Annotated in this window: 54 protein-coding genes and 1 pseudogene (1 of these 55 running past the window's edge); 32 read left to right on the top strand and 23 right to left on the bottom strand. The window is 37.3% G+C overall.

Translation table 11 applies throughout. The features are described 5' to 3' along the window. The 5 genes from F928_RS13665 to F928_RS13645 form a co-directional block, all read left to right on the top strand. On the top strand, positions 1-1,868 hold the 3' portion of the coding sequence (locus tag F928_RS13665; protein WP_005076247.1) for a M3 family metallopeptidase. 145 nt of this gene lie to the left of the window's left edge; only the last 1,868 of its 2,013 coding nucleotides appear in the window; its start codon lies off the left edge, out of view; its stop codon occupies positions 1,866-1,868. 12 nt (positions 1,869-1,880) lie between these two features. Then, positions 1,881-2,819 carry an ABC transporter permease gene (gene gsiC / locus F928_RS13660; protein ID WP_000881922.1) on the top strand — a complete coding sequence of 313 codons (939 nt, stop codon included), beginning with the start codon at positions 1,881-1,883 and terminating at the stop codon, positions 2,817-2,819. 7 nt (positions 2,820-2,826) lie between these two features. After that, entirely contained in the window at positions 2,827-3,969 is a 1,143-nt protein-coding gene (gene appC / locus F928_RS13655) for an ABC transporter permease (RefSeq protein ID WP_005076244.1), read from the top strand. Positions 3,970-3,981: 12 nt separating this feature from the next. Then, positions 3,982-5,715, top strand: coding sequence for an ABC transporter ATP-binding protein (gene gsiA / locus F928_RS13650; protein WP_005076240.1), 1,734 nt, complete (start codon positions 3,982-3,984; stop codon positions 5,713-5,715). A 107-nt stretch (positions 5,716-5,822) separates the two neighbouring features. Then, positions 5,823-6,482 carry an SOS response-associated peptidase family protein gene (locus F928_RS13645; protein ID WP_031945788.1) on the top strand — a complete coding sequence of 220 codons (660 nt, stop codon included), beginning with the start codon at positions 5,823-5,825 and terminating at the stop codon, positions 6,480-6,482. A gap of 59 nt (positions 6,483-6,541) precedes the next feature. Here F928_RS13645 and F928_RS13640 read toward each other — a convergent pair whose 3' ends face one another. After that, positions 6,542-6,910 (bottom strand): hypothetical protein, encoded by a 369-nt coding sequence (locus F928_RS13640; protein WP_002117993.1) that lies wholly within the window; start codon positions 6,908-6,910, stop codon positions 6,542-6,544. A 295-nt stretch (positions 6,911-7,205) separates the two neighbouring features. Here F928_RS13640 and cysQ point away from each other — a divergent pair, with 295 nt between their 5' ends. Both cysQ and F928_RS13630 read left to right on the top strand, forming a co-directional pair. Continuing rightward, positions 7,206-8,063: a 3'(2'),5'-bisphosphate nucleotidase CysQ family protein gene (cysQ, locus tag F928_RS13635; protein ID WP_005076233.1), complete on the top strand. Its 858-nt coding sequence runs from the start codon at positions 7,206-7,208 to the stop codon at positions 8,061-8,063. 57 nt (positions 8,064-8,120) lie between these two features. Beyond that, entirely contained in the window at positions 8,121-8,855 is a 735-nt protein-coding gene (locus F928_RS13630) for a histidine phosphatase family protein (RefSeq protein ID WP_002117975.1), read from the top strand. A gap of 57 nt (positions 8,856-8,912) precedes the next feature. On the opposite strand, the gene rpsT is transcribed toward F928_RS13630, so the two are convergent. Beyond that, the gene (gene rpsT / locus F928_RS13625) at positions 8,913-9,179 is read right to left on the bottom strand and encodes a 30S ribosomal protein S20 (protein WP_002117906.1); all 267 of its coding nucleotides are present in this window, start codon (positions 9,177-9,179) and stop codon (positions 8,913-8,915) included. Positions 9,180-9,391: 212 nt separating this feature from the next. Here rpsT and yraR point away from each other — a divergent pair, with 212 nt between their 5' ends. The 8 genes from yraR (at position 9,392) to cyaA (ending at position 18,649) form a co-directional block, all read left to right on the top strand. Continuing rightward, positions 9,392-10,057, top strand: coding sequence for an NAD(P)H-binding protein (gene yraR / locus F928_RS13620; protein WP_005076228.1), 666 nt, complete (start codon positions 9,392-9,394; stop codon positions 10,055-10,057). A 12-nt stretch (positions 10,058-10,069) separates the two neighbouring features. Further along, entirely contained in the window at positions 10,070-10,576 is a 507-nt protein-coding gene (rraA, locus tag F928_RS13615; protein ID WP_005076226.1) for a ribonuclease E activity regulator RraA, read from the top strand. Between the two features lie 21 nt (positions 10,577-10,597). Continuing rightward, the gene (locus F928_RS13610; protein WP_080631103.1) at positions 10,598-11,380 is read left to right on the top strand and encodes a glutathione S-transferase N-terminal domain-containing protein; all 783 of its coding nucleotides are present in this window, start codon (positions 10,598-10,600) and stop codon (positions 11,378-11,380) included. A gap of 143 nt (positions 11,381-11,523) precedes the next feature. Beyond that, positions 11,524-12,456 (top strand): Dyp-type peroxidase, encoded by a 933-nt coding sequence (locus tag F928_RS13605; RefSeq protein ID WP_025466564.1) that lies wholly within the window; start codon positions 11,524-11,526, stop codon positions 12,454-12,456. 81 nt (positions 12,457-12,537) lie between these two features. Then, on the top strand, positions 12,538-12,894 hold the full coding sequence (locus F928_RS13600; RefSeq protein ID WP_005076223.1) for a hypothetical protein: 357 nt from the start codon (positions 12,538-12,540) through the stop codon (positions 12,892-12,894). Between the two features lie 134 nt (positions 12,895-13,028). Continuing rightward, a complete protein-coding gene (gene mfd, locus F928_RS13595; RefSeq protein WP_005076221.1) occupies positions 13,029-16,490 on the top strand; it encodes a transcription-repair coupling factor in 3,462 nt (1,153 codons plus the stop codon). Between the two features lie 201 nt (positions 16,491-16,691). Further along, positions 16,692-17,126, top strand: coding sequence for an HIT domain-containing protein (locus F928_RS13590; RefSeq protein WP_002117900.1), 435 nt, complete (start codon positions 16,692-16,694; stop codon positions 17,124-17,126). Between the two features lie 56 nt (positions 17,127-17,182). Beyond that, the gene (gene cyaA / locus F928_RS13585; RefSeq protein ID WP_005076219.1) at positions 17,183-18,649 is read left to right on the top strand and encodes an adenylate/guanylate cyclase domain-containing protein; all 1,467 of its coding nucleotides are present in this window, start codon (positions 17,183-17,185) and stop codon (positions 18,647-18,649) included. Positions 18,650-18,703: 54 nt separating this feature from the next. On the opposite strand, the gene fdx is transcribed toward cyaA, so the two are convergent. The 8 genes from fdx to F928_RS13545 form a co-directional block, all read right to left on the bottom strand. After that, a complete protein-coding gene (fdx, locus tag F928_RS13580; RefSeq protein WP_002117947.1) occupies positions 18,704-19,042 on the bottom strand; it encodes an ISC system 2Fe-2S type ferredoxin in 339 nt (112 codons plus the stop codon). Between the two features lie 17 nt (positions 19,043-19,059). After that, positions 19,060-20,919 (bottom strand): Fe-S protein assembly chaperone HscA, encoded by a 1,860-nt coding sequence (gene hscA, locus F928_RS13575; protein WP_005076216.1) that lies wholly within the window; start codon positions 20,917-20,919, stop codon positions 19,060-19,062. A gap of 37 nt (positions 20,920-20,956) precedes the next feature. After that, positions 20,957-21,475, bottom strand: a complete 519-nt coding sequence (hscB, locus tag F928_RS13570) for a Fe-S protein assembly co-chaperone HscB (RefSeq protein ID WP_005076214.1) — start codon at positions 21,473-21,475, stop codon at positions 20,957-20,959. 89 nt (positions 21,476-21,564) lie between these two features. Continuing rightward, entirely contained in the window at positions 21,565-21,885 is a 321-nt protein-coding gene (iscA, locus tag F928_RS13565; protein WP_002117986.1) for an iron-sulfur cluster assembly protein IscA, read from the bottom strand. 30 nt (positions 21,886-21,915) lie between these two features. Next, complete coding sequence (iscU, locus tag F928_RS13560) at positions 21,916-22,302, bottom strand: Fe-S cluster assembly scaffold IscU (protein ID WP_002117907.1); 387 nt, start codon at positions 22,300-22,302, stop codon at positions 21,916-21,918. Positions 22,303-22,368: 66 nt separating this feature from the next. Next, complete coding sequence (gene iscS, locus F928_RS13555) at positions 22,369-23,586, bottom strand: IscS subfamily cysteine desulfurase (RefSeq protein ID WP_002117998.1); 1,218 nt, start codon at positions 23,584-23,586, stop codon at positions 22,369-22,371. Position 23,587: 1 nt separating this feature from the next. Beyond that, positions 23,588-24,061, bottom strand: coding sequence for an Rrf2 family transcriptional regulator (locus F928_RS13550; RefSeq protein WP_002117915.1), 474 nt, complete (start codon positions 24,059-24,061; stop codon positions 23,588-23,590). A 109-nt stretch (positions 24,062-24,170) separates the two neighbouring features. Next, the gene (locus F928_RS13545; RefSeq protein ID WP_005076210.1) at positions 24,171-24,818 is read right to left on the bottom strand and encodes a hypothetical protein; all 648 of its coding nucleotides are present in this window, start codon (positions 24,816-24,818) and stop codon (positions 24,171-24,173) included. A 208-nt stretch (positions 24,819-25,026) separates the two neighbouring features. Between F928_RS13545 and F928_RS13540 the strand changes: the two genes are divergently transcribed. The 3 genes from F928_RS13540 to ppiD all read left to right on the top strand — a co-directional run bounded on the left by F928_RS13540 (position 25,027) and on the right by ppiD (position 27,921). Continuing rightward, positions 25,027-25,482: a phasin family protein gene (locus F928_RS13540; RefSeq protein ID WP_002117904.1), complete on the top strand. Its 456-nt coding sequence runs from the start codon at positions 25,027-25,029 to the stop codon at positions 25,480-25,482. Positions 25,483-25,651: 169 nt separating this feature from the next. Continuing rightward, entirely contained in the window at positions 25,652-25,924 is a 273-nt protein-coding gene (hup, locus tag F928_RS13535; RefSeq protein ID WP_001043034.1) for an HU family DNA-binding protein, read from the top strand. 131 nt (positions 25,925-26,055) lie between these two features. Then, on the top strand, positions 26,056-27,921 hold the full coding sequence (gene ppiD / locus F928_RS13530) for a SurA N-terminal domain-containing protein (RefSeq protein WP_005076208.1): 1,866 nt from the start codon (positions 26,056-26,058) through the stop codon (positions 27,919-27,921). A 48-nt stretch (positions 27,922-27,969) separates the two neighbouring features. Here ppiD and araC read toward each other — a convergent pair whose 3' ends face one another. Beyond that, positions 27,970-28,914, bottom strand: a complete 945-nt coding sequence (gene araC / locus F928_RS13525; RefSeq protein ID WP_025469672.1) for an AraC family transcriptional regulator — start codon at positions 28,912-28,914, stop codon at positions 27,970-27,972. A gap of 189 nt (positions 28,915-29,103) precedes the next feature. On the opposite strand from araC, the gene alkM reads away from it, so the two are divergent. After that, on the top strand, positions 29,104-30,315 hold the full coding sequence (alkM, locus tag F928_RS13520; protein ID WP_005076204.1) for an alkane 1-monooxygenase: 1,212 nt from the start codon (positions 29,104-29,106) through the stop codon (positions 30,313-30,315). Positions 30,316-30,437: 122 nt separating this feature from the next. Here alkM and acadM read toward each other — a convergent pair whose 3' ends face one another. The 4 genes from acadM to F928_RS13500 all read right to left on the bottom strand — a co-directional run bounded on the left by acadM (position 30,438) and on the right by F928_RS13500 (position 35,088). After that, positions 30,438-31,643, bottom strand: coding sequence for an acyl-CoA dehydrogenase family protein (gene acadM, locus F928_RS13515; RefSeq protein WP_005076200.1), 1,206 nt, complete (start codon positions 31,641-31,643; stop codon positions 30,438-30,440). 23 nt (positions 31,644-31,666) lie between these two features. Next, the gene (locus F928_RS13510; RefSeq protein ID WP_154650065.1) at positions 31,667-32,950 is read right to left on the bottom strand and encodes an acyl-CoA dehydrogenase family protein; all 1,284 of its coding nucleotides are present in this window, start codon (positions 32,948-32,950) and stop codon (positions 31,667-31,669) included. 228 nt (positions 32,951-33,178) lie between these two features. Continuing rightward, positions 33,179-34,552, bottom strand: coding sequence for an ABC1 kinase family protein (locus tag F928_RS13505; RefSeq protein ID WP_005076196.1), 1,374 nt, complete (start codon positions 34,550-34,552; stop codon positions 33,179-33,181). 233 nt (positions 34,553-34,785) lie between these two features. After that, the gene (locus tag F928_RS13500) at positions 34,786-35,088 is read right to left on the bottom strand and encodes a hypothetical protein (RefSeq protein WP_005076193.1); all 303 of its coding nucleotides are present in this window, start codon (positions 35,086-35,088) and stop codon (positions 34,786-34,788) included. A gap of 189 nt (positions 35,089-35,277) precedes the next feature. Here F928_RS13500 and ybaK point away from each other — a divergent pair, with 189 nt between their 5' ends. The 9 genes and pseudogenes from ybaK (at position 35,278) to cobS (ending at position 46,269) form a co-directional block, all read left to right on the top strand. Beyond that, complete coding sequence (gene ybaK, locus F928_RS13495) at positions 35,278-35,745, top strand: Cys-tRNA(Pro) deacylase (RefSeq protein WP_002117920.1); 468 nt, start codon at positions 35,278-35,280, stop codon at positions 35,743-35,745. 158 nt (positions 35,746-35,903) lie between these two features. Continuing rightward, positions 35,904-38,135, top strand: a complete 2,232-nt coding sequence (locus tag F928_RS13490; RefSeq protein WP_002122230.1) for a TonB-dependent receptor — start codon at positions 35,904-35,906, stop codon at positions 38,133-38,135. Between the two features lie 563 nt (positions 38,136-38,698). Beyond that, positions 38,699-40,845, top strand: a pseudogene (gene mtlD, locus F928_RS0103855) (bifunctional mannitol-1-phosphate dehydrogenase/phosphatase). Positions 40,846-40,945: 100 nt separating this feature from the next. Further along, positions 40,946-41,572 carry a 2'-5' RNA ligase family protein gene (locus F928_RS13485; RefSeq protein WP_002122173.1) on the top strand — a complete coding sequence of 209 codons (627 nt, stop codon included), beginning with the start codon at positions 40,946-40,948 and terminating at the stop codon, positions 41,570-41,572. Then, positions 41,560-42,078, top strand: coding sequence for a bifunctional adenosylcobinamide kinase/adenosylcobinamide-phosphate guanylyltransferase (gene cobU, locus F928_RS13480; protein ID WP_002122244.1), 519 nt, complete (start codon positions 41,560-41,562; stop codon positions 42,076-42,078). The genes F928_RS13485 and cobU overlap by 13 nt, the downstream gene beginning before the upstream one ends. Before the next feature lies 1 nt (position 42,079). Then, positions 42,080-43,135: a nicotinate-nucleotide--dimethylbenzimidazole phosphoribosyltransferase gene (gene cobT / locus F928_RS13475; protein WP_002122261.1), complete on the top strand. Its 1,056-nt coding sequence runs from the start codon at positions 42,080-42,082 to the stop codon at positions 43,133-43,135. Continuing rightward, entirely contained in the window at positions 43,128-43,727 is a 600-nt protein-coding gene (cobC, locus tag F928_RS13470) for a histidine phosphatase family protein (protein ID WP_002122157.1), read from the top strand. The genes cobT and cobC overlap by 8 nt, the downstream gene beginning before the upstream one ends. Positions 43,728-43,850: 123 nt before the next feature. Next, on the top strand, positions 43,851-45,419 hold the full coding sequence (locus F928_RS13465) for a histidine-type phosphatase (protein WP_002122128.1): 1,569 nt from the start codon (positions 43,851-43,853) through the stop codon (positions 45,417-45,419). A 106-nt stretch (positions 45,420-45,525) separates the two neighbouring features. Then, positions 45,526-46,269, top strand: coding sequence for an adenosylcobinamide-GDP ribazoletransferase (gene cobS, locus F928_RS13460; RefSeq protein WP_002122174.1), 744 nt, complete (start codon positions 45,526-45,528; stop codon positions 46,267-46,269). Positions 46,270-46,339: 70 nt separating this feature from the next. On the opposite strand, the gene F928_RS13455 is transcribed toward cobS, so the two are convergent. Both F928_RS13455 and F928_RS13450 read right to left on the bottom strand, forming a co-directional pair. Then, on the bottom strand, positions 46,340-47,449 hold the full coding sequence (locus F928_RS13455) for a 3-deoxy-7-phosphoheptulonate synthase (RefSeq protein WP_002122179.1): 1,110 nt from the start codon (positions 47,447-47,449) through the stop codon (positions 46,340-46,342). A gap of 96 nt (positions 47,450-47,545) precedes the next feature. Next, the gene (locus F928_RS13450; RefSeq protein WP_002122277.1) at positions 47,546-48,433 is read right to left on the bottom strand and encodes a sulfite exporter TauE/SafE family protein; all 888 of its coding nucleotides are present in this window, start codon (positions 48,431-48,433) and stop codon (positions 47,546-47,548) included. A gap of 61 nt (positions 48,434-48,494) precedes the next feature. Between F928_RS13450 and F928_RS22050 the strand changes: the two genes are divergently transcribed. Further along, the gene (locus tag F928_RS22050) at positions 48,495-48,611 is read left to right on the top strand and encodes a hypothetical protein (protein ID WP_002122212.1); all 117 of its coding nucleotides are present in this window, start codon (positions 48,495-48,497) and stop codon (positions 48,609-48,611) included. Here F928_RS22050 and F928_RS13445 read toward each other — a convergent pair. From F928_RS13445 to F928_RS13435, 4 genes are all read right to left on the bottom strand, one after another. Continuing rightward, entirely contained in the window at positions 48,586-48,867 is a 282-nt protein-coding gene (locus tag F928_RS13445; protein WP_005076181.1) for a hypothetical protein, read from the bottom strand. The two genes, F928_RS22050 and F928_RS13445, sit on opposite strands and share 26 nt — an antisense overlap. Then, positions 48,864-50,420 (bottom strand): PepSY-associated TM helix domain-containing protein, encoded by a 1,557-nt coding sequence (locus F928_RS13440; protein ID WP_005076179.1) that lies wholly within the window; start codon positions 50,418-50,420, stop codon positions 48,864-48,866. The genes F928_RS13445 and F928_RS13440 overlap by 4 nt, the downstream gene beginning before the upstream one ends. Then, entirely contained in the window at positions 50,413-50,712 is a 300-nt protein-coding gene (locus F928_RS0103850) for a hypothetical protein (RefSeq protein WP_025465536.1), read from the bottom strand. The genes F928_RS13440 and F928_RS0103850 overlap by 8 nt, the downstream gene beginning before the upstream one ends. A gap of 66 nt (positions 50,713-50,778) precedes the next feature. Further along, a complete protein-coding gene (locus F928_RS13435) occupies positions 50,779-52,878 on the bottom strand; it encodes a TonB-dependent siderophore receptor (RefSeq protein WP_005076177.1) in 2,100 nt (699 codons plus the stop codon). 220 nt (positions 52,879-53,098) lie between these two features. On the opposite strand from F928_RS13435, the gene lpxB reads away from it, so the two are divergent. After that, entirely contained in the window at positions 53,099-54,274 is a 1,176-nt protein-coding gene (gene lpxB, locus F928_RS13430) for a lipid-A-disaccharide synthase (protein ID WP_002122187.1), read from the top strand. Positions 54,275-54,310: 36 nt separating this feature from the next. Here lpxB and F928_RS13425 read toward each other — a convergent pair whose 3' ends face one another. Next, positions 54,311-55,180, bottom strand: a complete 870-nt coding sequence (locus tag F928_RS13425; RefSeq protein ID WP_005076175.1) for a DUF2797 domain-containing protein — start codon at positions 55,178-55,180, stop codon at positions 54,311-54,313. Between the two features lie 39 nt (positions 55,181-55,219). Between F928_RS13425 and F928_RS13420 the strand changes: the two genes are divergently transcribed. Further along, positions 55,220-55,681 carry a DUF6231 family protein gene (locus F928_RS13420; RefSeq protein ID WP_002122130.1) on the top strand — a complete coding sequence of 154 codons (462 nt, stop codon included), beginning with the start codon at positions 55,220-55,222 and terminating at the stop codon, positions 55,679-55,681. Between the two features lie 99 nt (positions 55,682-55,780). After that, positions 55,781-56,371: a YidB family protein gene (locus tag F928_RS13415; protein ID WP_005076171.1), complete on the top strand. Its 591-nt coding sequence runs from the start codon at positions 55,781-55,783 to the stop codon at positions 56,369-56,371. Positions 56,372-56,480: 109 nt separating this feature from the next. Here the strand turns inward: F928_RS13415 and porB are convergent, their stop codons facing one another. Then, positions 56,481-57,599, bottom strand: coding sequence for a porin (porB, locus tag F928_RS13410; protein ID WP_002122289.1), 1,119 nt, complete (start codon positions 57,597-57,599; stop codon positions 56,481-56,483). Positions 57,600-57,671 lie beyond the last annotated feature (72 nt).

Below are 57,671 nucleotides of genomic sequence, written 5' to 3'. Positions count from 1 at the left end.
AGATTCAGAAAGAGATTTCAAATTTTGAAAAAACGCCTATTAAAGATAATGTAGCAGCGGCACCTATATTGGCAAAATGGGATAAAATTTTTGCGCATTTTGAAGATTTCTCAGGTCCGATAAGTCTATATAGTAACGTAGACCCAGATGCAAAATTACGTAAGGCAGCTGAAGACTGTGAAATCAAAATTAATCAGTTTCACACTGATATATTTCAGAACCCGAAGCTATATAACTTAATTAAAAATACACAAGCAACAGACCCAATTGACCAAAAATACCGCCAAGATATTCTAGATCAGTTTGAAGACACAGGTGTTCAACTTGAACCAGTAAAGCGCGCACGAATGAAGACCATTCTGGATGAGTTGACCAAACTCGAACAAGAATATGCGCGTAATGTCCGCGATAATCCGGAGAAACTTGAGTTTACTCCTGAAGAGATGAAAGGCTTACCTCAAAGTTATATTTCAGCATTAAAGAAAAATGCTAAAGGCAACTATTTATTAGGTTTTGAATATCCGGAATATCGTCCTTTTATGGAGTTGGCAGATAATGATGATGCTCGAAAAAGATATCAAATTGCCTTTACTCGACGGGGTACTGAGCAAAATTTAAAACTACTCAAACAGGCAATTGATTTGCGTTATGAGCTTGCGCAGTTATTTGGAAAAGCAAGTTATGCAGATTGGGTTTTAAAAGACCGTATGGCTAAAACGCCTGAGGCTGTAAATCAATTTTTAGCAGAAGTCCAAAAAACAGTAGCACCACTTGAACGTAAAGAAGTAGAAGAACTCCGTGCATTTAAAGCACAAACTTTAAAAACGCCATTAGAAAAAACCGAGATTACACGTTGGAGTGAAGCTTACTGGAGTGAAAAACTTCGTAAGAGCAAATATCAGATTGATCAGGAAAAACTTCGTGATTATTTCCCAACTTTAGCTGCTCAAAAATGGTTGTTTGCTATTTCATCTGACCTTTATGGTATTGATTTTAAACCTGTCAAAGTTAAAGCATGGCAGGACGAAGTTGAATATTACGATGTAGTTGATAAGAAGACAGGAAAACTCCTTGGTGGCTTATATATGGATAAATTCCCTCGTGAAGGGAAGTATGGCCATGCCGCCGTTTGGGGAGTATATGGTGGTAGTACATTAACAAACCGCTTACCAGTTTCAGCCCTAGTCACGAACTTTAATCGTAAAGGGCTAAATAGCGATGAGCTTGAAACTTTTGTCCATGAGTTTGGCCACGCTTTACACGGCATTTTATCAAATACACGTTATGCCAGTCAGTCAGGAACATCCGTAGAACGTGATTTTGTAGAAGCGCCATCTCAAATGTATGAAGAGTGGGCACGCCGTAAAGAAACTTTATCTAAAGTGGCCGATTATTGCGATCCAGCCTGCCCACGTGTTGACGATGAGTTAATTGCCCGATTAAAAGCAGTACATAACTATGGTCGTGGCTTGCGTTATGCCCGTCAGACCCTTTATGCACAGTACGATATGTCATTGCATACTGCTGATGCTTTAAAAGTAAAACCTTTAGAAAATTGGCAAAAAATGGAAGCTGCTACAGCTTTGGGTTATGTACCAACAACCGAGTTTCCTGGGCAGTTTGGGCATTTGATGGGCGGTTATCAAGCTGGTTATTACGGCTATATGTGGTCTGAGGTTTTAGCTTTAGACATGCTTTCTGCTTATGGGGACAACCTTAATAACCCGCAAGTAGGGCAACGTTACCGTCAAACGATCTTATCGCAAGGTAGCCAAAAACCAGCAGCTGAATTAGTTAAAGATTTCCTCGGTCGTGATCCTGACAATAAAGCATTCTTTAACGAAATTACCGGACAACGGGTTAAATAAGGAATTATCACTATGCTGGCATATGTTATTCGGCGGTTATGGCAGATGATTCCAACTATGTTGGGGGTAGTCTTACTTATTTTTATTCTTTTTAACTGGGTAGGTGGCGATCCTGCTTATATTTTAGCGGGCAAGATGTCTAATCCTGAGCAGATAGAAAACATTCGTAAGCAGCTAGGTGTCGATCAACCTTATTACGTTCAGCTCTGGATTTTCATTAAACAAATACTGACTTTTGACTACGGTGCAAGTTGGAGTACTGGCGAACCCGTTTCTCAAATTATTTTAACCCGATTAGGACCCTCGCTTACGCTTTTAATCCCACTGACTATTTTACAGACGGTTATTTCAATTATTTTGGCATTAGCTGTTGCTGCGGTACGAGGCTCTCTAACCGATCGTATGGTGATGATGCTATGTACTATCGGCATGTCAATCAGTATCTTAGTTTACATTATTGTTTTTCAATATGTTTTAGCTTATCAACTAAGTTGGTTTCCTGTGCAAGGCTGGAGCGACACCTTTACTGATAATTTATTTAAGTTTGCCTTACTACCAATTCTAATCATGTTGGTGGTGAGTATTGCCCCGACTTTACGGTTATATCGTAGTTTCGTGCTTGATGAAATTAATCAGGACTATGTTCGAACAGCACGTGCTAAAGGTGTAGGTGAAAGCCGAATTTTAGGTGTACATGTACTGCGGAACGCTTCAATTCCTATTATTACCGATGTGATGTCAACTTTACCCGCATTGCTTATAGGCGCATTTTTAATTGAACGTTTTTTTGGTATTCCCGGGATTGGTCGAGAGGTGATTATTGCAGTTGAGCGGAGTGACTTTCCTGTTATTAAGGCAATTACAGTTTACATCGCCGCTGCAACCATGATTTTTAACCTGATTGCCGATTTGGTCTACAAAGTGGTTGATCCACGTGTACAGTTGAAGTAGGTGGGCTATGCTGAGCGTTTTATCAAAAAGAAAACAACAAACAAAAGCCGAAGCTCATTCATCTGGCCTATGGAAACTTGCCATGCGTCGTCTTCGGGCCGACAAGATAGCAATGTCATCGCTAGTGATTGTATTGCTTTATTTTATTATCTTGGTTCTATCAATGACGGGCGTGATTGCATCTGACTGGAATAAAGAGGTAGCCGTAAGTTATGCACCGCCTACATTTATAGGGGCAGATAAGACAACAGAAGCTGGGCAAAAGGCGGCAGCGATTGAGGAAGAATTACCAGAAAATCCAGTTGATCCTTTAAAAGATGTAATTAACAAGCTTAACGCTGAAATTAAACAAGAAAAGAGCTCTGGAAGTGCAATTGATTATTATGGTGTAGTTGACCCATTAGCCGATGATATGAAAGCGATCGATCAGCAACTTGGAGGACATTTACTTGATCAGCAAGCAGAACTGAAAAGTACCCTTGTGTTTGGAGCTGATAAATGGGGACAGGACGTTTTGAAGAAAACTATTAAAGGTGCTGAAACTTCAATTATTGTTGGGGTGATATCGGCTTTACTCGCAGTAGGAATTGGTACACTTTTAGGCGCAATTTCTGGATATTTCGGTGGCTGGGTGGATGATATTCTCAACTGGTTTTATAACATTTTTACCTCAATTCCATATTTATTATTAGTTCTCGCTATTGCTGCCGTACTTCAACAAAAAGGCATATTGTCCATTGTTCTGATTTTAGGTTTAACGGGCTGGACCGGTGTTTATCGTTTAATTCGTGCCGAATATATGAAACATACTGCACGTGAGTACGTTCTTGCTGCCAAAGCAATTGGTGTTGGTCACTTCCGCCGTATGTTCATTCATATTTTTCCGAATGTAAGCCATATCGCTTTGGTCCAAATGTCAATTTTGGTGGTTTCTTTTATTAAATCTGAAGTTATTTTGAGTTTCTTGGGCTTCGGTGTGCCTGTAGGCGTAGTGTCTTGGGGAAGCATGTTAAATGAAGCACAAAGTGAACTTCTTTTAGGTAAGTGGTGGCAGCTTGTCGCAGCCTCTGTCGCAATGGCTGCTTTGGTTACGGCATTTTCAATGTTTACTGACGCACTTCGTGATGCGTTAGATCCAAAGCTAAAATAAGAGGAAGGTCAAATGTTAGAACAAGAAAATAAGAATGCGCCGCTACTGCATGTTAAAAATTTACGAGTAAGTTTTAAAGGTGAAGATAAGCAATATATTGAAACCGTAAAAGGAATTAGCTTTGATATTCCAGCAAATACCACAGTTGCTTTAGTTGGCGAGTCGGGTAGCGGCAAATCGGTTACTTCATTGGCTGCTATGGGATTACTTCCTGTCGGTCAGAGCAAAATTGATGAGCAAAGTAAAATTATATTTGAAGGTAAAGATTTACTGAGCTTATCTCGTAAAGATATGCGCAAAATCTGTGGTAAAGACATAGCCATGATTTTTCAGGAGCCGATGTCATCATTAAATCCAGTTTTTACGGTTGGCAATCAAATTGCAGAAGTGTTGTGTTTACATATGGGGTTGAATCGTAAACAGGCTCGACAACGCGTTTTAGAATTGCTTAAAGAAGTAGGTATTCCTTCACCTGAAACTAAAATTGATGCCTATCCAAATCAACTTTCTGGTGGTCAACAGCAACGTGTCATGATTGCTATGGCGATTGCGTGTGAGCCTAAACTACTTATTGCCGATGAGCCGACTACGGCACTTGATGTCACGATCCAAAAGCAAATTATTGATCTACTCGAGTCATTGCGTAAGCGCCGTCAAATGTCGATGCTTTTTATTACCCACGATTTAGCATTGGTCGGTGAAATTGCAGATAAAGTCATTGTAATGCGTCATGGCGAGATAAGAGAGCAAGGTGCTGCTGAGCAGGTCCTTGAACAGCCTAAAGATGTATATACGAGAGCTTTGTTATATTGCCGCCCGCAAATGTCACAACGGCCTTATCGTTTGCCTGTAACGAGCGATTTTATGCGTCAAGAAGACGATGTATTGGTCGAACAAAGTTTTGATGTTTCAGCAATTCCCGAGCGCAAACGTGGTTTAAATGGTGATGAGAAAATCATCTTGGAAGTAAAAGACCTGAAAAAAAGCTTTTATAGCCGTAAAGGTCTATTTGGCAAAGAAGAGTTTCAGGCCGTAAAAGGCGTTTCTTTTAGGCTGGCTAAGGGAAAAACTTTGGGTTTAGTCGGAGAGTCTGGATCAGGTAAAACGACTGTTGGGCTATTACTCATGCGTTTACATCAGGCATCTGGTGGGCAGGCTTTCATCGAAGGTAAAGATATTCTTTCATTAACTGAAAAAGAGTTTGCTAAATATCAACGTAAAATCCAGATCATCTTTCAAAATCCCTATGCGTCTCTTAATCCACGCTTTACCATTGGGCAGATTTTATTAGAGCCTATGCAAATTCATAAAATCGGTAAAGATGATGCAGAGCGTAAACAAATTGCCCTTGGACTGCTTGAGCGAGTCAATTTACCTGAACAAGCTTACTACCGATATCCGCATGAGTTTTCAGGTGGACAACGTCAACGTATTGCCATTGCACGCTGTTTAACGCTGAAGCCTGAAATTTTGATTTGTGATGAATCTGTTTCTGCACTAGATGTTTCAGTTCAGGCACAAGTACTTAACCTATTACAAGATTTACAAGATGAGTTTGGGCTGAGTTATATCTTTATTTCACATGACTTATCGGTTGTGAAATATATCTCTGATCAGGTCATGGTCATGAATCATGGAGAAGTTATTGAAATAGCCAATTCAGATGAACTCTATGCACATCCTCAACATGATTATACTAAACGACTATTAAAGGCGATTCCTCAAGGGATTCAACACATTTCATGAGCGTAAAGTTATGTCGTTAAGGGCACTTTCGAGTGCCTTTTTATTTGGTTTATGTGGTAAATGCTTATAAAATAAGAGAGATAAATGTAGAGTATTTTATTCTTGTTATGTGCGCTAATTTTAAACCTTTAACGTTTGCCCAATTACAGCAACTTCAGTTGCCTGTGGTCGGCTTTAGCTATGCCGAAGAGGTTTATCCTGCAGGAACAATGCCACTATTATTTAAATCACCACAAGGGCTTGAGTGGCGTGAAGTGATGTTCGGATTGGTTCCTAAATGGGCTGAAGATACAAATATAGCAAAACATACCTACAATGCCCGCCATGAGACTATTTTTCAAAAACCTAGCTTTCAAGAAGCTGCACTTAAATGTAAATTTGGTGTGATTCCAGTGACCGAATTTTATGAAAGTAAGTATATAAATGATAAACCTGAGCGGTGGGGTGTTCGCCGTAAAGATGGGCAGGCTTTTTTCATCGCAGCAATCTATGAAATTTGCAAAATAAATGAAACGATTATTCGTTCTGCAAGCATGTTGACGATGGATGCTATAGACCATCCGATGATGAAAGATTTTCATGAGCCAGGCGATGTTAAACGATCAGTTATTGTGATTCCACATGAACGACTAGATGAATGGTTAAGTTTAGAAACACCAGATATTTCCAGCTTTATCGAAGGTTTTCCAGTTGAAGAGTTTGAATGCTCTCATGTCCCCAAAGAAAAAATTATAAAACCTACACCTCAGTTAAGTATGTTTGACTAATCTACCTAATATTAAGATGAGGTTATTGATCTCAAATTTGAATCAATAACCTATATCACTTATTCAATATCTTTACTTAATGTTTGTACCTCGGGATCTTCAGCTAAATAGCTCAATTCAATCGGTGAAATCACAAAAGTTGTATTATCTGAGGTCTGTTTAAATACAAAACCATATTCAAAAGATTGGCTATTTTTACTTGGTAACCAGAATAGATAAGGACAGCCTGTATAGCTACCATCCCAACCCATTTCTCTAGCGAGAGCCAACGCTGTATCAGATTTCGCTATGATTTCTTTGAGTGATTCTTTATCTCGTGTTGAGACATCACCATCATCATCTGCAAATGTTTGTAGAAACTCATTTAAGGGCTTAAGGTCTTCCCAGTTATGTTCTATTGTCGAGAAATGATATCCATATAGCATCATGTGCACTTTCTTCCATCTTGTTATTGTGTCCTTGAACATACCAAGAAATATATGAAAAGGAAATGGATAAATCTGATTTAAGTTGTTTATTTTTCATAACTTATAGATTGTTTTTTGTACGGAATAAAGACTTTTATAAATATTAAAATTATTTATATTACCTAAATAGCATAAGCGGAAAGCAATGGTTCTAATGATTAAGATAAATGACTATTTTAGTAAATCAAACTGTTGGCGAATATAGAATTGTTCATAATTCACCTATAATAGAAGTGAAACTATGTAGAGCATATTTATGTTTATAACAACTACGCGCCCACAAGATAATTTAATTAATCAACTTTTGCCTATTTTGGAACAGGCGAGCCAGATTCTACTAGAAGAATATCAAAACTATTCTGCGGGTTATGAGTTTACTATTCATGAAAAGCAAGATGATTCACCTGTAACCCAAGCAGATCTAAAGGTAAATAGATTTTTATTAAAGCATCTTGCAGACATTACTCCAGAGTTGCCTGTATTGTCTGAAGAAAGTGATTATAGTGCCCGTCATGAATGGTCTACTTGTTGGATGTTAGATCCACTCGATGGAACCAAAGAATTTATACATGAACGTGATGAATTTACGATCAATCTAAGCTTGATCAACGGCAAAGAAACAGTTTTCTCAGTTATTGCCGTGCCATGTGAACAAGTTGTGTACTTAGGATATCTGCAAGATTTACCTTTTAAATATAGCTTTAGCCAACAACAATGGTATCAATATCAGGTTAGTTCAACTTCGTTAGATGCCCCTATACAAATAGGACTTAGTCACGGTAGTAAAAATCCAAAATACCAAAAATTTATTCAACCTATTGAAAAAGAACATCGCATTATTCGACGAGAAGCCGGGAGTGCCTATAAGTTTTGTATGATGTTAGAAGGTGAAATAGATATTTACCCACGCTTTCATCCTACATCTGAATGGGATACCAGTTCTGGTCAAGGTCTGTTAGAAAGTATAGGTGGCGGTTTACTTACTCTGGATGGAAAACCTTTTGAATATAACCAAAGAAACACGGTTTTAAATAAGGGCTTTATCGCTTTTCGTGATCAGGAAAGCAAAAAAATAGCATTTGAAGCATTAGCCCAATCAGGTGTTATCGATTGAGAGTTATGCCAGACATGTTATAGTGGCAAAGTATTGAAAAAAGATGACAAGATAAAGATGGCACTCGATTTATTGCCTAAAAGTATGTTTGAAGCAATTGATTTATTGCCCGATGCTTCAACTCCTGTAACCTTATTTACGCGCCATTCTTTAAGAGAACTTGTAGATGGGCAGGGCTTGGCTGGTTATGATCTCCAACTTACTCCTCAAGGACGTGAGCTTGCGCAGGCATGGGGTAATTACTTAATTAAAAATACAGATCGTGTTATTCAGCATTGTATTTCAAGTCCAATACAACGCTGTGTCGATACGGCTGCGCTCATGATTGAAGGGGCTGACGATGTAAGTCCTCAATCAAATACTCATACGATTGAAATTATTGAGCAAGGGCTACTTGTCGAACCAGGTAGCTTTGTGTTGGATATACAACAAGCTGCTCCTTATTTTAAAAAGCAGGGCGCTTTAGGCTTTATTAATAGTTTTGTAAATAATGCATTACCGGGTATGAAACATCCTATTACGGGTGTTTTAGATGTACTAGAGCTTATTTACCGAACTCATCCAAAAACTAAAGGCGGTCTTAGTTTAGCCGTGAGTCATGACACGATTATTGCAGCAATTGTTGCTGTAATTTCTGGCGAAAATAAAATTAAGAAAGAGGACTGGCCGGAAATGATGGAAGGATTATTTGTCTGGTTTGAAGGTGAAGAGTTTCCAAATTGTAAATTAAAGTGGATTTGGAGAGGAAAAGCCTATGAGCTGAATGTAGCTAAATTTCATAAAGTGCTATAAGCTCAAAAACGATAGATAATAAAAAAAGCCCTATTGGGCTTTTTTTACATGTTCAAATTAGTTAGCTAACGCTTTAACTTGAGCATTTAAACGGCTCTTATGACGAGCAGCTTTATTTTTGTGGATGATGCCTTTATCAGCCATGCGGTCGATTACAGGAACAGCTTTTTTGTAAGCTTCTGTAGCAACAGCATAATCACCACCAGCGATTGCACTTAAAGTACGTTTGATGTAGGTACGAACCATAGAACGCAAGCTTGCGTTGTGTTTACGCGCTGTAACGTTTTGACGCGCACGTTTTTTAGCTTGAGCAGAGTTTGCCACTCTTGCACTCCTTGAAAATAAGTTGGTCTGGGCGGGCTGTGGTCAATTCAGTAAACTGGTGTAACCATCACCAGCCCGTAAACAAGTGCCATATTGTGATGAATCAACACCGTGAAGTCAAGCCTTGCGAGCATTTTAAGCGGTTTTAGGGGCTGCTAAAACGGTAAGAAAAGGTTAAATTTGATACAAACTTAAAGAGGGTTGGATAAAAAATGACTATAAGTACTAAAAAAGCAATTGTGATAGGTGCTACGGGACTTGTGGGTTTAGCGCTTGTCGAACAGCTTGAGCAAACTCCGGAATTTGAATCGATTACTGTTGTGGTCAGAAAAGAATCACAACTACTTAATACATATAAAAAAGTTACTCAACTCGTTATAGAGGATTTTTTATTACTCAATGATGAAGATGTGAATGGCCATACCCATGCATTTAGCTGTATTGGAACAACATTAAAAATGGCTGGTTCAAAACAGGCTTTTTACGCTGTAGATTATGAAATCAATGCTCATTTAGCAGATTTAGTGCAAGATAAACATATTCATCTATTGCTAGTGAGTGCCCTTGGAGCAAATGCAAATTCTCCAATTTTCTATAATAAAGTGAAAGGACAGTTAGAAGATTATATTGAGAGTCTAGAACTCGAAAAGCTATCTATTTTTAGACCGTCTTTACTGATTGGTAAACGCAGCGATGTAAGGTTTATTGAAGACTTAGGGCAAAGTCTATTTAAACTTATTGAGAATAAATTTCAAAAGCCATTCAAATATAAGCCAGTAACTGCCGAGCAATTGGCTCATACGATGGTCGTAGCGGCGCTAACGCAAATTGAAGCCTTTAAACGATATGATAATCTGAGCATACAACAAACTCGATAAGGGAGCATTAAAGTGTCGACAGTACCATTTGTAACATGTGATTTATTAGATGATAACCCTGAAAAAGGCTTACAGGTTGTAATCCCATCAATGGATGGCAAGTTCTTTCAAAGTTATGGAGCTCGTAAAACTTTTGGGGGACAGGTTGTAACAGTAAAGTGCTTTGAAGATAACTCACGTGTAAAAGAGTTATTGGCAACAGATGGTACAGGTAAAGTATTAGTTGTGGATGGTGGTGCATCTATGCGCTGTGCACTCATGGGTGATTTGATTGCTGAGTCAGCAGTTAAAAACAACTGGAATGGTGTAGTGATTTACGGTTGTGTACGAGACGTTGATGCACTTGCGACCTTAGATTTGGGAGTACATGCATTGGCTGCAATTCCACAAAAAAGTAATCGTAAGGGCATTGGTGAGGTAGATATTAATTTGTATTTTGGTGGAGTCACAATTCAATCTGGTGATTTTATCTATGCTGATAATAATGGGATTGTGATAGCAAAAGAAAAATTAGTCTAATTCTCTAATATAAAGGAAGGCATGATGGTGATTCATCAAATTAAAGTACTTCAAGCAGTTGTATCTGCAATTGCTGAAGGTGGTAGAGGTGTTTCAGGAACAGCATTTCCACAACAACCTGCAAAGGCTTTGAAATTATATGAATTTGAAGGTTCACCATTTTGCCGTCGTGTTCGTGAAGTGATTACACTTTTGAATCTGGACGTTGAAATTTATCCATGCCCTAAAGGTGGAACAAAGTATCGTTCAGTTGTAAAAGAAAAAGGCGGTAAATTACAGTTTCCATTTTTAATTGATGAAAATACTGGCGATCAGCTATATGAATCACAGGATATTATTCATCATTTATTTAAACATTATGGTAAGACAGGGAAAACGCCGCAGAAATTTTCGAGTTACCCAAACATGCCTTATGTTGCAGTTGCTGGAACTATATTAAATGGAGCTCGCGGAATATGGATAAATAAAAAAATTGTTGATAGAGCTGCACCTGAACAAAAACTTGAGTTATGGAGTTTTGAAGCAAGTCCGTATTCACGAATTGTAAGAAGTCTACTCTCTGAACTTGAGCTTCCATATATTTTGCATAATGTGGCAAAAGAGAGATGGCAAGATATGGGACCTGCTATTCTTCGCTTAAAACCAGGTAAATACATACCTTTAGAAGGTGGAAAAAGAGAAAAGCTATTGCCGATTATGCAGGATAAAATGCAAGTACCATACTTAGTAGACCCAAATACGGGAGTGAAGATGTTTGAGTCTGCTCAAATCGTAAAGTATTTAAAAAAGCAATATGGGCGTTGATTAAGCTTAATCTGTGTAAGAGTTTAAGGCGTTTTCCTTAAACTCTTATCAACATCAGATTTCTTAACAGGTTGTATGAAAAAAATATGAGTATGCTAAATTAATAAACTTAAATACCTAAAAAGGCATATTTTATGGAATGTATGAGAATTCAACCTGTAACGAGTGCTCCTGGTGAAAATGCATTATTTATTGTATTGGGACTAGCTCAAGGTGATTCTGTAATAGAAAAAGTAAAAGATTTTGCTGCTAATTTTTCAGCACTAACCAGAAGTCTCTTTAATCGTTATCCAGATAGTAAATTTAATGCTACTTTAGGTTTTAGCTCAAATGCATGGGATATATTATTTCCAGAGCAATCCAAGCCTCAAGAGTTACAACCATTTCAAGAAATTAGAGGTCCGAAATACACGGCTGTCTCAACTCCGGGTGATTTATTTTTTCATATACGTGCTGATCGTCAGACTTTATGTTACGAGCTGGGTAATATAATTAATCAACAGCTTGGTAAAGTAACGTATCCAATTGATGAGGTTCATGGTTTTCGTTATTTTGACGGTCGTGCAATTATTGGCTTTGTAGATGGAACAGAGAACCCTGAACCTGTTATTGCAGCGCAGTGGGCGTTAGTAGGCGATGAAGACCCTGACTTTATTGGGGGAAGTTATGCTTTTATCCAAAAATATACACACGATATGGACAAATGGCGTTCATTAACTGACGAAGAGCAAGAAAAAGTGATTGGCCGTAAAAAGTTCAATGATGTTGAGCTCGGCGATGATGAAAAACCTTTAACTGCTCATAATGTCGTTAGTAAAGCTCATGATGCAGAAGGCAATGAACTTAAAATTATGCGAGCTAATATGCCTTTTTCAAATCCTTCTAGAAATGAATATGGCACATTCTTTATTGGCTACTCGCGTAAGTTTAGTACAACCCGACAAATGCTTGAGAACATGTTTTTAGGCAATGAGCATGGTAACCTAGATCGGTTACTTGACTTTAGTACTGCTCAAACAGGTACTTTATTTTTTGTACCGACTGTAGATTTTCTTGATGATTTAGGCGATGAATAGTCGTTAGTTTAGAAGACTCAAATGATGGGAGTGACTAGATTACTTCCATTATTTAAATTGAAATAAATATGATGTGATGAAATGTTTAAAAAGATAACGCAGCTTTTTCAAGGCTCAAAAGAAACGCCAGAACAACTTTACTTGCAAGAGAATCAATTAAAATTTGATTCTGAACGTGGGCCTATCATTAATGATGTAGTGATTAATCAAAAGTGGTCAGAGCATCTTGAATATTTCTCAAACCGTAAATTACAGAATTTTGATAATCTTCAAAAGTTATTTCAAATTACGCCACAAATTAATGAAAAGATTGATTTAGAAATCGCAACACAGCGCTATGTTGCAAGATTGGAAAATAATCAAGAAAAGCTACTTCAACTCAAAGCGATTATACAAATTTTAAATCAATATTACGTTTTGTTTTTGCGTGATAAATAATCATAGGTGATTGATTAAAAAATATAAAAAGTAGGGCCAACTAGTAGTTTGATTTTCAAAAAAATAACTCATTTCACTAAAAACATCATGCTACTATTGAGCTCATATCTTCTTAGCTGATAAAAGCCATATACATGTTTCAACAAGAAATCTCTCAATTGAATTTACAACAGCTCAAAGCCGGTGAAAAGCGTTGGGTAGGGTCGTTATTAGGTTCTTCTGCTGCATTATTATTCAAAGAAATTGCCGTTCAGCATTCATCTTTGCTCGTTGTAGTAGCTCGAAATAACCAACATGTTGCTCAGTTAGAAAGTGAACTTGAATTTTATGGCATAAAACCGACAATTTTCCCTGATTGGGAAATTTTGCCGTATGACCGCTTGTCACCTCATCAAGATATTGTTTCAGAACGACTCGCGATTTTATCCAATATGCCGCAAAAAGGTGTATTGCTCGTTTCAGCAAGCACTTTAGCTCAAAGAGTTGCACCATATTCTTGGGTTTTAGGTGAGCATTTCGATATACGTGTGGGGCAAAAATTTGATTTAGAACAACAGAAGCTACGGTTAGTACAAGCTGGGTATCATTTAGTAGATACGGTTTATGACCATGGTGAGTTTGCTGTACGTGGTAGCATTATGGATATTTTTGCATCTGGTCAAGATGCACCTATCCGTATTGACCTGTTTGATGATGAAATTGATACTTTAAAATTCTTTGATCCAGAAACGCAAAGAACAACAACTACTTTAAAAAGTTTTACCGTCTTACCAGCAAAAGAGTTCCCATTAAAAGAAGCTCGTTCAATTTTTAGAGACCGTTATTCTGAACTTTTTCCGACTGCAAATCATAAGAAAAACCCAATTTACCAAGATGTTCTTGATGGAATCGCATCTCCGGGAATTGAGTTTTATTTACCGTTATTTTTTGATAAAACTCACATGCAATCTCAAAGTACACTTACAACGTACTTTCCAAAGAATTGCATTGTAATTACAAATAATGATATAGATATTGATTTAACCAGTTTTTGGAAAGAAGTTTTTCGTCGCTATGAAGATAGACGCCATAACGCAGACCAGCCAATTCTCCCACCTGATGAGTTATTTATTGCACCAAATAACTTACTAAGTGCTTTAAATCAGTTCCCACGTATGCTTGTGAGCGCTGAAGCAGTTGAAGAAAAAGCTGGGGCTCTAAATCTTAAGGTTGAGCAACCACCTAAGTTGCCTGTTGATCCGAAAAAAGACAAACCATTTGCCGTAGTTAAAAAATATATTGATGAAGCAAATCATCCTGTGTTATTGGTTGCAGAAAGTGCTGGTCGACGAGAAAGTTTAAGAGATGGTTTGCGTGCCAGTCTGGGAGATATTCCTAGTGTAGATAGTTTTGAGCAATTCCAGAAAAGTCAGTTTGCGATTGCTATTACGAATGCACCATTAGACCGTGGTTTGCTTTTAACCGATCAATTGTCTGTTATTTCAGAAAATCAGTTGTATGAGCATCGCGTAGTTCAACGTCGTCGTAAACGTCAGCAAGAAGTTTCAGAAGAATTTCTAATTCGTAGTTTGACCGAATTAAGCATAGGTGCTCCTGTTGTTCATATTGACCATGGTGTAGGGCGTTATGCTGGATTAATTACTTTGGCAATTGAAGGGCAAGATTATGAATTCTTGCAACTAGACTATGCTGAAGAGGCAAAAGTTTACGTGCCTGTGACTAACTTGCATCTCATTAGTCGCTATAGTGGCGGAGATCCAGATTTAGCACCATTACATAAAATTGGAACTGACGCGTGGAGTAAGGCTAAACGTAAAGCTTTAGAACAAATTCATGATGTTGCAGCAGAGTTGCTACATATACAAGCACGACGTCAGTCAAAACCTGGCTTTGGTTTTGAAGTCGATCAGTCACTTTATATGCAATTTGCGAGTGGATTTGCGTATGAAGAAACACTTGATCAAGCCAATGCTATTGAAGCGACACTTTATGATATGCAACAAGCTAAACCGATGGATCGACTTGTTTGTGGGGACGTTGGTTTTGGTAAAACAGAAGTTGCAATGCGAGCAGCATTTGTTGCGGTGCAAAATGGCAAACAGGTTGCTGTTTTAGTACCGACGACATTGCTTGCTCAACAACATTATGAGTCTTTTAAAGACCGCTTTGCCGACTGGCCTGTTCGTATTGAAGTATTATCACGCTTTGGTTCAAATAAAACGCATACGAAAAATATTGAAGATCTTGCTGAAGGTAAAGTCGATATTGTGGTGGGCACCCATAAACTTTTACAAGAAAATGTGCAGTTTAAAGATCTAGGCTTAATGGTGGTCGACGAAGAACATCGTTTTGGTGTGCGGGATAAAGAGCGTATTAAAGCATTACGCGCAGATGTAGATATGTTAACGCTTACAGCTACACCAATTCCACGAACTTTAAATATGGCTTTTTCGGGAATGCGTGATTTATCTATCATTGCTACACCGCCAGCCCGTCGTTTAGCTGTTAAAACCTTTGTACAAGAACATACTGAAGCATCTATTAAAGAAGCGATCTTGCGTGAATTACTACGCGGTGGCCAAGTGTATTTCTTACACAATGAAGTTGATACGATTGAAAGAGCTGCTGAAAATATTCGAGTGCTTGTACCTGAAGCTCGTGTAGCAGTGGCTCACGGACAAATGAGGGAAAGAGAACTTGAGCAAGTCATGCAACAGTTCTACCACAAAGAATACAATGTATTGGTATGTTCAACAATTATCGAAACTGGAATTGATGTTCCAAATGCCAACACTATTTTAATAGAAAGGGCTGACAAACTTGGTTTAGCTCAATTACACCAATTACGTGGTCGTGTAGGACGTTCACACCACCAAGCTTATGCCTACTTATTGGTTCCTTCGATAAAGCATTTAAAAGGTGATGCTGAAAAACGTCTAGATGCAATACAACGTGCTTCAACTCTAGGTGCTGGTTTCATGCTGGCTACAGAAGATTTAGAAATTCGAGGTGCCGGTGAGCTTTTAGGTGAGCAGCAAAGTGGCTCAATGCAGGCAATTGGATATAGCTTGTATATGGAAATGCTGGAAAAAGCTACTAAAGCGATTCAGCAAGGGAAAACGCCGAATTTTGATGCACCTTTATCATTAACAGCAGAAATTAATTTACACATACCTGCTCTTATTCCAGATGAGTATTTAGGTGACGTACATCAGCGTTTATTATTCTATAAGCGTATTAGTAATACAGATACCCAAGAAAAGCTCGACAATATACGTATGGAGCTGATTGACCGTTTTGGGGTTCCACCGCAATCAGTTAAACACTTATTTAGTGTTCACCAAATTCGCCTGAAAGCTGAACAGTTAGGTATTACTAAAATCGATATTAATACTCAAGGTGGCAATATTGAATTCTCGCCTGATACACCTGTTCAGGCCATTACTATTATTCAACTCATGCAAAAACATCCAACCTATTATCGTATGGAAGGTGGTCAACGTTTAAAGGTTATGGTTCAGCTTGAAGAGCAGGAAAAACGAATCCAATTTATTAATGATTTATTAGCGAAATTATTGAATGAATTACATGCTTAAATAGTGTTTTAAAGTGATTTTCATTCTATATAAATCCTTTGTATGTTGATAACAGAATTTTATGCACGATTTCTCGGTCTATTAGGGGAATAAGTGCATAAAATCATTGTTATTTGTAATCAAACCAGACACTAGCAATACTCACATCAAAACTGATGTGATAGTATTAGCCATTATTGTTTATTGTCATTTATAAAAGATATGTTTAGTTTGCATCCACAACTTGCTCAAGATACTTTTTTTGTAGGCGATTTCCCGCTTTCAACATGTCGTTTAATGAATGATATGCAATTCCCTTGGCTGATTTTAATCCCTCGTGTGCCGGGAATCACAGAATTATATGAGTTGAGCCAAGCTGACCAAGAACAGTTTTTACGTGAATCAAGTTGGTTATCTAGCCAGCTATCTCGTGTATTCCGCGCTGATAAAATGAATGTTGCCGCTTTGGGAAATATGGTGCCTCAATTGCATTTCCATCATGTGGTACGTTATCAGAATGATGTTGCATGGCCTAAACCAGTATGGGGTACACCTGCGGTTCCTTATACAAATGATGTGCTGGCTCATATGCGTCAAACTCTTATGCTTGCGTTACGTGGTCAAGGTGATATGCCATTTGATTGGCGCATGGACTAAATCAATGCAATGCCACATTTATATGAATGTGGCTACATTGAGGTGTGGAGGATAGGGTGCAATTAGAGAGGTTTATCGATAGAGAGCCTAAGCAGTTTGCATATTTTCATCGCTTGATGGGATATTCAATTCTGTCATTAATTTTAGTGATTTATGCTTTTACCTCACCTAATACAAATTATCAGATCTATGTTCCACCTTTTTTCCTGTTCTTACTTTTTATTAGTTCGAAGTTAGAACACTGGCTTCAGTACCAATTCGATAAAAAAACTCAAAAAAGTGTTTTCTTTGCGATCGATGCAATTGTTGTAGCCGTTACCTTAGCAGGTCTGCATCTTAATTTGGTGCCTACATTTATTGCACTTTTTGCATTATTTTATTCAGCAATTAATAGTCGTATTTCTTTCGCAGTCATTTGTTTGACTAGCTTGTTAGGCGCGATTATTTTTTATTTAAGTACTTTCTTTTTATTTGGTTTTTATACATATTTTGAGCCTACTAGCCAAGAGTTGACTGTAATTACACTTCTTGGCTTGGTTATGTTTATTACTATCGGAAACTACTACCAGCATCGTTGGGTTAAAAAAATCAGTCAGCAGCGTCAACATTACTATGATCAAATGACCCGCTATATTGCTTTTGCTAATCAGTTAAGCCGTTATGCGCCATTACAGTTATGGCAGTCTATTATGCGCGGTGAAGCTGAAGCAAAGATTGAATATAAGCGTAAAAAAATGACGGTGTTTTTTTCTGATATTCAGGGTTTTACAGAGTTATCAGAAACTTTAATTCCAGATGATTTAGCATTCTTGCTTAATGATTATTTAAGTCATATGACGGAAATCGCTAAACAGTATGAGGCTACTGTCGATAAATTTATGGGGGATGCCATCCTCATATTTTTTGGTGATCCGAATTCACAAGGTGTGGAGCAAGATGCTAAAGCATGTGTAGAAATGGCAATCGCTATGCGTCAGCAAATGAAACTGCTGCGCGAGCGCTGGAAAAAAATGGGTTACTCAGCATTGCATATCCGAATGGGTATTAGTACAGGTTACTGCCACGTAGGAAATTATGGGGCAACCCATCGTATGGCTTATACGATTGTAGGTCGTGATGTGAATTTAGCGGCTCGTCTGCAATATGCTGCTGAAATAGATGAAATCTTAATTTCAGACGATACTTATCAATTAATTAAAAGTGATTTTCTGTGCGCACCTAAAACACCGATTTATCTAAAAGGTATTCAAGGTGCCGTAAAGACATGGCAAGTGATGGAGAAATATACAGGGAATAAGTCAGATCATCAGCAATGGTTTGATTATGAGTATAAAGGCTTTCACTTGGTACTTAATTTAGAAGAAGTACAAAACTATGAATATCCTGAATTAGTAGAAGTGCTTGAGAAAATGATTCAACGAATTAAAGTTCAACAAACTTTAGTGAATACTCAAGGTATAGCGCAGTTAAGACTTGAAGATGAAGTTAAACCTTTAGAAATAGACCAACAAAATCAAGTTTAGAGTTTATAAAATATAAAAAAAGCTGCTTTAAAAGCAGCTTTTTTATTAACATGATTAATGATTTTCTGAAGCATGGTTAATTGTATATTTAGGAATCTCAATTTCTAAATCTTCATCCACAACTTTTACTTGGCATGAAAGGCGAGAATCCGGTTCAAGACCCCAAGCGCGATCTAAAAGATCTGCTTCAACATCATCCATTTCTTCTAGGCTATCAAAACCTTTACGAACTACTACGTGACATGTTGTACAAGCGCATGACATGTCACATGCATGTTCGATTTTAATTCCTCGATCAAGCAAACTTTGGCAAAGATTTGCATTCTGTTCAACTTCAAATTCTGCACCTTCAGGACAAAATTGAGCGTGAGGAAGTACTTTAATGCGGGGCATATTGATCACCTATACCTTTAGTTTGAATTTGACCAATCTTCAAGTTTTGTACCTTTTAAGGCGTGGTCAATATGTCGATTCATACGTAGTGCAGCAAAAGCATCACTATGTACTTTAAGTTGTTCTACAGATTTTTCAATCGCTTGAATATCATTGCCATCAAGTTGTACTTTCAGCATATTTTCAGCGGTCTTAAGTGCTTCGAGCTGCTCAGCATTGAGTAAATCAGCATCCACTTTTAAAGCTTGTTCTAATGCTTCAAGCTCACGTTGAGCTTCAACTTTGGTTTCTTTTAAATGACGCAGATTTTTGTCTTCTTCTGCGTGTTGAAAACCTTCAATTAATAAGCGTTCAGTGTCAGACTCTGATAAACCATAAGATGGTTTAATATCAATTTGAGCTTGTACGCCTGAAGTTGTTTCACGAGCTGAAACAGTAAGTAAGCCGTCTGCATCTACCTGAAAGGTAACTTCAATACGTGCTTGACCAGCAGTCATTGGAGGAATGCCATGAAGAACGAACCTTCCTAACGATCGGCAGTGTTCGACTAAATCTCTTTCACCTTGAACTACATGAATCAGCATGGCAGTTTGGCCATCTTGATAAGTAGTAAACTCTTGGCGGCGAGCAACCGGAATAGCTGTATTACGAGAAATAAGACGTTCTACTAATCCACCCATGGTTTCTAAGCCAAGAGAAAGAGGAGTAACATCTAAAAGTAGCGAGCCGTCTTGGCTGTTTCCAATTAATTGATTGGCTGTAATAGAAGCACCAATCGCTACTACTTCATCAGGATTAATTGTGCAAAGTGGTTCTTGGTTAAATACATTGCGAACTGCTTGCTGAACAGCATACGAACGGGTAGAACCACCAACTAAAACAACATTTTGAATATCTGATAATTCAAGTTTTGCATCACGTAAAACACGTTTGCAAACACTGATTGTTTTGTCTAAAGCAACTTGAATAATGCTCTCAAAGGTTGAGCGATCAAGTGTTAGTACATTTTCAAGTAGTTTTAATTGAACTGATTCTTGTGTAGAGAGTTGTTCTTTCGCTTGGCGAGCAGCAACAATAAATACTGCATAGCTTTCATCACTTAGCGTATCAATATTTAATTGTTTTTTAGCCCACTTAACAATGAGACGATCTAAATCATCACCACCTAAAGCAGTATGACCACCTGTAGCTAATACTTCAAAGACACCTTGTGAAAAACGTAAGATTGATACGTCGAAAGTACCACCACCTAGATCATAAATCACATAGTTATGATCTGTAGCTAAATTTGTTTCTTGATCTAAACCATAAGCCACAGCAGCAGCAGTTGGCTCATTTAATAGGCGTAATACATTCAAACCAGCCAGCTGTGCAGCATCACGTGTTGCTTGACGTTGTGCTTCATCAAAATAGGCTGGAACAGTAATTACCGCTCCATTTACTGGGTTTTGTAAGCTTGATTCAGCACGTTCTTTTAGTTGTTTTAAAATTTCAGCTGAAATTTCAACAGGTGTTTTGCGGCCAGAACGTGTCTCGAAAGCTGGCATCTCATTTTCAGAACCCACTAATTCATACGGGTGTTGAAATTTGATATCTGCTTTTGAGCGTCCCATAAAACGCTTTACAGAAACAATTGTATTTTTGGGATCAGCAATAATGAAAGGTTTCGCTTCTTCACCATAATGAGTGTCATCATTTCCATAATGCACAATAGAAGGAAGAAGTCTTCTTTCTTTTTCGTCGTTAAGGACTTTTGGTTTGCCTGATAACACTGTCGCAACTAAAGAATGTGTTGTTCCTAGGTCGATACCAATCGCAATGCGGTGTTCATGTGGGGCACTGGATTGACCCGGTTCAGCAATTTGCAAAAGTGCCATGAGTTAAATCCTTTGAATATAAATTGGAAAAAGCAAATTAAAAATCATCATCTAAATCAAAGTTGTCTTCATCATCCAACAGTTGATCTTCTGCTTTTTCAATATCGTTAAGAACGCGCTGAAAGAAACGTAATTTACGTACAGTATCTCGAGCTTCGCCCCAATCTTCATCTGAGTAGTCAATTTTAAATTCGCGAACTAAGCCCTCAATCCACTGAAAAACTTCTTGCTTAAGAGTACTTAAATGCTCTTGTGAAGTTGCTTCATCAAGTTGCTCACGAAGCTCTAGAGCTGATTGTAGGAACTCAAAATCACTAATGGATTGATCGAGGTGATGATCTTGCTTTTTTAACGCTAATAGATAAGCAGCACGGCTATCTACTTGCGAAAGTACTTTAAAAGCTTGATTGATTTCACTTGATTTGATCAATGCCTGATCTTTATCTTCTGCTTTATCTGGGTGATATTGCTGTTGCAAACTTAAGAAACTAGATTTTAAGCTTGCCAAATCGATATCGAGTTCTACGGGTAAATTGAACAACTCAAAATGATTCATTAGAAAGGAGGTCCACATTAATTAAATACATTAAAACAGTGCTATAAAAAGTCACTGTTTTAATGAAAGGATGGAAGGAGAAGAGGGAGTTATACAGTGAAAGACTCACCGCAACCACATTCACCTTTTTTGTTGGGATTGTTAAATTCGAACCCTTCGTTAAGGCCATTCTTTACGTAATCCATTTCTAAGCCTTCTAAATAGACAAGACTTTTTGGATCTACAAAAACCTTAACGCCAAATTGTTCGAAAACTTGGTCATGTTCATCGACAGAATCAACAAATTCGAGAACATAAGCCAACCCAGAACAACCAGAAGTTTTCACACCCACGCGAATGCCTTCACCCTTACCTCGATTTTTAAGGTAATTGCTAATATGAGTCGCAGCATTTTCAGTTAAATGAATCATGAAAACTCCAACGTTTACAATGGTAACAAATTAAGCTTTAGATTTTTTACTGCGGTAATCATCAATCGCAGCTTTAATTGCATCTTCAGCTAGTACAGAGCAGTGAACTTTTACTGGAGGAAGAGCAAGCTCAGTTGCGATATCAATATTTTTGATCGCTTGAGCTTCATCAAGAGTCTTACCTTTTAACCATTCAGTTACAAGTGAGCTTGATGCAATTGCAGAACCACAACCATAAGTTTTGAAGCGTGCTTCTTCAATCACACCACTATCATTTACCTGAATTTGCAAACGCATCACGTCGCCACATGCAGGTGCACCGACCATGCCTGTACCAACATTTTCAGAGTTTTTATCTAAAACACCAACATTACGTGGGTTTTCGTAATGATCAATTACCTTTTCGCTATAAGCCATTTCGCTTCTCCAAACCTCGGGGTCAGCCTAATATTAATATGAGGGTTAAAACACTAATTTCAATAATTAGTGTTCTGCCCATTCAACTGTAGAAAGATCGATACCTTCTTTGTACATATCCCAAAGCGGAGAAAGTTCACGTAATTTCTCAACAGCGGCTTTGGTAATTGTAAGCACGTGGTCAATGTCTTCTTCAGTTGTGTATTTACCAAAACTAAAGCGGATTGAGCTGTGTGCTAGCTCATCAGATAAACCTAATGCGCGAAGAACATATGAAGGCTCTAAAGTTGCAGAAGTACAAGCAGAACCACTTGATACTGCAGCATCTTTAAGCGACATCATTAAAGATTCACCTTCAACAAAGTTGAAGCTAACATTTAAATAGTTTGCAACGTTTTGAGTTGGGTGACCATTTAAGAACACTTGTTCAAGGTCTTGTAGACCGTTCCAAAGTTTGTCACGAAGTTTACGGAGACGCTCTTGTTCTGCATGCATTGTTTTGCCTGCAATCTCAAAAGCTTCACCCATACCAACGATTTGGTGAGTAGCCAAAGTACCAGAACGCATACCACGTTCATGACCACCACCATGGATTTGTGCTTTTAGGCGAACACGTGGGCTACGACGTACATATAATGCGCCGATACCTTTTGGACCATAAATTTTATGAGCAGAGAAACTCATAAGGTCAATTTTCATTGTAGATAAGTCGATATCAACTTTACCAGCTGCTTGCGCTGCATCTACGTGGAAAAATGTTTTGTTGGCACGTGTCAATTCACCAATCGCCGCTACATCTGTAACTGTACCAATTTCATTGTTTACCATCATAAGAGAAACAAGAATAGTATCTGGGCGAAGGGCAGCCTTAACCATTTCAGGAGTGATTAAACCTGTTTGTGGTTCTGGCTCTAAATAAGTAATTTCAAAACCTTGTTCTTCTAATTCACGACAAGGATCTAGAACAGCTTTGTGTTCAATTTTACTTGTAATGATATGTTTGCCTTTAGATGCATAGAATTGAGCCACACCTTTAAGGGCAAGGTTATCTGATTCAGTTGCACCAGAAGTCCAAACGATTTCACGTGGATCAGCTTTAATTAAATTTGCTACTTGCTCACGTGCATATTCAACTTTTTCTTCTGCCTGCCAGCCATAAGCGTGCGAACGAGACGCAGCATTACCAAAGGTACCGTCGAAAGTTAAACACTCCATCATACGTTCTGCAACTTGCGGATCTACTGGAGTGGTTGCTGCGTAATCAAGATAAATTGGACGTTTCATATCAAATACCTGTACCCGATAAAAGAGCTGAATCTGTGCCAGTCACATTTTGGCGTAATGCAACAGTTTGAACGTTGTCTCGGCTAATGAGGTCGGCAAGAGAGATTTTTGCTAAATAGTCGGCAATATGATGAGAGAGTTCTTGCCATAAATCGTGAGTGAGACACATTGCACCATTTTGGCAGTTACCTTTATGATCACAACGTGTTGCATCAACCGTTTCATTTACAGCTTCAATAATTTCTAACACAGTAATTTCATCAGCATTTCGAGCCAAATGGTAACCACCATTTGCACCACGAACACTAGAAACTAACCCATGACGCTTAAGTTTTGCGAATAACTGTTCTAAATAAGCAACTGAAATGGATTGGCGTGCGGCAATTTCGGCGAGCGTGATCGTTTGTTCAGTTGGCTGCAAAGCTAAATCAAGTAGAGCAGTCACTGCGTAGCGACCGCGAGTTGTAAGGCGCATGATTCGATACACATGTTAAGACTAGATAATAGGATTTTATGAATCCCGACTAAAATAGTCAAGTTTTTTTATTTTTAATTCAAGTGTAGGAACAAAATAGAAAAATAAATTAGGCAACCCACAAATTATATATGAAATAAACAATAAATATTAGGCTAATTATACCAAAGGAGAAGTTAATATTTCGTTGACGTCGTTGTAAGCGAGTAATTCGATTTTGATATTGTTTAATTTCTACGTGAAGGGAGTTGATCTCTGATCTTTGTTGATCAATTTTCTCAAGTAATGGAGCGATCCGTTTACGTGAAGCAAGGGTTTCAGCCTCATCATCTGAAGTGTTAAACCACTGTTTCCAGTCAACTAACAATTTTGGAAGAGTTAAATGAGAAATTAAATCTAGAAGTTCCTTTTTCGTTTCCTCATCACCATCAATACGCATATTTTTAAGGCTGCGTTGGTTAGAAAAGCCAAAAATTTTAATTAAATCGATAAGCGTACTATTGATCTCAAGATCAATACGTCTATCAAAAGAGTGAATATCGAATAACAAACCTTTTTCTGTAAATTGAACATAGAAGTCAAAGAAAGGTAAATAGCTATTAATACGAATCGTTGTTTTGTTCAAAATAAACTTTTTCGCTTGCAAGCGAAGGGCACCATCGTGGGTGAGAATAAATGAAAAAAAAGTTTCTAAAATAATTAGAACAATATTCAGCAACAGACGCGGATGTTTTTGTCTTTGTTGCGTTTCACTCATAAAAGTTTATCCTTAGAAATAGCAATTAACTGAAGAATGGGACATCCTATCCCAAACTTAACACAATGTCGTGTTAAATATATTTACATGACTTATTTGCTTTGTAGAACAGTTTTGTAAATGGATCAAGTCTTTACTTTGATATTATAGAAATATTTTGTGGTCAAATCAGTCATCATTTCTCTCATCTGATTAGGAGTTTAGATTAATGGATAATGCAAATACAGATACCCAGATAGAAGAGTCGGAAGAAAAAAATAAATTAAAATCAAAAAGTTCAAGAAAATCAGCTTTAGATTTTAGGAAGTATACTAAGCAAATTTGGCTAGCAGGACTTGGTGCTTTTTCACGTGCGGAAGAAGAGGGAAATAAGCTCTTTGATTCTTTGGTTAAAGTGGGTGAGGAGCTAGAATCAAAAACTGGAGACTTGGCAGACAATACTGTTGGCAAGGTCACAGAAAAAGCAAAAGAATCTGTATCTGAAACAAAAGACAGAGTAGAAAAGATTCTTGATACGAGTGTTAATCACTCTTTAAACCGTATTGGGTTGGTGACGCCGAAGGATTTGCAACACATCGAACAGCTGCTTGTACAACTGCATATTAAGGTGGATGCTTTAATAGAAGAAAATCAACATTTGAAAGAAAAATTGAATAAAAAGTAAAAAAATGTTGGGATTTAGCAAATATATAACAGTTTTTTAGCATTTATTTTTGCTAAAAGCCCTGCTCTAGTATTGCGTTTTCCCCTAAAGCATTGCTATAAAGGCGTCATGGCCTTTTAAACTATAGCCTTGGACCTTAAACAAACGATATTAAGAGGATGTTTTATTCATGAATAAATCAGAATTAATCGATGCAATTGCTGAAAAAGGGGGAGTATCTAAGACTGATGCAGGCAAGGCACTCGATGCGACAATTGCGTCAATTACTGAAGCACTTAAAAAAGGTGACACAGTAACTTTAGTTGGTTTTGGTACTTTCAGTGTTAAAGAACGTGCTGCACGCACTGGTCGTAACCCTAAAACTGGTGAAGAGCTTCAAATTAAAGCAACTAAAGTACCTAGCTTTAAAGCTGGTAAAGGTCTTAAAGATTCAGTAGCTTAATCTTTTAAGATGAATAAACGCGCCAATATAGGCGCGTTTTTTATTAAATATCTGAATTGACCAATATTGCTCATTCATTGATTGTGGTTTTTCAGTTAAAATTCTCCTCGAAATAAAATATTGGAATACTTATGGAATCGTTTCGTACAGTCATTAAGGGTTGGCTCGGCAAAGTCCTTCTAATTTTGTTTTTGACCCCTTTAGCACTTGTAGGTATTGAAGGATATTTTAATAGGGGAAACAAGGCTGATGTTGCAAAAACAGTAAACGGCCAAGAAATATCTAAAAAAGACCTTGAAACTTTAACTCAGTCTTACAAAGAACAATATTTAGCTGCTGTTAAAGGGGATGAAAGTTTACTTAATTTGCCTGTCATTCAGGCTAAGGCACTCGATATTTTGGTGTCACGTAATCTATTAATACAGCAAGCAGAAAAATTAGGTATCTCTTTGAGTGATGCTCAAATTGAGCAAATGTTAGCTCAGCAGCCTAGTTTGCAAGAGAATGGTCAATTCTCACAAAAACTCTATGAAAATTACTTACGTTCTATTGGCATGACGAGTCAGGGTTTAATAGCAAGCCTACGTCAAGATCATGCTTTGAAAATGTTAACGTCAACCTTTGCTGATTACTCTTTAGTAAGCAAAGTTGATCTAATGCAAATTGCGAATTTGCAAACTGAACAACGTACGTTACATTTAGCTAGTATTAAATTAGATGCTTACAAAACAGGTTTAACTGCATCTAATCAAGAAGCTACAGATTACTATAACAAGCATCAAAATGAATTTAAGCAACAGGCTTCGGTTGATGTTGATTATGTTGTCTTATCTCCATCAATGATGGCTAAACCAGCTCCTGCAACTGAAGCTGAACTTCAGCAAGCTTATGCAAAGTTTGTTGAAACTCAGAAAAAAGATGCTAAACGAACTGTAAAGCATATTTTAATTACTACTGATGCTCGTGATGATGCAGCTGCTCAAAAACTTGCAAAAGAAGTTTATGCGAAAATTCAGAGTGGTCTATCGTTTGCACAAGCTGCATCGCAGTTCTCTGAAGACCCTAGTTCAAAAGCAAAAGGTGGTTTAGTTGAAGCATATGCTCCAGGTGTTTTCTCGGATGCATTTGATAAAACTGTTTTAAGTTTGAAAAATGGACAAGTTTCGCAGCCAGTAAAAACACAATATGGTTACCATATTATTGAAGCAGAAACTCAAGCTAACCAAATCCCTTCATTTGAAGCTGAGAAAGCGCGTTTAACGGCTGAGGTTGAAAAGAATAAGGTTGCTACGGTTTATTCAGATGCTGTAAACAGTTTGAATGAAACAATTGTTGGTAATGATTCTTTAGAAGCTGTTGTACAAGAAGTAAAAGGTGCAAAAGTTGAATCATTGAATGGTGTAACTTTAGCAACTCAAAACCCATATTTAAGTGATCCAAGTGTCAAAATTAAGTTATTTAATGATGATGTGAAAAATGGAGACCGTAATGCATCATCTAATATTCAGTTAGCAAATGGTGATACGGTATGGATTAAAGTGCGTGATTACCACGCAGCTGGTGTAAAACCATTAGCGCAAGCGATGAATGAAGCAAAAGCCAAAGTTATCGATGCAAAAGCGCGTAAAGCAGCCCAAGCAAAAATTGCTACCATGTTGACTGAGTTTAAAACTCAACCTGCAGACCAAGTGGTTGCTAAAAACAAAGTCGCATTTGAGTCAGCTGGTGTGTTTACTCGATCACAAGGTTTAAAACGCGAAATTGAACGTGCTGCATTTAGCTTAGCTACCCCTAAACCGGGTATGTGGTCTGTTACAACAGCAAACTTGCCAAATGAACTGGTAGTTGTTGCAGTTTCAAATGTAAATTCATCAGCCGCTAATGCTATTCCTGCTGATCAATTACAACAGCTAAAACAACTTTATCGTCAATCTCGTGGTCAACAAATATTGGAAGATTACAGCCAATATTTAAAATCACATGCAAAAATTAAATAATAATTTGATCAAATAAAAAAAGCGCTTCGGCGCTTTTTTTATTTTCTATTAATCGAGATGATGTTCGATATATTGCTGTCGATATTGTTTGGGTGATAAATCAAAAATTCTTTTAAAGGCCTGACTAAAAGCAGTCTCGGATGAATAGCCGACTTTGTTTGATATTTGCTGAATTGAAAAATTACTTGTGCGTAAGTACTGACTTGCTAAACGAAAACGGTAATGTTGCAAATAAGTTAGAGGTGGTTCCCCAATAATACTATTAAATAGATTTGCGAATTTGGACCGTGACATACAGCATTGTTCTGCTAAAGACTCAACTGTCCAAGCGACTTCTGGTTGGCTGTGAATAGCAGATAGGGCATTACTTAATTCAGGATGGGTTAACGCACTTAGCCAGTTTTGTTGATCTGTCATTTGTTGAACGTGATCACGGATGCACTCAATGAGAAGAATACTGACTAAATGATCAATAATTTTGTCATGTCCCGGCCTGATTTTTTGAGTTTCAATTGCTAAAAAATAAAGCCCAATTTGTAGCCATTCTGGTGGGTTGGTTTGATTTTCGTGTTGAATATGCATGATCGAAGGCAATGCATTAATCAAAGGGCCTGCCATATGAGTATCAATCTGACAGCGCAAACACAGTAATAAGGTTTTATTAGGAGAGGAGGTACCAAATTCAATTGCGTCTTGTCTATGACCGTTAAAAAGCGAAGTAATATCTAATGAATCTACTAATTTAGTTGCTGTTGATTTTGAGTCGGTGGCATTATGTGCCTTTCCAGAAGGAATTAAAATAATATCACCAGCTGTCGCAATTATTTTTTCTGACGCATTAAGTTGAATATATACTGAACCAGTTAAAACAATATAGGCAAGTAAAGCAGATTGATCTTGTGTTTTAAAAGCCCATTCTCCTTGTGCTTTTAAATAGATGTATTCAGACTTATTAAGGTGAATATCATCAAAAAATTTACTTAGTGCATCCATCTTTAAATGATCAATCATTATTTTAATAAAATTATAGTGAGCTATAAGAATAGATCAACATGTGTTTTTAGGACAAAAAAGTGGAAGAAAATGCCAAAGACTTTGAAATAGGTTTTTTGGACGGTTACTACTGTTAAGTAAGTACTATTTCTTTAACTATATAGATATATAGAAAAAGGAAATATGACTATGAATGCACCAGTAAATGTTCAGCAAGAACTTATGCCAGTGCCAGCGTCTATGCGTGAGATAGATCGTAAGCGCTATTTATGGATGATTAGTCCGGCTCTACCTGTAATTGGTTTAGGTATTTTAGCTGGATACCATTTTGGTCCACGCCCATTAAAGAAAGTATTTGCTTTAGGTGGCCCACTTTTATTACACGTTGTGATTCCTGCAATTGATACGATTATTGGTAAAGATGCACGTAATCCAACCGACGAAGAAATTAAGCTTCTTGAAAAAGATCCGTATTATTCACGGTTAGTGAAGAGCTTTATCCCATTACAATATGCTGCAAATGTTTATGCATGTTATTTAACAAGCCGTAAAACTACGTCATTCATTGATAAGATTTTGCTCGGTGTTTCAATGGGGGCGATTAATGGTATTGCGATTAATACAGCCCATGAATTAAGTCATAAGCATGATCGTATTGATCATATTTTATCTCATCTTGCTTTAGTTCCTACAGGTTATAACCATTTCCGTATCGAACATCCTTATGGACACCATAAACGTGCAGCAACTCCTGAAGATCCAGCTTCTTCACGTATGGGCGAAACATTTTATGAGTTCTGGCCACGTACAGTTGTAGGTTCTTTTAAGTCTGCAATTGAAATCGAGAAAAATCGTTTAAAACGTAAAGGAAAAGAGTTCTGGTCAGCAGATAATGAATTATTACAAGGCTGGGGAATGAGTGCTGCTTTTCATGCTTCTATGGTGGGAATTTTTGGTAAAAGTACAATTCCATATTTAGCGACACAAGCATTTTATGGCATTAGTCTTTTTGAAATTATTAACTATATTGAACATTATGGCTTACTGCGTCAGAAAAAAGAAAATGGTCAATATGAGCGCACAATGCCAGAGCATAGCTGGAACAATAACAACGTAGTAACAAACTTATTTCTGTACCAGTTGCAGCGTCACTCAGATCATCATGCTTATCCGACTCGTCCATTCCAAGCATTACGTCATTTTGATGAGGCGCCAGAATTACCAAGTGGTTATGCAAGTATGTTATTACCTGCATTAATTCCTTCGTTGTGGTTCAAAATAATGGATAAGCGAGTTTTTGATCACTATAAAGGTGATTTGAACAAAGCGAATATTTCACCAAAACGACGTGCAAAAATCTTCAAAAAATTTGGTGCAGTAGATAAATCCTTAGAAGCATAAAAATTGAATAAATAATATATTCCTGAAATACCAAACCCTCTAATCATGTGATTAGAGGGTTTTATTTTTTAGATAAATCTTAGCGTTATGAAGCAAGAGAGTTAGATTCTCTTGCGTCTTTTTTATTTTAATTCACTGGAAGATTTACCAAGCTCACGACGCGCAATAATTAATTGTTGAATTTGCTGAGTACCTTCAAAAATATCAAGAATTTTTGAATCACGTGCCCATTTCTCAAGTAGTTCGTCTTCGTTATAGCCAACACTTGCTGCCAATTCGACACACTTTAAAGTGATCTCGTTACCAACACGACCTGCTTTTGCTTTTGCAATAGAAGCTTCTTTAGAGTTTGGCTTTTTGTTATCAGCCATCCACGTTGCTTTTAACATGAGCAGACGAGCAGCTTCCCACTCAGCCTCCATACGGTAGATTTGTGCTGCAAGGTTAGAAGAATGTAGATAGGGAGTCGAGTAGTCAGGATCAAGCTGATCTTTAAAAATCTCTTTAATACGCTCTAGTGAAGCTCTTGCACAACCGATTGCCATTGCTGCAACTAAAGGCCGAGTATTGTCAAAAGTTTCCATTACTCCGGCGAAACCTTTAGCAACATCCACTTCTGCATTACCCAAAAGGTTCTCTGCTGGCACACGGCAGTCAATAAAACTGATGACTGCTGTATCTGATGCTTTAATTCCTAATTTATGTTCGAGACGTTCGACCTTCATACCAGGCGTACCTTTGGGCACTACAAATGATTTAATCGCTGCACGGCCAAGTTTACGATCAAGTGTAGCCCAAACAACGACAGAGTCTGCTCGTTCACCTGAGGTCACAAAAATCTTTTCACCATTTAGAATGTAGTCATTGCCATCTTTGGTTGCTGTGGTACGGATAGCGGCAGAGTCGGAGCCACAACCCGGTTCTGTGATGGCCATTGCTGCCCATGTTCCTTTGAACCGTTCTAATTGCTCATCATTTGCGACAGCAGCAATTGCTGAGTTTCCAAGACCCTGACGAGGCATACTCAGTAATAAGCCTGTATCGCCATAACACATCTCAATAATTCCAAGAGCGGTCGACATGTTGGTTCCATTGCGAATACCTTCATTGTCGGTATCACCGCGCTTTCCAGCACCCGCAGCACCAGCATTAATTCCTTCACCACCTTCATTCATGCCATCAATGAGGGAGGCAAGCATATCAAGTTCTTTTGGATATGCATGTTCAGCTTTATCATATTTGCGAGAAATAGGGCGTAAAACATTGATCGCAACATCATGTGCTTGATCAATCATCATTTTGAATTTTTTAGGATTTTGTAAATTCATTAAAGTATCCTCTGATTGATCTTTTAAGCATGTAAGCCAGATTGTAAAATTGCAGTAGCCCGTAAATCGCGGTACCAACGTTCAACGGGATGTTCTTTTGTGAAACCATGTCCACCAAGAATTTGCACACCGTCTGTACCAATTTTCATGGATTTTTCAGCACAAAGTAGATGAGCTAAGTAAGCTTCGCGGTGAAATGGCTTGCCTGACTCTGCAAGGCTTGCTGCATTTAAAATCAACATACGCATTGCATCAATTTCAATTGCCATATCTGCAATCATGAAAGCGACACTTTGACGATGTGAAATAGGTTCACCGAACGCGGTTCGTTCATTGGCATATTTAATACAGTAAGCTTTTACAGCTTCACATGTACCTACAGCCATTGCACACCACATTAAGTTGCCTAAATCTACAAAGGCTGTGTAATCAAAATCTGTTGCACCTAAACGTAGAGCAGGAGTGTGATTAAAGCGAAGAGTTGCTGTTTCTGCGGCTTTAAGACCCATGGCCGGAGTGTTTTTTATTGAAATTGTTTCATTACACTGCACGACGAATACGTCTGGCTTGCCGTTAAAGTCTGCACTTACTAAAAATACATCAGCTAAATCGCCTAAAATCACTAATGTTTTTTCACCATCAATAAAAAACTGATCATTTTCAAGTGATGCTTTTGTTTTTAAAACATAAGGGTTAAATGCTGGAGTTGTTTCTTGAACAGCAAAAGTTGCTGTAATGTCTGAGTCTTCTGCAAAACATGGTAGGTACATCGACTGAACTTCAGTAGAACCCCAACGTGTGATTGCATTAATAACGCTAAATGTACTGAGTAATCCTGCTGTAAGGCTGAAATCACCTTCAGCTAGTTTTTCAGCAATTAACAAGTTACTAACGATATTTTGTTCGGCCGCTACTCCACCGAGTGCTTCTGGAAGTGCATAGTAGTTAAGTCCTAAATCTTCAACATATTGCCAAAGACTTTCAGGAAACTGAGCTTCCTGATCGGCATCATGAGCTAACCCCAATAAAACCTCTTGAGCAAATTGAGACATTGCTTCAGAAGTCATTTGTTGTTCTTCGGTTAAACTTAAATCAAATAAATTTTTTTGTTGGCGAGGTAAACGTTGTTGAGAGATTTGCTTGGGCTTAAATGTTTTTTGAGTCTGCGTTAATGCTCTAAAGCCAACTTTTGAACCTTGATAAAGAGATTTTTCAACAAATTTACGCAACTTGAGTTGATCAAGTACATCGCTTCCAGCCAATCTTGTGATCAGCGATAAACCCAAACCCTGAGCTTTATTGATCATACTTGTCATGATTATGGTGTCCTAACATATTGTTATTGTTTTATGCTGACACGCCTTATATTAAAAAACTATGTCGTTACTGACATTCGAAAAATGAGTAGATAAATGGTAAATAGAAAATAAGAAAATTATAAGTTTTTGATTTTATTTATTTAAAATAATTGTAATGTTGGGGAGCCGAGAAGGATTGACTAGAATGACATGGAATCATTCTAGTCTTTCATTAAATCAAGCAAAGTTACGAATCATACGTCGCACATTGGTTTTTGCATCAATAACCGTCATAAATGTGTAGGCTCCAATGAATTTACGGCTAATAAACATAAACTCTTTTGGCGGAACTGAAAAATAACGTGAAGCCATTGATTTACTAGCTTGTTGCATAACACGGCTATGAAGCTGGCTTTTCTTCCAGTCATAACGTTCGTGTTCATCCATAAGACCAGCGGGCATATCTGGGTTATTTGCAGGAGTACTGAATGCTTCTGTTGCAAGTAAAAAGACATCAGCCATACCTGGTTTAATACTTTCAGGCATCGCATCAAAGAACTCGTAACCAGTCATGGCTTTGACCATTGCATCTTTATTATGTTGATAACCTGCCTGAATGAGTTGACGGGCAACTGATAGCAAGTGTTCATCAAACTGGCGAATAGCACCAAAATCTAATAATACAATTTTGTCTTGAATGTCTTGGCCATTACCTAAACGAACAAGGTAATTACCAAAGTTAGGGTCAGTTTGCATTTCACCCCATTCAAAAATTTCACGAACCGCAATCTCTAATGACGCTTCACCGAGTTGATTACGACGTTCTTGAGGTAATGACAACATCACAGGACTATTAATTGGCACACCACGTTCAAAAGTCATGCAGAGCACTTGATTAGTGCAATATTCATCTACAATTGTAGGGACAATATAACGCTCATCATCTTTTAAGCGTTCAGCAAAGCGACGAGTAGTGGCAGCTTCAACATCATAGTCAACTTCGCGATGCATCATTTCACGTACTTCATCAAACCACTGATCAAATTCACGGGTTTGTGGAACCATACGCGTCAGTTTAAGCATGTTTTTAAACAAGCTCATATCGGAGTCAATAGCATTTGCAACGCCTGGATATTGAATCTTTAAAACTAACTCTAAACCATCTGATTTACGCGTTGCACGGTGTACTTGTGCGAGAGAGGCCGTACCAATTGGCTCATGATCAATTGTTAAATCATTTAATTTAGCGCCCAATTGCTCTTGAAGGTGCGGCTTAATTGCAGGCCAATCCAAAGCAACTGTCTGGTTATTTAAGGTGTTTAATGCTTGTGTAATTTCTTCAGGTAAAAAATGTTCACCATAAAGGGCCATCATTTGGCCAATCTTAACAATAGAACCCTTAAGTTTACCTATTTCAGAAACCAGATAATTAGCTTGCTCGCTCATCGCTTTTTTGCGTTTCTTTTCTTTTTCTTCCTCATTAGAAAATAAAGAAGAGGCACTTGCAGTTGCCCAACGTGTTCCTGCAAGTAAAGAAGCTTTCGCGATTGATAAGCGTCGATCCATGGAAGAAGTTTTTAAACTCTTAAGCTTATCTTTCTGATTTGACATGAAAATAGAATCCTATGCGCATCATGCAGCCAAACGCTGGTGATCTAAAATTGTAACGAATATTACATGTTTTGAGCGTATTAAAATAGTTCTCTCAGACTGAATGATCAGTCGAAATGGCTATCTTTATTTCATTAATTTAAAATAGCCTAAGCAATTTTAAAATTTAAGAAACTTACAGCGTTCAGGTGAGTAAAACTAGGGTAAAAACAGATCTTTCACAAAAACTTAAATTACATTTTAAATTGGATCTTTAATTCAGACTTCTGCATTAAGTGAAGGCGATTGGACTGAATATGCTGTAATAACATTTGTTTGACTGAATCATGCATAAAACCAAGTGCATGAGCTTTTACAATAATAATGCTGGGTAAGGTATAGAAAAAATACTTAACATCCTCGAGTGTTGCATTATTAAAGATGCCTTGTTCAATTAACGTCTGCTGTAAAAACTGCTTTTCATTTAAGACATAATCTGAAGATTCATCCCAAAAACGGTGGCGCATAGCCATCAGATTGTTGTGTTTATAACTCATAAAATTGTCAGCTCAGACTTAAATCTAAATAAAATATATGGAGTCGAGCCATGAATATCAAGTTGAGATTATTTTTTATTCAGTTGCTGTTTGATTTTTTATGTAATTCTTGTAAATAGCCTAAGCAAATTTAAAAATTTTTCTAAAAAACCTATAATCCAAATAATTTCATCTATAACACTACTTATTATGACTCCTGCATGTAGACTGTTAAAAAGTAATAAAATCGAATTTTCTATTCATGAATATGAACATGATTCAAATGCTAAAAGTTTTGGATTAGAAGCAGCAGAAAAACTAAATTTAGATGTAAGGGAAGTATTCAAAACATTGATGGTTAGCGATGATAAGAATTTTTTTGTTGCAGTATTGCCAGTTAATCATCAATTAAATTTAAAAAAAGTGGCTACGGCGTTTGGCTGCAAAAAATTGCAAATGGCCAATCCAAAAGACGCTGAACGTTTAACGGGGTATTTGGTCGGAGGGATTAGTCCTTTAGGTCAAAAGAAGCGTTTAAAAACCGTTATTGATGCATCTGCACAAGCGTTCAGCAAAATCTATGTGAGTGGAGGAAAACGGGGACTAGATATTGGCTTAAACCCGAAAGATCTAGCACAACTCTTAAATGCTCAATTTGTTGATGTACTTGATGAGTAAAATAAATCTTTTTCTTATCTCATTAAATTAACTAATTTTAAGATTGGTAGTATTAAATCAAGTTATTTTAATAAAAACAATTCTCATTATTATTTATATTTAGTATTATCCCGAGCCTTATAACTATCTAATAACTTTTGGGTTTGGAGAAAGGGAAAATGCATCGATACAAAAAGGTTGGGGCTAACTCAAATCATCTGATGTGTGCAGAATCACGATATTTTAAATTAAAACCTTGTTGTATTGCTCTAGCAGCAATATTTGCGCAGCAGGTTTATGCAAATACAAGTATTGAAAAGGCAGCCCTTAATAATCAACCGACACAAAAGCCTGTAGCTCAATTGCAAAAAATTATAGTGACGGCGACAAGGACGCCAAAAAATATTGCTGAAATTGCAGGCACAGTTCAAACGATTGAAAAGCAGCAAATTGAACAACAGGCAACTGCTGGACGAAAAATTGCCGATATATTGGCTCAGTTGGTTCCATCACTTGGGGTGAGTAGTGGAACAACTACCAACTATGGGCAAACAATGCGTGGTCGTGAGGTCATGATTATGATTGACGGCGTATCGCAAAATGGCTCACGCGATGTTGCTCGGCAACTAAATAGTATTAGTCCAGGCATGATTGAACGTATTGAAGTTCTTTCAGGAGCTACAAGTATTTATGGATCAGGTTCTACCGGCGGGATTATTAATATTATTACGAAACGTGCTGATTCGACTAAACCAGTAAGTTTTGAAACTAAACTTGGTATTACGTCTTCCGATACATTTCGGAGTGATAGTCTAGCTTATGAAATTGGCCAATCCATTTCATTTAATAAAGATAATGTAAATGGTTTTTTAGGGGCTAATTTCACTAGTCGCGGATCTCAGTTCGATAGCCATGGTGATCGTATTGCTATAGCACCTATGCAAGGTAGCCGTCCTGATACTGATACAATTGATATTAATAGTCGTATAAATATAGATTTAACTGATAACCAATCACTAAGTTTGGGTTCGCAATATTATAAAGATGAACAAGATACGAATTATGGTCCTGATTATGGGAAAAATTATATTTATGGAGGAGCGCCTAACTCATATATTGGGAAAAAGGGTTTAGAAATATCTAATCAGCCTTTTACAGAGCGCTATGCATTCAACACTCAATACCAAAATAAAGATATTTTAGGTCAGGTCTTAAATTTAGAAGGATATTACCGTAAAGAAGATGCTCGTTTCTTTCCAGTCTTTTTAGGAGGGGAAGGTACAGAAGCAAAACAATCTCAATCTGAAATCGAAGTGGCTGGTCTGCGCTCAACAGTACAAAGTGATTTAAATATTATGAATCGTGAGCTTAATCTAACTTATGGCTTAGATTATGAACATGAAAAAGATCATCAATACTACGAGCATTTCACAGCATTTAATACAGGTTTGACCTATAAACCTACAGGTAAAACTTCCGATGCCGGTCCAAATACAACAATTCAAAGTGCTGGCGTTTTTATACAAGGTGATTACGCTTTAACAGACCGTATGAATGTCCAGGCTGGTACTCGTTACCAATATATTAAAGCTGAAACAGAACAGTATTCGACTAAAAATGGGATACAAACAAGCGGATCTGTAAATGACGATGCTGTTTTATTCAATTTGGGAACGATATATAAATTAACAGATGAGCAGCAAATATTTGCTAATTTCTCTCAAGGTTTTAGCTTTCCAGATGTACAACGGATGATGCGTGATGCATTTAATATATCAACCGCTAATATCCAACCTATTAGTGTAAACAGCTATGAATTAGGCTGGCGTTTACAAGGAGAGCAGAGTCTAAATCTAGGTATAACGGGTTTCTATAATACCTCAGACAAAGTTGTTCAATTCTACAAGAACAGTAATAAAGAAACTGTTGCTGAGGTTATGGACAAAGACCAGCGTGTATATGGTGCTGAACTAACGGCGACCTATCCATTTATGGAAGAGTTTAAAGTTGGGGGAACACTTGGTTATACGCGAGGTCAATATAAAGATACGGATGGTAAATGGAAAGAGTTGAATGCTTTTCAAGTTTCACCAATAAAAGGTACGGTTTTTGCCGAATGGAGTAGCGATGAGGGTTATGGCGCTCGTGTGCAAATGCTTGCTATAAAAGGTACAAATGAAGCAGTAAAAGATGGTTCACTTTCAGCTGTAAAAATTAAAGGCTATAGCACGATGGATGTTTTGGCTCATTTTCCAGCTTGGAAAGGACGTATAGATTTTGGTGTATATAATGTTTGGAATAGAGACTATCGAACTGTCTATAGTCAACAAGCAGAAAAAGTATATGGTCTTGTAGAAAGTATACCAGCTGAAGGACGTACTTACGGCCTCAGTTATACATTTAATTATTAATGTGAAGTGAGATAGGGAATATCTATAAATCATAGGTATTCCTTAATAAATTTAAAAAAATAATAAAATAAACTTGCATTATTAAATGCAAATGATTATCATTATCTATATTGAAGGTTGAGAAACGTTCTAGTAATTAAGATTAACGTCTACTACTGTAATGCTAAGTTTTAGGCGATTTAAAGTTATACCAGAGACTCCAATAACAATGGTGTTGAAAAAGGTGAGTTGATTCCTGGTATGTGACACCTGCGCGACATTATAAAAATATGCGGGTGCAAGTAGCGGTAAATGGAACTAAGAAAAATAAATACTATCAGCGCAACAAAAAGAACTAATCAAAAGCAGCAGGCGAGGATGGCCTGCTGCTTTTGTAGTTAAAGTTAATTTCATAGTTATTTATACATTTCAACTATTTTGGATATTTAACTCTACACAGTAACAGATCGATTATATTTTTGATTAAAAAATAACCACTAATGTTTCATTTATTAACATCCTGCCTTTTTAGCCGTTTTTTTGTATACCCTGAATAAAACATGATCAAAAAAAGAGGTAAAAACGTGCTTATTTTTCATGGAAAACCTGTTCACGGAGCTATCTTCGATATGGATGGGACAATGTTTGACACTGAGCGATTACGGTTTCAAACATTGCAACAGGCATCTCAAGAACTCATTGGACAGGAGTTTTCACACGAATATTTAATGCAATGTTTAGGTTTAAGTGCAACTACTGCTGAGCAATTGGCGCAACGTCTATATGGCGTAAATGTTCCATATAAAGAAATTCGAAAAAAAGCTGATGAGATGGAACTCGAATATATTCGAAAACACGGCGTACCTATCAAAAAGGGTTTAGTTCAAGTTTTAGAGCGTTTACGAAAATCGGGTTTAAGAATGGCTGTTGCGACTTCAAGCCGTAGGGCAATTGCTGAAGAATATTTAATTAATGCGAATGTTTATAAATTTTTTGATGTGATTACCTGTGGTGATGAAGTAGAGCAAGGAAAGCCGCATCCAGAAATCTTTTTAAAAGCTGCTAGTCAACTTCACTTGGACGCTAACCAGTGTCTTATGTTTGAAGATTCTGAAAATGGTTTAACTTCAGCTCACACTTCAAAAGGTTTAACGATTTTATTAAAAGATATTAAAGAACCAAATGACGAAATGCTGGAAAAAGCACATTTTTATTATGATCAGATGTATGACTTTTTAACCGATCTCGACCAATTTATCCCTGTTATGGACATGCCAGAAATGCAGGAAACTTTTCCGCAAAGTCTGAATCAACTGACAGTGGGAATACATGGTTTCGGTGCTATTGGCGGTGGTTATGTAGCGCAAATCTTGTCACATTGGGATGGGTACACAAAACCAAAAAGAATTATTGCTTCAACACGTAATAGTCTTTTTCGAGAAGCCGTAAATGCATTTGGAACATATAGCATTCGCTATGGGCAATTTTCTTATGATGAACGTATTGAGAATATGACCATTGTTGATTCTGAAAATGAACAACAAATGTTGGAGATGTATACTCATTCAAGTTTAATTGCACTTTGTTTACCCGAACAGGCCATCGAAGTTGAGGCAAAAATAATTGCAAAAGGGTTATATGCACGTTTTAACTCATCACTTGAAGCATGTATTGAACCACTAACTTTTCTAATTATTTTAAATAAAGTCGGCGCGAAATATTTAGTTATGAAGCATCTTAGAGAAGCTCTACTAGAGTTGACCAACGATGAAGATGTGACTGAGCATATTTTAAAAGAACATTACTTTTGCGACACCGTTGTAAACCGTATGGTTTCAAAGCTATCTAATCAAATTTTTATCGCCAACTTCGTATTAAGCATAATTTTCTTGAACAGCATTTAGAAGATGTGGAAAACGAGGAACAAATCGAAATTGAAGACTGTAATAAATTGACTCAAGATCAGCAAAATCAGGCATCTTTATATGTTGATAACATGCGCCGTAATTTTCAGCCAGGCCATATATTACAAAGCATGGATCTAATTCTGTTTCATAGCGAAACGGATATGCCAATTTATGTAGAAAAAGGCAGCCCTTTACTTGAAAAGTTGCGTCAAGTTGTCTTGGTTAATCAGATTACAGACATTCAATTAATCAAAAACCGACTATGGAATGGCGTGCATGCCATGCTTGCTTGGTACGCATCTTTACTAGGTTATGAGTCTATTGGTGTTGCCATGGGGGATCATTCAGTTAAAGTGTTTGCAGAAAACTTAATTAGAGAAGTAAAGCAAGGGCTTGCAATTGTATTACCTAATTATGCAAAAGATCTGGACCGCATGGCACAAAGCTTTCTAGACTCATGTGAATATGCTTTTAAAGATCCTTGTCAAAGAGTGGCACGAGATCCACTTCGCAAGTTAACTCATAATGAAAGAGTAATCGCATCAATTGAGGTAAATATCGCACATGATTTACCTTATAAAAACCTATTAAAAGGTGCTGCTTTGGGTTATGCCTATGCGATTCAATTTTTAGAAATTGAAGAGACTGATGCAATTAAACATTTGCACGAGCAAGTTAAAAAACTGGATATGAGTGCTGCTCAAAAAGCACAACTTGAAGTTGAGTTAACACAATTAGTTCAATATTTATTTTCTGAACAAGGCAAACAGCCTTTAAACATGAATATTGTCAACTCACAAAAAGCGCGAACTCAATATGCCTAAATCCTTTTAATTATGCTCTACAACTGAAAGGCAAACATGCTTTAATACAAAAACTTAATGATTTTGAATTAAAGCTGTGTTGCTAAAACCCACGACGTTCATGATGCCAACATCTATACGGGATTATCCTGAGTGGCATCTTGGGCGCCAAAATTATGCGTTATGGTATTTAGAAATTAATGATCAAAAAATAGTTGATTATTTAGATGCCTTGCGTGCACATTTTTCAGAATTTTTAATAGAACCTAATCATCGCCAATATCATGTCACATTATTTATATGTGGATTCTTAACTAACGAAACTAAAATTTATGGTGATGACTTTAGTTTTGGTGAGTTTGTACAGCAAAGAGAAATCTTAAAAAAAGAAGATTTTGCTCCGTTTCATTTAAAAATTGGTTCAATCGATAGCTTTAGTAGTGCTCTATTTGTAGAAATAGGAGACACGGAAAATATCTTATTTCAGATACGCCAAAAACTCGGCCTAGTTTCTAATGAAATTGCGGCTTTAGATTACTGTCCGCACATCACTTTGGGATTATATAAAACAGACTATAGTAGTGATTTGATTTTACGAAAAATTTCTGAATTACCTGTACAATATAAACAGACCGAATTTGACTTTAAAGTTGAGCATTTAACATTTGGTTATTATCAAGCTCAAACTTTACAAGGTAAGTTATATCCATATCAGCTTTTGTTTTTAGGTGATCCATGTTGCAACTGATTTTGGGTGGAGCCCGTTCCGGCAAAAGCCGGCTGGCTGAACAAACGGCAATAGATAGGCAATTAGCTGTCACTTATGTTGCAACGGCGCAAGCGCTTGATCCTGAAATGCAAAGCCGAATAACACATCATCAAAATCAGCGTCCTTCTCACTGGTCTTTGGTTGAAGAACCTTTATATTTAGCAAAGATTCTGCAAAAAATTGATCGACCTAATCAAATTATTCTGGTGGATTGTTTAACACTTTGGCTAACCAATTTGTTACTTTTAGAAGATCAAAATGTTCAGCAATTTGAATGTGAGCAGCTGTTAAAAATTTTACCCACGCTTCAGTCAGAAATTATTTTAGTAAGTAATGAAACGGGTTTAGGCGTTGTGCCACTCGGTGAGATTAGTCGTCGATTTGTCGATGAAGCAGGCAGGCTGCATCAGAGTTTAGGGCAAATTGCAGATAAGGTTGTGTTTTGTGTGGCTGGTTTTCCAATGATTTTAAAAGGTGATAAGTAAAATGAACTGGTGGTTACAATCTGTACAGCAACCTGATGTGGACGCAAAACAACAAGCTGAGCAACACCAGCTTCAACTGACCAAACCTACAGGTGCTTTAGGTGATCTAGAACTGATAGCAGTAAAACTTGCTAGTTTGCAATCAAATGCACATCCACACATTAACCATCCATGGATTACAGTTTTTGCTGGCGATCATGGCGTGGTTGAAGAAAATATCTCTGCATATCCTCAAGCCGTAACCCGTCAAATGTTACAAAACTTCACGACTGGTGGTGCAGCAATTAGTGTCATTGCCAAATATCATCAAGCACATTTACAAGTGATTGATTGCGGTACAGTTGGTGAAGCATACGAATACGCGGGCGTTGAACGCCATTGTATCCGTGCCGGTACAGCAAATTTTGCTAAACAAGCCGCAATGAATGCAGATGAATGTCGTGCTGCTTTAGAGTTAGGAAAAAACAGTGTAGACACGGCCAAATCTAAAGGTGCAGATATTTATATTGCTGGTGAAATGGGAATTGGAAATACCTGTTCTGCTTCTGCCTTAGCATGTCTTTTATTAAATGATACTGCCGAGCAATTAACCGGAGTCGGTACTGGAATTGGTGCCGATCAGTTAAGACATAAAATTGAAGTAATTGAAAAGGCAATTGAACTTCATCATAAACATGTTACTGGCGATGCGTTCAAAACACTGTGTGCAGTTGGTGGATTGGAAATTGCGGCAATTACAGGTGCTTATATCCGCTGTGCGCAGGTGGGCTTACCTATCATTGTGGATGGTTTTATTAGTTCGGTCGCTGCTTTATGCGCAGTGCGGATGAACTCTAAAGTGCGTGACTGGATGCTTTTTGGCCATCAATCGGCAGAATATGGCCACCAACGTATTTTACAAGAACTCAATGCTGAGCCGATTTTAAAAATGAATTTACGTTTAGGTGAAGGTAGTGGTGCTGGCGCTGCTTTGGCATTGGTTAAAATGGCATGTGTATTACACAACCAAATGGCTACCTTTGCTCAAGCTGCTGTAAGCGGGGATAAAATTGGGTAAATTTAGAATTGATTTGCTCAGACATGGCGAAAGTCAATATAGCCATACTTTACGTGGCCATTTAGATGATGAGTTAACAGCAAAAGGTTGGCAGCAAATGCAGTCAACCATTGAGCAAGTGACTAATCAGGCATGGGATGTCATTATAAGTTCATCATTAAAGCGTTGTGCTTGTTTTGCTGAGCAACTTGCGAAGACAACTCAGCTGCCTTTACTTCTAAATCATGACTTAAAGGAAATGTATTTTGGTGATTGGGAAGGCGTCTCAACTCAGCAAATTTATGAAACTTCACCCGAATTACTTGCAAATTTTTGGCAAAAACCTAGTCAATATTGTCCACCTCGCGCAGAAACATTAAACCAGTTTCAAATAAGGGTCCTTAAAGGCTTTCAAGATTTGCTGAAGCATATGCAAAAGCAAAACTTACAGCATGCACTGGTTATAACTCATGGCGGTGTAATTAAGCTATTGGCTTGCTTAGCCAGACAACAGCCTCTAGATGACTTACTTAAAATGCCGGCAGAACTTGGGAAATTATATTCTCTTGAATTTTCTGAAACAGATGGTCAATTAACTTTTATATTAAGATAGTAGTTTTATATTTTTATACACTTGTAAGTTATTATTTTTACAATATTATTTTAGCCTGTGTAATAGAACTGTCATTGCTAGAAACTAAGCTATTGGCATTTCTTATAACCACTCATCTGACTTATGAATATTTTATTTAAAACGACTGTGCTCGCCGCATCACTATTACTCGTTGCGTGTAACGATAATGATGATCAAGAAGCTCAAACTGCACCATCCACAAACCAATCAAAATATTATCAAACAAAAACGCCTTACCAACCGCAACAAGAAATAAAAAACTATGAACAAACACCGAATGGATTCCAGCCAGTTTTTACAGAGCTAGTGGCACGTCACGGTTCAAGAGGTCTCTCAAGTCTGAAATATGATTTGGCACTTTATAATTTATGGAAACAGGCAAAAGCAGAAAATGCCTTAACACCATTAGGTGAGCAATTAGGTGCTGATTTAGAAGCCATGATGAAGGCAAATATCTTATTAGGTTATGGTGTGGAAGGGATCCGCCAGTACGGTTATGGGAATGAAACCATGACTGGTATTTTAGAACACCGCGGCATTGCCGATCGCTTATTACAGCGCTTACCAACTCTTTTAAACTCGCAAGCATCTATATTGGTACAAAGTTCTGGAGTGGATCGTGCTGTAGATAGTGCAAAATTCTTCACTGCTGAACTCATCAAACAACGACCGCCACTGAAAGATAAAATTGTTCCATTGTCTTATACCAATTTATCGAGTGAAAGCGTGCCAAGTGTTGAAGATGGTGGCGTTGATCGTTTCAAACTCTATTTTCATAGTTTGAATGCAGACGAAGACTTAGTTCAACCCTTGAGTGCTAGCCAACAAAAAATTTATGATGCTAGCCAGGCCTATCAAGATTTTGAAGAAAATAATAAAGATTTAGCACAAAAGTTAGATGAGTTATCGAAAAATACCGAGGCTGAAAAAACAGCTCAAACAGTGCTCAGCCCGATTTTTAAAGCAGACTTTATTAAAAAACTTGGTACAACAGGTTATAGTTTTAGTAACACTGGATCTTTTACAGTCACCTCACCTAAAGGTGAGCAAATTACAGAAAAAGGTAAGGGCAAAAATACGATTGCTAGTGCAGTAGATGCAGCAGCTTATATTTATGAGCTCTATTCAATTTCTGGTGGTATGAAAGATGAGTTGAAAGATATTGATTTTAATAAATATATGCCGTTAGACGCTGCAAAATTTTATGCTGAATTTAATGATGCGAATGATTTTTATGAAAAAGGTCCAAGTTTCACAGAGTCAAATCAAGTCACGAGTGAAATTGCCCAAGGACTCAAACAGGACTTGTTCCAACAAGTTGATGCGGTTGTAAATAAAGCTCAACCATACAAAGCAGTTTTACGTTTTGCCCATGCTGAAATTATTATTCCTCTAGCAACCAGTCTAGATTTACATAATATGATGCAGCCTTTACCACTACGTCAGACTTATAATTACTCAACCAGCGCATGGCGTGGTGAAGTAGTTTCACCTATGGCGGCAAATGTTCAATGGGATATTTACCAAAATAGCCAAGGCTCTACTTTGGTTAAAATGCTTTATAACGAAAAAGAAACTTTGTTCAAATCTGCATGTAACTATGCACGTTATACGCCAACTAGCTTTTACTACGACTACATCAAATTGAAACAGTGCTATCAAATGCAATAGATTTTCAGTTTTTGAAGTCTTTAATGGGAATAGGGATTGCTATTCCCATTTTTATTTCTTCATAATTCAATTTGCTTTTAAATATAGACCAGTTAGAGACTTGGATATGACACCTTTTTGGATTGCATTGCAATTTTTAACTGTTCTGCCTATTGAGCTAAAGACAATGCCGACGGCGCAACAAAATGGTCGAGCTATTTTGTTTTATCCACTGGTTGGGCTGATTATTGGTGGCATACTTTTTATTATTGCCTGTCTTCTTGCCAAATTACCCATTCTTTTGCTTGCTACCATCATAATGACTTTATGGATTTGGCTAACAGGTGCGCTGCATTTAGACGGGCTAGCAGATACGGCAGATGCATGGGTAGGTGGTTTTGGAGACAAACTCCGTACTTTACAAATCATGAAGGATCCAAGTTGTGGCCCAATTGGAGTCCTCAGCTTAGTTATCATATGTTTGCTCAAATTTGCATTGGTTTATGTATTGATTGAACAGCATCAAACGTTATTTTTAGTCATTGTTCCTATCCTTGGGCGTGTGGTGCCATCTATTTTATTCTTAACTACACCATATGTACGTGAAAAAGGTTTAGGGCGTTCTTTGACAGATCACTTACCTAATACAACTTCATGGATAATCACTGGGTTCGTTCTACTATTACCTTTGTATTGGGAGTTGCAAGGGCTCATCGCCATTATTAGCTTTTTGATCAGTCTGGTTTATTTAAGACATCTGTTTATTAAAAGAATTGGCGGTATTACGGGGGATACTGTCGGTGCAGCGATTGAGCTAAGTGAAACCGTGCTACTCTTTGCTTTTAGTGTGAGTTATTTTTATTTAGTTTGATTTGAATTTCACCCAAAAATAAAAAAGCCCTCAAAAATGAGGGCTTAATTTTCAATCTTAAAAAGATGAATTAGCGGTTTGGTAAAACTTCTTTTAAAACTTCATGCATTTCAAGCAACGTCTTTTCGGTAGTTTCCCAGTCAATACAGCCATCAGTTACTGATTTACCATATTCTAAATCACAAAGATTTTCAGGAATATCTTGGCGGCCGCCTTTTAAGTGACTTTCGACCATAATACCTACGATTGACTTGTTACCATCTAAAATTTGTTCAGTAATATTTTTAAGAACAAGCGGTTGTAAGTACGGGTCTTTATTTGAGTTAGCATGGCTCGCATCAATCATGATTTTGTTGCTCACTTTTGCTTTTGCTAAAGCATTTTCTGCTTCCGCAACAGAGCCAGCGTCATAGTTCGGTTTGCCATTACCGCCACGTAATACAACGTGTGCATAAGGGTTACCATTTGTATTAATAATTGAAACTTGGCCATCTTCATTTAGGCCTAAGAAACTATGGCCATATTTAACAGATTGCATCGCATTGGTTGCAACAGTTAAACCACCATCTGTACCATTTTTAAAACCAACTGGTGAAGATAAGCCAGAAGACATTTCACGGTGAGTTTGGCTCTCGGTTGTACGTGCACCAATCGCAGACCATGAAATTAAGTCTTGGTAGTACTGTGGAGAGTTAGGATCGAGTGCTTCAGTTGCACATGGCAAACCTTTTTCATTTAACTCAAGCAAGAGTTTACGACCAATACGTAAACCTTTTTCGATGTTAAATGAGTCGTTCATATCTGGGTCATTGATTAGGCCTTTCCAACCAATTGTTGTACGTGGTTTTTCAAAATAAACACGCATAACTAGATATAGGGTATCTTTAACCTTTTCGCTTAGCGCTTTTAAGCGATCAGCATATTCGTGAGCAGCTTTTGGGTCGTGAATAGAGCAAGGACCAATAACAACAAACAAACGTTTATCTGAACCATCTAAAATATTACGAATAGTTTCGCGGCCTTTTAGAACAGTTTGCGAAGCAACATCAGATAACGGAAGTTCTGACTTAAGCTCATTTGGTGTTACAAGAGTTTGAATGCTTTTAATATTAACGTCGTCGATATCTGGCTTTGAAACGGAATTTGAATGTGTAGTCATTGCTGTCACTGGTTCGATCATACTAAAGGTTGTTTTGTGTACTGAATATACCATGAAATAATTATGAAAATACTACATCTCATGGTATTTCAGATTGGAAAAATCCTATTGATTTTACTATCTTTCAGTCGAGTTGCCTGTTTTTTCGGCAACTACTGCTTGTTGTTGTACCACAGGTGCTTTCGGTTTTGCTTTGACTGGATGAACCATAAAGTTAACACCGAGGGCAAATAGGGTAAGCCCTAGAATTTTTCGGATTAAACGTTCAGGCATACGAGAGCTAATTAATGTTCCAATAATAATTGCTGGAATTGAACCCACCAATAACCACATCAGAAGTGTAAAGTCGACGTTACCAGCACTCATGTGTCCAAGGCCAGCCACTAAGGTAAGCAATACTGCATGTACAACATCCGACCCGATAATTCGGATCATTGGCAAGTTCGGGAACATAATCACAAGTGCCATGATTCCAAATGCACCCGCACCAACTGATGAAAGAGTTACGAATACACCTAAAATGATACCCATAATCACGATAAAGCTACGTTTTTTATCGATTGCCAACTGCTCATTTTCACTTTGAGTGACTTCTTTAGTTCTGAATTTATTAAAAAATTTCTCAATACGCGTACGGAAAATGATGGAAACACCAGTTAAGGTCAACATAAAACCTAACACCATGGTGAGTACAGCTTTATAGTGTGTTGACTGGCTTAAATAATGCTCAAGTACCCATGAAGTAATGAAAGATGCAGGAATACTACCTACGGCTAACCATAAAACAATTGGCCAGACAATATTGAGTTTTCTAGCGTGAACCATTGATCCACAAAATTTTGAGATTGCTGCATAAAGTAAATCGGTACCAATCGCGATATGAGGTTCAATTCTAAAAAGGCTAATTAAAATTGGTGTCATTAATGATCCACCACCAACTCCTGTAATCCCTACACAGAAACCAACTAACATACCCGCTAAGATAAATTCAAAAGCACCAGACATCTTTATCGCCACTTATCACGAAACGCAGATATCTTATTCCTTTTAGAGATAAACAGTTGTCATGAATAATGATTTACTTATGCAAAAAAAAGCTAAGCAACGAAAATTTTGCTTAGCTTGTACTATTTTTCATCATTTTTTAAAGAAAATGATTATTTTGATGACTTTAGTGGGTTAATTAAAAGTATAAGAATAAAAGTTAATGGCGTTGCAAAGATCCACCAACTGACAAAACCAATTGAAAATTTATATTGTTGAATAAGAATAAATGCACATAAACCAAATAGCATGAATGCGGCTATTTTGAAATATCGGTAATACTTTTGAGCTAACGATTTGAAATGACCTGTTGATTTCGGCGATCGATATTTCTCGCTCGCCATAAACAACATATACATCCCTAATAAAATTAAGATGAAAGCTATAAGAATCATGAGCTCACCTCAGTATTTAATTTATTCAGTTTTTTTTGAATTTTTTCTACGGCTTTATGCTGGATAGGTTGAATTTTGCAAAATATAAAAATTGCTAATACTGCAAAGATCCACAAAAATACATCTACACGTGCAAAGGTCCAATAATCACTGAGGCTTTGAACATACTCATGTTTAAGTAAATAAATTAGATTTAAGATGGGAAGTGCAAGACACAGCATAATAAAAACGCTAAGTTGAGTTCGCCATAAATGCTGTTTTTTTGTGATTAATGCGATGATTAAGCTGATTAGCCAAACCAAGAAAAAGCTATAAATTTCATAATTGATTGTGGTTGAAGTAACTGTAAATAATCGATTAGCGCTTAAGTAGGCGACAGTTGCACAAGGCAATCCTACAAATGCTGCAACATTTAAACGGTCAACTAAATAGTGTCCGAAATGAAACTGACTATTTTTATTTTGAATTTGGCGTTTAAGACTCCAAAGTAATAAACCAGAGGCAATCATTACACAGCCTAAAATGCCTGAGAAAAAGAATCCTAAACGAAGTAAAGGTTGAGCAAATGTTGCCATGTGCAGGCCATAAACACCCGCATTCAACGTTGCAATAGGACTATTATTACGTGTATCTGCCAAGACTTTGCCAGTTGAAGCATTTAAAGTAATTTGAGGCTGATTTCGAGTAATAGTGCGGTCTTCTTTTTGAATAAATGTAATTTGAGCTTGATTGGTATTTGGATTTTTTACACTCATTGTTGATAAAGGTTGGTTGCCCCAACTTTGTTGAACTTGGCTAAGCAGTTTCTCAATAGCTAAGTTTTGAGCAGGCTGAATCGATTGATTCTCAAGTACAGTCTTTGTGCGGATTTCCGTAAAATATTGATAAGGGTTTTCAGGGTAAAGCTTTTGCATTCCCCAAGGCAAATATAAATAAAAGAAAATAGCTAAGCCCGTAAATGTAATAGTTAAAAAGAAGGGCAGAGCAACGACTGAAGAAATATTGTGAAAGTCTAACCATGAACGCTGAGACTTAAATGTACGTAAAGTAAAAAAGTCAGTGAATATTTTTTTATGGGTAATAATGCCTGAAACTAAAGCAATCAGCATAATAAATGCGGCAAGACATACGACTAATCGCCCAACCATTATTGGAATGCCAAAAAGTTGGTAATGGAAGCGGTAAAAAAAATCTCCGCCTAGGGTTGCCGAAAGTTGAAGTTCTTTTCCCGTGTTAGCATCAAGTGTGGCATTACCATAACCGCCGTCAGCTTTTTCCCAATACATAGTGTTGACGGGACTTTCTGGTGTTGCAACAGTTAAATACCAAGATTTGGCGTCTGGAGCGTTTTCTTGTAAATATTGATATGCTGTTTTAATAGCAATATCTTGCTTTACTTCATATTGCGCAAGTGCAGGTTGCATCCATAAATTAATTTCGTGGCGGTAATAAGACATACTCCCCATTAAGAAAATGGCAAACACGAGCCACCCAAAAATTAAGCCAGTCCATGAGTGTAGCCATGCCATAGATTGACGTATACCTTTATGCATAACCCACCGTCCGTGTCACAATAAAGAAAAGGGCAAATAGAGCGATTGATAAAATGGTCAGTCGCACTAATGATTGAATGCAGAAACCAACAATTACAAAGACGACGTAAAATAAAATCGCTATAAATACTGAAAGATAGATAGCCTCAGCTTTGTCCAGATTCAAAAGGAAAATTCCAGTGAGTCCAAGACTTAAATACGTCATACAGGCAAAGCCCATACCGAAAACTAGCAAGAATCGATAGAAAACTTTTATACGATATGACACAGGGAGATTTACAGTTTTGGACATCTTTAATAACACATAAACAAAGAATAATAAGTAAAGCCAATCCCTAAATTGGGATTGGCTACGGTATTAATATTTAAACTTTACAGCAACTGTATAGTTGGCTGGAGCGCCATAGTAACCTTGGCCACCAGATAAACCTGTCAAATATTTTTCATTTGTCAGGTTGTTACCATTTACTTGGAACAGTACGTGTTCGTTTAAATCATAACTAGCCATAACGTTAAGTAATGCATACGCATCTTGTTTTACAGTTGAGTAAGAGGTGTCATGTATATCGTCCTGCCACTTAATGCTTGCACCAACTTTTAATTTTGGAATCTGTGGAACAGTATAAGAAGCTAAAACATTAAGTGTTTGAGTCGGGATATTAGGTCGGCCTCTTTCACCCGTTTCCATATTTTTTAGACTAAATGTTGAAAAACCAAAAACTAAATCTAAGTTATCAGTTAATTTTCCAGTTAATCCGACCTCAACACCTTGCGATCTAATTGTTCCGATTGGAGATGAGTATTTGTTATAAAGCGGATCCCATAATGGGTTTAGTGCAAAATTATCTTCATCTGTTCTAAAGATTGCGATATTTCCTGTTAAAGCTCCATCTAACCACGCGCTTTTTACACCTAATTCATAGCTTTCACCCTCTACTGGTACAGCTGTTTGTTTAGTAGAAAGATCGATAACAGTTTGTGGTCTAAAAATAGAGGTGTAACTCATATAACCTGTATATTCAGGAGTAAAGTTATATGTAATACCTGCATATGGAGAAACTTTATTCTTTTTATATTCTAAAGTGTCGATTTCAGTATAGTTAGCACCTAAGATAAATTTCAGATCCTCACCTAAATGAAGACGGGTAGCACCGTAAACGGACTTCATGGTTCTTTCTTCTGGATCAGCATAGGTAAAGTCTCCCCAAGTCGGTTCATCAGGTGTCCAGCTTGGTAAGTCTGTGGTAATAACACCTAAACTACTGCCATACGAATAAACACTTTGAGCACTATATTTTGACCAGTTATAACCAATATTTGCTTCGTGTTGCTGTCCTAATAAATTAAAAGTACCTTGAATGTCTGCATTAGCAGTAGTTTCTTTAAATTTCTGATTATAAATTTCTGGATATAGTGAAATACCAGACGTATTGTCACTAGCAGAAGGAAAACCACTGAGATAAAGCATTTTATCTTTAACATCTGATTTCTTAAGGTTATAGCCTAATCTTAACTTCCAGTCTCCCCATAATTTTTGTTCAATATTGGCAAAGTAATTATCTATTTCCCAATCGTAGTATGTCCATGACGGTGCATAATTATAGTTACGAGAATAACTTAATGGTTCACCTTTGGAGTTAACCAAGGGTAGAGCACCCCATTGAGAACCATTAGCGTATTGACGAGTTTTCGAATATCCTGCTGAAACATTTGTGGTGTCTGTAACGTCAGCTTCTAAAATTCCTTGAAATCCATTCTTTTCTTCTGAATAGCGGTCTAGATAAGAATCTCCTACTTTCTCATAACCTACAAGACGTCCTCGTACTCGTCCATCTTGTGTAAGAGAACCAGAGATATCCGCTTCATAACGTTGTGTATCCCATGAACCATAGCTCACCCCAGCATTTGCTTGAAATTCTTTAGTGGGACGTTTACGAATATAATTAATTGTAGCGCCAGGATCCCCTAGAGCATTTGTCAGGGCATCAGCACCTTTGACAATTTCAACACGATCATAGAAATAACTATCTGCATCACTATTGTTATAGTTATAGCTGTCAACTTGAGGGATACCGATTCCATCAACCAGAATATTTGAAATATCAAAACCACGAGCAGTATAAGTTGTGCGGTTTGTTTCCAATCCGGTTACAGTTACACCGGGTGTATTACTTAAAATATCTCGGGTACTGGTAAGCCCAAAATCTTCAATTTGCTGACGAGTAACGACGTTAATGGTTTGAGGAGTTTCTTTAGCCTCAATATTAAGCTTGGTTGCACTACTCGATTTTTTAACATTATATGCTTTAGTTTGTTCAGAAGACTGTTCAGCATTTGATGCTTTAACTTGAATCGTCTGTAAAGATTGTACCTCTGAGTCCTGAGCATGAGAGAGGTTCGCATAACAAATCGCGCAGGCGATTACGGTAAGCTTAAATGGTAGAGGTGGGATATTCATAAGATTAAAGATAATGTAAATAATTCTCATTTATTTTATTGTTTGTAAATGTAAGCTACAATTCAAATTGCATTGTTAATTTAGATTAAAAGATGGTGAATGAGTGTAATTTTAGATAGCTTGTGCTGTGGCCGCTCTTGGTAAGTACATATAGATCAAGTTCAAGATTGATAAACCTCTATGCTAGAATGCATTATTTCAAATTCTTGGGTAAATCACCTTGGCAAACCGAAAACTTAAAATAGGTATTGTAGTTGGGGAAGTTTCTGGAGATACGCTTGGTGTGAAACTTATGCGTAGTTTTCGAGAACAGGGAATCGATGCTGAATTTGAGGGAATCGGTGGTCCCCAAATGATTGCTGAAGGTTTTAACAGTTATTACCCAATGGAAACTCTATCTGTGATGGGGATTGTTGAGGTCTTAAAAGATTTAAAAAAATTATTCGCCGTGCGTGATGGTCTAATCAATCAATGGACTCAACATCCGGTTGATATTTTTATTGGTATTGATGCACCAGACTTTAACCTTAGACTTTCGAAAAGTATTAAAGAAAAGAATCTTCCAATAAAAACAGTTCAATATGTCAGTCCTTCTGTTTGGGCGTGGCGCCAAGGACGTGTTCATGGCATCAAACAGAGCATAGATTTAGTACTTTGTTTATTTCCTTTTGAAAAAGTTTTTTATGAACGATATGAAGTTCCGGCAGCATTTGTAGGACATCCGCTAGCTAAACAATTGCCACTTGAGAATCCAATTCAAATTGCTAAACAGCAATTAGGTCTTAATGAAAATCAGAAGCATATTGCGTTGTTACCAGGCAGCCGAAAAGGTGAAGTAGAGCGACTCCTTCCTATGTTACTGGGGGCTGCCAATATTTTGCATACCAAACATCCAGACATTCAATTTTTAATTCCGGCAATTAATGATGCTCGTAAACAACAGATTGAGCAGGGTGTTGAACAATTAGCGCCTCAATTAAAAGCAAAAATTCATATTTTAGAAAATACGGATAGTGAATCGAAAATTGGTCGTATAGTCATGAATGCGAGTGACGTTATTGCTTTAGCTTCTGGAACAGCGACATTAGAAGCCATGCTCATGCATCGCCCAATGGTCACATTCTATAAATTGCATTGGTTAACTTATTTAATTGCTAAATTCTTGGTGAAAATTCCTTATTACTCTTTGCCTAATATTATTGCGGGTAAAAAAGTAATTGAAGAGCTAATTCAAGCTGATGCCACACCTGAAAATTTAGCAGCTGAAATAGAAAAATTGATGAATATAGAAACCGCTCAAATTCAAGTGATGCAATATTTAACTATGCATAAACAGCTTATTTCTGGAAATACAGAAGACCCAGTCCAAACAATCTTAAAAGTACTTGAAAAGTAAAAAAAAGCCCCATTTTTAGGGGCTTTTTAAATCTACTCAGGCACGTACAATCAGCTCGTAACCAGTATATTTACGAATGTTGATAACACCAATATCAAAAATTAAATATTGGCCTTTAATACCTTGTAATACACCGCGAATTTTTGGTGTTTTATCTAAGTTTAGAGACTTAATTTTTTCAGGATATTGTTCAACTGGGTATACAAACTCACGTGGCAATTCATTTTCTAGTAGTTCAACCGTTTCGTTAAATTCAAGGTTTTGACTAAATTCTTCACGAATAGTTTGAATTTTAGGGGCGAACTCTTCGATTAATTGATCACGTTGTTCAACCATATTTAAAGGTTCAGCTTCACCCTTGAGGAGTTTGCGCCAATCTGTTTTGTCAGCAATTAAAGAACCGAACATGGTTTCAAGCTGACCAGATAAACGGCGTGATCCAACTCTTAAAATAGGTAAGGCTTGAGTTGCACCTTGATCTAACCAACGACCTGGCATATGGCTAACACGCGTAATACCCACTTTTAAAGCACTAGAGTTTGCCAAATAGACAATATGTGGTTGGAAACAAACACTATGGGCAAAGTCATCTTCACGACATGTACCTAAATGATAGTGACATGTTTCAGGTTTCATAATGCAAAGATCACATTCTGCTTTGGTTTTAAAACATTTAAAGCAGTGGCCTTGAGAATAAGACTTCGGTGTTTTAGCGCCACAAGAGGTGCAATAAATATTACCTGTCCATTCGATTTCTAGTTCTTGTCCTAAATTAAAAGGAAGATCAATTTCTGAACGGTCTAATACAAATTTGTATTCAACATTTGCCTTGGTTGTCTGTTGATCAGTTACACTAGCATCTTTTAGGCCTGCATGCATTTTATGGCAAATGCCTTGTAGTTCCATAAAGTTTAAACTCACATCTTTCAATTAAGGGTTGCAGTTATGGCTGAACAAAATGTCATCACTTCTATGCTAGACGATTTATCAAACGAACAGCCCATTCATACTGCACTTTGTATTGGCCAGAAAATTGACCAGAATAACGCAATTCAATGGCACTATTTTACCGTAACTGAGCTTTTAAGTCTGCCTTTTACTCAGCGTTATGATTTGGGTTTTGTATTGTTTGATACTGACGAAATGCAGAACATCAGCGATGTGCAAAAATCACAATTATTAGTAAAGCTAAGAGATTTATTAACAAAACGTATTGTTGTCGTGAGCAAGCGCAGTGATGAGCAATTATTACGTTCTTTAGGTTTTACTCAACTTATCGATAAAACTTCACATGATAGTGATTTTGCTTTATGGCAATTTAATATATTGACTTATAAACATGTTCCAGACTGGTTTAATTCAAAGTTCTGGGCGAACCCGGAAAACTGGAATAAATTCCGCTGGTAAAAGGGCCTTAAATCTCTTTCAAAATTTAACAATTTGGTTTTTGCTGTCTTAACAAGAATCCGCGTATGCTCATGTATAAACCATACATAAGAGTTACACATGACTAATTTTAGCAACATTGTAGAAGTTTTGGCTAAGCAGGCTTTAGGTGGGAATCAGCAAGCGTCAGGTCAAGGTGGTTTAGGTGGAATTTTAGGTTCAGTGCTAGGACAAATGGGGGGTAATACTTCATCTGGTACCCAAGGTGGTCTTGGGGGCGTACTAGGTTCTGTATTAGGGCAAGTGACTGGCAATAACAACACACCTCAAGCAGGTGGCGGTGTACAAAGTTTATTAATTGCAGTTGTGCCTTTAATCTTAGGTTGGGTGCAGCAACAAGGTGGTTTACAGGCTGCATTAGAAAAGTTGAAAGGTGCGGGTTTAGGAAGCCAGGTTCAAAGCTGGGTTGATCCAAATCAAAGTAATAGCGAAGTTCCGACTCAGCAATTACAGAGTTTATTTAATCCAGCTGACATTGAACAAGTTGCTGAGCAAGCCCAAGCGCCAAAAGAGCAAGTTTACGGTGCAATCGCATCCGTCTTACCTCAGGTCATTGACTCTTTAACACCTCAAGGTGACAGTACCGATCATCAAGAAGCAAACCAAGATATTCAAAATGTCATGAATCTTGTAAGTGGTTTTTTAAAATAAGATATAAATCTACAAAAGCCGATAAGTCTTATATCGGCTTTTTTTACTCAGGACAAAAAATAAAAGGGCATAAGCCCTTTTATTTTAGATCTGAATCAAACATAACCGATTAGAAGTTATATTCGATACCAGTACCTACAACAGTTTGTTTGTCGTCTTCTTTAATCCAGTCGCGTTTTTGTTGAGCAACGATACCGTAGAAGCGAGCTTGTTTGTTGATTTGGTAATCAAGACCTAAACCGTATAAGTCAATTTTACGATCTTGTTTACCGCTTACTTGTGTTTCAGCAGAAGCGTATTCTGCTTTCACTTTAAGTTTAGTGTTAGGAATTTTATAAGCAGCTGTTACTGCATATGCTTCTTCTTCTAAACCTTTGTAGTTTGTATAGGTATCTGTAGTTTTATCAACACCATCTACACGCGTAGTTTTTGACGTTTTATAAGCAGTCAAGTCATCAGTAGGTTCAGCGTGTTGCCATAAAGCACCTACAACAAAACCAGATTTAGCAATATCATAAGAACCAGTTACACGGTAAGCATCGGTATAAACATCTTTTAGACCGTAAGCTGCATATTTACCTTTAATACCAAAGTCACCAGCAGCAGCAATTGCTAAACCGATATCTTTGTTTTCGTAACCAAGCGATGTTGATACAGAGTCAAAGCTATCATTTTTGCTGTCTTTACCAGTTTCACCTTGTTTGCTATCAGAGGTGCTTTCACCAGTTTGAGCCATGATATTGAATGTTAAACCAGCTAATAATTTAGGGTCTAATTCAAAACCGATCACGTTGTCTAAACGGTTTTCACCGTACATGATATTAGTAATATCTAAACGTGTATCGTCATTAAAGATGTCTTGGTTACCACCAGCAGCTGTTTTGAAGTAAGAATCATACTTACCTACTTTTAATGTACCAACACCTTCAGTTTTTAAACCGATAAAACGGTTACGAGCACTAAGGTCAGTATCAGAGCCTGAACCATCAGTAGAAATTGCCCATTCAGCTAAATAAACAGCAGATAACTTGTCAGTTAATTTCTCTTCGCCTTTTACCCCAATACGAGAAGAGTTTGAGTTAACTTCGGTAACGTCACTTTTACCATCGAAATTTTTATTATCAACTTGGTTAATAGAAACATTTAGTTTGCCATACAAAGTTGGCGCTGCTTGCACCGCGTTTACGCTCAAAGTTGCAACTGCGGCAGCGAGTAGCAATTTCTTCATTGAGATTTCTCCAAAAGGTATTTAAAAATGGCGTATGCCTAGCTAACTATTTATTTTGTAGTTGACTTATGT

It is taken from the genome of Acinetobacter pittii ATCC 19004 = CIP 70.29 (assembly GCF_000369045.1).
Classification (GTDB): domain Bacteria; phylum Pseudomonadota; class Gammaproteobacteria; order Pseudomonadales; family Moraxellaceae; genus Acinetobacter; species Acinetobacter pittii.
This window is presented reverse-complemented; position numbering and strand designations above follow the sequence as displayed.

Excerpts from the sequence above, each read along its gene's own strand:
- gsiC (WP_000881922.1), top strand. The coding sequence starts at position 1,881 with ATGCTGGCATATGTTATTCGGCGGTTATGGCAGATGATTCCAACTATG.
- appC (WP_005076244.1), top strand. The coding sequence starts at position 2,827 with ATGCTGAGCGTTTTATCAAAAAGAAAACAACAAACAAAAGCCGAAGCT.
- gsiA (WP_005076240.1), top strand. The coding sequence starts at position 3,982 with ATGTTAGAACAAGAAAATAAGAATGCGCCGCTACTGCATGTTAAAAAT.
- F928_RS13645 (WP_031945788.1), top strand. The coding sequence starts at position 5,823 with ATGTGCGCTAATTTTAAACCTTTAACGTTTGCCCAATTACAGCAACTT.
- F928_RS13640 (WP_002117993.1), bottom strand. The coding sequence starts at position 6,910 with ATGATGCTATATGGATATCATTTCTCGACAATAGAACATAACTGGGAA.
- cysQ (WP_005076233.1), top strand. The coding sequence starts at position 7,206 with ATGTTTATAACAACTACGCGCCCACAAGATAATTTAATTAATCAACTT.
- F928_RS13630 (WP_002117975.1), top strand. The coding sequence starts at position 8,121 with ATGGCACTCGATTTATTGCCTAAAAGTATGTTTGAAGCAATTGATTTA.
- yraR (WP_005076228.1), top strand. The coding sequence starts at position 9,392 with ATGACTATAAGTACTAAAAAAGCAATTGTGATAGGTGCTACGGGACTT.
- F928_RS13610 (WP_080631103.1), top strand. The coding sequence starts at position 10,598 with ATGATGGTGATTCATCAAATTAAAGTACTTCAAGCAGTTGTATCTGCA.
- F928_RS13605 (WP_025466564.1), top strand. The coding sequence starts at position 11,524 with ATGAGAATTCAACCTGTAACGAGTGCTCCTGGTGAAAATGCATTATTT.
- F928_RS13600 (WP_005076223.1), top strand. The coding sequence starts at position 12,538 with ATGTTTAAAAAGATAACGCAGCTTTTTCAAGGCTCAAAAGAAACGCCA.
- mfd (WP_005076221.1), top strand. The coding sequence starts at position 13,029 with ATGTTTCAACAAGAAATCTCTCAATTGAATTTACAACAGCTCAAAGCC.
- F928_RS13590 (WP_002117900.1), top strand. The coding sequence starts at position 16,692 with ATGTTTAGTTTGCATCCACAACTTGCTCAAGATACTTTTTTTGTAGGC.
- fdx (WP_002117947.1), bottom strand. The coding sequence starts at position 19,042 with ATGCCCCGCATTAAAGTACTTCCTCACGCTCAATTTTGTCCTGAAGGT.
- hscA (WP_005076216.1), bottom strand. The coding sequence starts at position 20,919 with ATGGCACTTTTGCAAATTGCTGAACCGGGTCAATCCAGTGCCCCACAT.
- hscB (WP_005076214.1), bottom strand. The coding sequence starts at position 21,475 with ATGAATCATTTTGAGTTGTTCAATTTACCCGTAGAACTCGATATCGAT.
- iscA (WP_002117986.1), bottom strand. The coding sequence starts at position 21,885 with ATGATTCATTTAACTGAAAATGCTGCGACTCATATTAGCAATTACCTT.
- iscU (WP_002117907.1), bottom strand. The coding sequence starts at position 22,302 with ATGGCTTATAGCGAAAAGGTAATTGATCATTACGAAAACCCACGTAAT.
- iscS (WP_002117998.1), bottom strand. The coding sequence starts at position 23,586 with ATGAAACGTCCAATTTATCTTGATTACGCAGCAACCACTCCAGTAGAT.
- F928_RS13550 (WP_002117915.1), bottom strand. The coding sequence starts at position 24,061 with ATGCGCCTTACAACTCGCGGTCGCTACGCAGTGACTGCTCTACTTGAT.
- F928_RS13545 (WP_005076210.1), bottom strand. The coding sequence starts at position 24,818 with ATGAGTGAAACGCAACAAAGACAAAAACATCCGCGTCTGTTGCTGAAT.
- F928_RS13540 (WP_002117904.1), top strand. The coding sequence starts at position 25,027 with ATGGATAATGCAAATACAGATACCCAGATAGAAGAGTCGGAAGAAAAA.
- hup (WP_001043034.1), top strand. The coding sequence starts at position 25,652 with ATGAATAAATCAGAATTAATCGATGCAATTGCTGAAAAAGGGGGAGTA.
- ppiD (WP_005076208.1), top strand. The coding sequence starts at position 26,056 with ATGGAATCGTTTCGTACAGTCATTAAGGGTTGGCTCGGCAAAGTCCTT.
- araC (WP_025469672.1), bottom strand. The coding sequence starts at position 28,914 with ATGGATGCACTAAGTAAATTTTTTGATGATATTCACCTTAATAAGTCT.
- alkM (WP_005076204.1), top strand. The coding sequence starts at position 29,104 with ATGAATGCACCAGTAAATGTTCAGCAAGAACTTATGCCAGTGCCAGCG.
- acadM (WP_005076200.1), bottom strand. The coding sequence starts at position 31,643 with ATGAATTTACAAAATCCTAAAAAATTCAAAATGATGATTGATCAAGCA.
- F928_RS13510 (WP_154650065.1), bottom strand. The coding sequence starts at position 32,950 with ATGATCAATAAAGCTCAGGGTTTGGGTTTATCGCTGATCACAAGATTG.
- F928_RS13505 (WP_005076196.1), bottom strand. The coding sequence starts at position 34,552 with ATGTCAAATCAGAAAGATAAGCTTAAGAGTTTAAAAACTTCTTCCATG.
- F928_RS13500 (WP_005076193.1), bottom strand. The coding sequence starts at position 35,088 with ATGAGTTATAAACACAACAATCTGATGGCTATGCGCCACCGTTTTTGG.
- ybaK (WP_002117920.1), top strand. The coding sequence starts at position 35,278 with ATGACTCCTGCATGTAGACTGTTAAAAAGTAATAAAATCGAATTTTCT.
- F928_RS13490 (WP_002122230.1), top strand. The coding sequence starts at position 35,904 with ATGCATCGATACAAAAAGGTTGGGGCTAACTCAAATCATCTGATGTGT.
- F928_RS13485 (WP_002122173.1), top strand. The coding sequence starts at position 40,946 with ATGATGCCAACATCTATACGGGATTATCCTGAGTGGCATCTTGGGCGC.
- cobU (WP_002122244.1), top strand. The coding sequence starts at position 41,560 with ATGTTGCAACTGATTTTGGGTGGAGCCCGTTCCGGCAAAAGCCGGCTG.
- cobT (WP_002122261.1), top strand. The coding sequence starts at position 42,080 with ATGAACTGGTGGTTACAATCTGTACAGCAACCTGATGTGGACGCAAAA.
- F928_RS13465 (WP_002122128.1), top strand. The coding sequence starts at position 43,851 with ATGAATATTTTATTTAAAACGACTGTGCTCGCCGCATCACTATTACTC.
- cobS (WP_002122174.1), top strand. The coding sequence starts at position 45,526 with ATGACACCTTTTTGGATTGCATTGCAATTTTTAACTGTTCTGCCTATT.
- F928_RS13455 (WP_002122179.1), bottom strand. The coding sequence starts at position 47,449 with ATGATCGAACCAGTGACAGCAATGACTACACATTCAAATTCCGTTTCA.
- F928_RS13450 (WP_002122277.1), bottom strand. The coding sequence starts at position 48,433 with ATGTCTGGTGCTTTTGAATTTATCTTAGCGGGTATGTTAGTTGGTTTC.
- F928_RS22050 (WP_002122212.1), top strand. The coding sequence starts at position 48,495 with ATGAATAATGATTTACTTATGCAAAAAAAAGCTAAGCAACGAAAATTT.
- F928_RS13445 (WP_005076181.1), bottom strand. The coding sequence starts at position 48,867 with ATGATTCTTATAGCTTTCATCTTAATTTTATTAGGGATGTATATGTTG.
- F928_RS13440 (WP_005076179.1), bottom strand. The coding sequence starts at position 50,420 with ATGCATAAAGGTATACGTCAATCTATGGCATGGCTACACTCATGGACT.
- F928_RS0103850 (WP_025465536.1), bottom strand. The coding sequence starts at position 50,712 with ATGTCCAAAACTGTAAATCTCCCTGTGTCATATCGTATAAAAGTTTTC.
- F928_RS13435 (WP_005076177.1), bottom strand. The coding sequence starts at position 52,878 with ATGAATATCCCACCTCTACCATTTAAGCTTACCGTAATCGCCTGCGCG.
- F928_RS13425 (WP_005076175.1), bottom strand. The coding sequence starts at position 55,180 with ATGGAACTACAAGGCATTTGCCATAAAATGCATGCAGGCCTAAAAGAT.
- F928_RS13420 (WP_002122130.1), top strand. The coding sequence starts at position 55,220 with ATGGCTGAACAAAATGTCATCACTTCTATGCTAGACGATTTATCAAAC.
- F928_RS13415 (WP_005076171.1), top strand. The coding sequence starts at position 55,781 with ATGACTAATTTTAGCAACATTGTAGAAGTTTTGGCTAAGCAGGCTTTA.
- porB (WP_002122289.1), bottom strand. The coding sequence starts at position 57,599 with ATGAAGAAATTGCTACTCGCTGCCGCAGTTGCAACTTTGAGCGTAAAC.